Source organism: Streptomyces achromogenes subsp. achromogenes, from assembly GCF_000720835.1.
Taxonomy (GTDB): domain Bacteria; phylum Actinomycetota; class Actinomycetes; order Streptomycetales; family Streptomycetaceae; genus Streptomyces; species Streptomyces achromogenes.
In genome coordinates, this window is sequence record NZ_JODT01000007.1 from 1 (window position 1) to 56,644 (window position 56,644).

The following is a 56,644-nucleotide window of genomic DNA, read 5'->3' on the forward strand; positions in this document are numbered from 1 at the left end:
TCCACGACGCCCAGTCGCACGCGGTGCTGCCGTACTCGCACTACCTGTCCAAGTTCACCGCCTACCTCCAGCAGCTGGACATGGAGTCCAACGGCAAGTCCGTGCAGCGCGACGGCAAGCCGGTGGACTGGCAGACCGGGCCGGTGGTCTGGGGCACGCCCGGCACCAACGGGCAGCACGCCTACTACCAGTTGATCCACCAGGGCACCAAGCTGATCCCCACCACCACCATCCTGGCCACCGAGCTGACCCCGTCCGTGCTCGGCCAGCTGATCGCGCTCTACGAGCACAAGGTGTTCGTCCAGGGCGCGGTGTGGAACATCGACTCCTTCGACCAGTGGGGCCGCACCCTCAAGAACGCATCGGAGAACTGATCATGCAGCTCGGTCTCATCGGCCTCGGCAAGATGGGCGGCAACATGCGCGAGCGGATCCGCCGCGCCGGCCACACCGTCATCGGCTACGACCGCAACCCCGAGGTCTCCGACGTCAAGAGCCTCGCCGAACTGGTCGAGAAGCTCGACGCGCCCCGCCATGTGTGGGTGATGGTCCCGGCGGGCACCGCCACCCAGACCGTCATCGACGAACTCGGCGACCTGCTCTCCCCCGGCGACACCGTCATCGACGGCGGCAACTCCCGCTGGACGGACGACGAGAAGCACGCCGCCGCGCTCGGCATCAAGGGCATCGGCTTCGTCGACGCCGGTGTCTCCGGCGGTGTGTGGGGCCTGAAGAACGGCTACGCCCTCATGGTCGGCGGCGAGAAGGAGTACGTGGACCGGCTGCGGCCGATCTTCGACGCGCTCAAGCCGGAGGGCCCGTACGGTTATGTGCACGCGGGCCGGGTCGGCGCCGGGCACTTCTCCAAGATGGTCCACAACGGCATCGAGTACGCCATGATGCAGGCCTACGCCGAGGGCTGGGAGCTGCTGGAGAAGGTGCATTCCGTGGAGAACGTCCGCGAGGTGTTCCGTTCCTGGCAGGAGGGCACGGTCATCCGCTCCTGGCTGCTGGACCTCGCGGTCAACGCCCTGGACGAGGACGAGCACCTTCAGGGCCTGCGCGGCTACGCGGAGGACTCCGGTGAGGGACGCTGGACGGTGGAGGCGGCCATCGACAACGCCGTGCCGCTGCCCGCGATCACCGCGTCCCTCTTCGCGCGGTTCGCCTCGCGCCAGGACGACTCCCCGCAGATGAAGATGATCGCCGCGCTGCGCAACCAGTTCGGCGGCCACGCGGTCGAGAAGAAGGGCTGACCCGCCGTGGGGGACCTCCTGCTGGTCCGCCACGGTGAGACGGAGTGGAGCAGGTCGGGACAGCACACCAGCTGGACCGACCTGCCGCTGACCGGACAGGGCGAGGAACAGGCCAAGTCCCTCGCCCCGCTGCTCACCGGCCGGACCTACGCCCGCGCGCTGTCCAGCCCGCTGGGCCGCGCGCTGCGCACCGCCGAACTGGCCGGCATACCCGGCATCGAGCCCGATCCCGACCTGCGCGAGTGGGACTACGGCGGCTACGAGGGCATCACCACCGCCGAGATCCACCGCACCCGCCCGGACTGGGATCTGTGGACCGACGGCGTCCCGCCCGGCCCCGAAGGTCATCCGGGCGAGTCCCCGGACGGGATCGGCGCCCGCGCCGACCGGGTCCTGGCCCGCGTGGCGCCGGCGTTGGCCGAGGGGGACGTGGTCCTGGTCGCCCATGCCCACTTCCTGCGCGTCCTCACCGCCCGCCGCCTGGGCCTGCCGCCCGCCGACGGCCGGCTGTTCCGGCTGGCCACGGCCACGGTCAGCCGCCTGTCCACGGAACACGGCCACCCGGTGATCGCGGAGTGGAACGTCCGGCCGTAGCGTGCCGGCCGCCGTCGGAGGCGGAGATTGACAGCCGGTTCGCTCCCGAGTCAGAGTCCGGCTGGTGGAGATCGACAATCTGACGGCGGCCGAGGAGCGCGTGTGGCGGGCGTTTCCGCGCGGGGAGTTCGTGGACTTCCGGGAGGCGGCCGACGAGGATCCCGCCGACGCGGCCGGGTGGGGGCCCGAACGGACCGTACGGGCCGGGGTGTTGCGGGCGCTGCTGCTCGACGGGGCGCGCGAGGACGGGGAGATACCGTCGCTGAGCGTGGCGGGCGCCCGGATCACCGGGCGGCTCGATCTGCAGTACGCGACGATCGACCACCCGGTGCGGCTGCGCCACTGCCACTTCGAGGAGGCTCCGCGCTGCTACGCCGCCCGGCTGCGTGAGCTGAACCTCAGCGAGTCCGTGCTGCCGGGCCTGGTCGCCCACGCCGTGCACGTGGACGGGGTGGTGCGGCTGACCCGCGCCCGGTGCCACGGCACGCTCCGCCTCGGCGGCGCCCGGATCACCGGCAGTCTGTACCTGGAGGGCGCCGAGGTGGCCGCGCCCGGCGCCGAGGAGCCGGTGCTCCAGCTCAACCAGGCGGTGCTCGGCGCCGACCTGTGGGCGCCGGGGCTGCGCACGCGGGGGCAGATCCGCCTCAACGGCGCGAGCGTCGCCGGGTCGTTGAACCTCAACGAGGCCCGGCTCGGCAACCCCGGGCACGCCGCGCTCGACGCGGAGACGCTCACCGTCGAAGGGGACATGCTGGTCCGGGAGGCTGAGGTGCGCGGCTGGACGGGCCTGCGCGGCGCCCGGATCGCGGGGCGGCTCGACCTGTCGTACACCCGGCTCGCGCACCCGGGCGGTACGGCGCTGCGGGCCGGCAGCTCCACCATCGGCGAGCTGTGGCTGCGCAAGGCCCCGCCCATGGAGGGCGCCCTCAATCTGCGCCGCGCCCAGCTCGACGTCCTGCTGCTGGAACCGGCATCGGTGCCGCGGACGGTGCTGCTCGGCGACCTGACGTACACCTCGCTCGTGCCGCACGAGCCGGCCGAGCGGCGGCTGCCGATGCTCCGGCGCGAGCGCGACGGGTATGTCCCGCACGCCTACGAGCAGTTGACGGCCGCCTACCGCCGAGTCGGCGACGATCACGCGGCCCGGCTGGTGCAGCTCGCCAAGCAGCGCCGGCACCGGCACACGCTGCCCTGGTACGGGCGGCTGTGGGGCCTGGTCCAGGACATCACCGTGGGCTACGGCTTCCGTCCGCTGCGGGCCGCCGGCTGGCTGCTGTCGCTGCTCGCGCTCGGCTCGCTCGCCTTCGCGCTGCACCCTCCGCGTCCGCTGAAGGCGGGCGAGGCGCCGCCGTTCCACCCGGTGTTCTACACGCTCGACCTGCTGCTGCCGGTGATCTCCTTCGGTCAGGACTCCGCGTTCGCGCCGCGCGGCGGGTACCAGGTGCTGGCCTACGTCCTGGTGCTCACCGGATGGATCCTGGCGACGACCGTGATCGCCGGTGTCACCCGCACGGTCAGCCGCCAGTGAGGCTCGTCCGCGCGGTCAGCCGTCCGTGACCCGGCCGGTGACCAGCAGGTCCGTCCAGGCCGCCGCCACCCGGTCCAGCGCGTAGGTGCGGCGCACCTGGGAGCGGGCCGTCTCGCCGGCCTCCCGCCAGGTCTCCCCGTCGGCGCCGAGCCCGGCGATCGCCTCGGCCATCGCCCGGGGGCCGGCGTGGATCCACCGCCGGTCGTAGATCTCGTCGGCGCCGGGCCACGGCAGCAGCGCGGGCACGGCGCCGGAGGCCATGCCCTCGGCCGGGGCGAGGTGGAAGGACTCGTCGTCGCTGGTGGACAGCACATGCCCGACGCGGCGCAGCCAGGTGGGCACGTCGGCGCCGAAGTCGTCGAAGACGACGGCCCCTTCGAGCAGCGGGGAGGTCTGGACGCGGCGCAGGATCGCCTCGTAGTGCGCGCGTTCCTCGGGCTTGTTCCAGATCCACCAGTACTCCCACGGCGGCTTGGACTTGACCGACAGCCGCCAGCGGCGGTCCTCGGCGCGCAGCAGTTCCAGGACGTCCAGGCCGAGGTCGAGGCGTTTGCGGCTGGGCGCGATGCCGATCATGCCGAGCCGGAACCGGGCGCCGGGTGCCTTGGGGCGGTCGAGCTGGTCGGCGTCCACCCAGTTGGGCACGGTGACGACCTTGTCCGCGGGCCAGCCGGTGTGTTCCAGGGTGCGGCGGGCGTAGTAGGGGCTGACGCAGACGACTCGGTCGACGGCGTCGATGTCGACCTGGTGCGGCCATTCGGCGTCGAGTTCGAAGCGGTGCAGGCGGATCACCAGCCGGCTGCCGCGCCGTTTGTGGCGGCTGTACCAGACGGCCGCCGGGCCGCACCACTCGACCACGACCACGTCGGCCCAGTCGGCGAGGTCGCGGCTCGCGGCCTGGTCGTGCCGGGCGAGCGCGGGCCAGGCGTCCACGCGGACGTCGAGTCCGGGCAGGGCGCGGAAGTGGTCCAGCAGCCGGGTGAGAAACTTCAGGTCGTGGCCGGCGACGCCGATCCGCAGCGGGCGGGAGCGGTGGGCGACGGCGGCGGGCGCGGGCGGGAAGACGCGGTCGAGGTGGGCGCGCCAGCGTCCGGCGGCGGCCGTCAGGGTGTACCGGCTCGCGGCGGCACGGCAGCGGTCGGCGGCGAGCCGGCGGGCCTCGGGGTCGCGGGCGGCACGGGCCACGGCCTCGGCGGCGTCCTCGGTCTCGGCCCGGCCGGGGACGTAGAGGGGGTAGTCGGGGCCCAGCAGCGCCTCGTGCGCGGGCGTGCGGTTGAGCACGACGGGCAGACCGAGGGTGCCGAACTCCAGTACCTTCGTGGACAGTTCGAGGCTGGCGTCGAGCCGGGGGTCGCGCCAGCCGAGGCCGAGGTCGCAGCCGGCGGCGATGCGCATGGCCTCCTCGCGGGGCCGGCCGCCGTGGTGCCGGACGCCGGGGGCGAAGCCGTGCAGGGCCCGGTGCATGGCCTGGTGGAACTCCGGCTGACCGGGGTCCTCGTGGATCTTGTCGCCGACGGTGTGGAGTTCGGCCCGGATGCCCCGCTCGGCCAGCAGGGCGGGCAGCCGGGTCATGGGCAGGGTGTTCCACAGCGGGGCGAACTTGCCGGTGTAGACGAGCCGCAGCGGATCGTGGGTCCGGTCGTGGTCCGGCAGCGGGAAGCCGGGCTCGGGCACGGCGGGCGGGCAGAGCACGCTGCGGCCACAGGCCTGGGGCACCCAGGTCTCCAGGAAGCAGCGCAGATCCTCGGTCTGGCACAGCAGCAGCCGGGAGGCGGCGGCGATCCGGCCGAGTTCGGTGCGGGCCCGCTCGGTCATCGCGGCGGCGGACTGCGGGATGTCGGTGAGGTAGGCCCAGATCCGGCCGTCGAAGTGGCCGTCGGCGACGACCTGGCCGACGATGCGGCGTCCGCGCAGCACGATCAGATCGCAGGACTCGTCCGCGTCGAGCCTGGTCAGCAGCCGCGACGCCTGCACCGGGGACAGTGGCCGGCCGGCCTGCCCGGGGACGAGCCGCTCCTCGGCGGGCCGGATCACGCTCACCCCGGGCAGCCCGGCCAGCGGATCGGTCAGCCGGCCGGTGTGCACCGGCGACTTGAGCACCAGCCGGGTCTCGCACCCGGCCAGGGACAGCGCCTGCACGGTCGACTGGGCCCAGACGGCGGAGCCGTCGATGAGGTTGAGGTCCACGTCGCCGTAGACCAGGGCCCGGATCACTCGGCTCATGACGGTTCCTTCCCGCGCACGGCGAACAGTCGGTGGCCCCGGCCGCACCAACCGGTGGGCGGGGTGCCCGCAAGGTGCAGGGACCGGCGGACCAGCAGCGGCCGGCGCAGCTCGGGGACGAAGGTGTAGTCGGCGGCGCCCGCCGCGTGGCCCAGCGCGTCGGCGCCCGAGTACTCCTGGGCGCACATCAGGTCCAGCAGCAGGGTGTCGGGGCGGTCCTCGGTGAGGTCGCTCCAGTCGGCGACCCAGGCCGCGGTGGGCGGCCCGGTGCGCACCGCGACGCCCGCGGCGTCGAGTTCGTCCAGGCCGGCCGCGTCGGGCACGACGACCTCGGCGGGGCGGTGCTGCTGGCCCAGCACCTGGGCGACGAGCCGGGCCGCCTCGTGCCGGTCGCGGGGGGCGGCGAGCACGGCGACCCGGCGTTCGGTCAGCGGGTCGGGCGCGCCGACCAGCCGTGCCAGCTCGGCCAGCCGGACCCGGGTGCTGTCCCACTGGAACGCCTCCCGCAGCCGCTCCCGGGCGTCCGCGCCCGGATCCAGCCGGGACAGCCGTACCCCGGTGTCGGCGTCCAGCACGGCGTCCCAGGCCAGCTGGGCGAGGCCGGGCGCGGCGGACGCCGGGGCGTCCCGCCACAGCACGGCCGGCCGGCCCAGCGCGCGGGCCTCGGTGAGGAGCCGGGCCAGCCGCCGGTCGAGGTCGGGGGCGGCGCCGGTGCCGGTGAGCGCCCAGGGGCCGTGTCCGGTGCAGGCGCTGAGCTGGACCACGACCGCGTCGGGGTCGGTGCGCCGCACGAGCAGGGGGCCGTCGTGCGGGAGCGGCCGGTTCACCACGGCGTCCGCCGCGAAGTCCTCGGCGGTCTCGTCGGTGAGCACGCCGGTGATCACCAGCCGGTCGCGGGGGGTGGCGGCGAACGCCCGGTGCAGGAGGTGAAGGCGGTCGTCGGCGGCTGCCTGCGCGGTGCGGGCGGCGGCGGGCCGGGGGGCGGGCGCGGCCTTGCGCGCGGAGCGGGTGCGCCACAGTCCGTACAGCTCGCGGGGCAGTCCGGGCATCTCGCGCCGGGGCGCGCGGGCCGCCGACACCAGGGCCCGGCCCACCTTCAGGGAGGTGGAGCCCTCCAGCATGTGCACCCGGGCCTGGAGCACCTGGACCCGGTCGCGGGCCTGGCGCAGGGCGGAGGCGAGCTGCTCCTTCTCCCGTACGGTGGCGGCCAGCCGGTCGGCGAGCCCGTCCTCGCGGACGGCGTCCCGGGCGCGTTCGGCCTCCTCGGCCCGGCGTTCCAGGTCCTGGTGGCGGGCGCGCAGGGTACGGGCGGCGAGGTCGGCGAGGACGTACTCGTCGGCCGTGCGCAGGGTGGTGGCGAAGCCGTCGGAGGGCACCGGGCGGCCGAACCAGTCGTGCGGGGGCAGGAGTTCGTCGGTGGTCAGCCGGGTGAACACCGCGCCCGCGTGCAGGTGGACGTAGTCGAGCGGGGCGGCGCGCAGCACCTGGCAGCGCTGGGTCACCAGGTCGTCCAGCAGCCGGTGGTAGGGGGGTTCGGGTCCGGGGTGGCCGAACAGCAGCAGGCCGCGGGCGCCGGGCCGCAGGCGGCGCAGTACGGCGAGCAGGGCGTCCTCGGTGCCGTGCACGGCGGGGTCGGGCCCGTACGACAGGAGCACCAGGTCGCCCTCGCGCGGGGCGCGTCGTCCGTCGTCGCGGCGCAGGGTGACGCCGTCTGGGAGGTGGAGGAAGGGGGCGAGGCGCAGGCCGGGGCCGGTGGCGTCGACGACCGTGGTGACGCCGTCCAGGTGCGGGTGGAGCAGATCGGTCAGGCGCATCAGCGGATCCTCGTGAAGACGTGGAAGCCGGTTACGGTTTCGCGGAAGCCGTAGGGCCGGAACTCGGTGTGCCGCAGGCCGAGGGGTTCGAGGGCGGCGCGGTAGCCGTCCGTGGGCCGGTGCCGGATCCGGCCGTCGCGGGCGCGGGGTACGGGCGTGTCCGCGTCGGTGACGATCAGCCGGCCGGTGAGGCGCGTCAGGGAGGCCAGGTTGCGCAGGGCCGCCGCCCACTCGGTGTCGTCCGGCAAGTGGAACAGCACGTCGACGCAGAGCACGACGTCGTACGGCCACGGGCTGCGCCACTGGTCGAGCCGGGCCCGGGTGTAGCGGGGGCCGTCGCCGGCGGCGCGGGCCCGTTCGATCGCCTCCTCGCCGGCGTCGATGGCGTCCACGCGGTGGCCGCAGCGGTCCAGGGCGCGGGCGAAGTAGCCGTTGCCGCAGCCCGCGTCGAGCACGAACAGCGGGGCGGCCGGCGAATGCAGGTCGCCGATCAGGGTGAGCAGGGTGCCGAGCCGGAGGGCGTAGAACAGTTCGTTGCCGGCCCGGTCGAGGTCCGGGTGGCCGCCGGCGGCCAGTTCGTCCTGCTCGCGGTGGCGGGCGTCCCAGTAGTCGAGGGGGGTGTCGTGGTGGAGGGGGGTGTCGTGGTCGAGGGCGGCGTCAGTCATGGTGCTCCAGCCACTGGGTGATCAGGCGGGCTATCCGGGGGCCGGCCTTGCCGTCCCACAGCGGTGGTCCCTCCGCGGGCGCGGCCGGGGTGCCGTCGAGTGTCTTGCCCAGGGCGGGGACCAGCTCGTCGGGGCCGATCAGGCGGTTGGTGCCGTGGGTGACGGTGACGGGGCGTTCGGTGGTGGTGCGCAGCGTCAGACAGGGCACGCCGAGCACGGTGGTCTCCTCCTGCACCCCGCCGGAGTCGGTGATCACGGCGGCGGCGCCGCGCACCAGGCTCATGAACTCGACGTAGCCGAGGGGTTCGAGGAGGTGCACGCCGGGTGCGCCGTCCAGACCGGCCGCGCGCAGCGCCTCCCGGCCGCGCGGGTGCAGCGGGACGGCGAGGTCCAGGTGGCGGGCCGCCTCGGTGAGCGCGCGGGCGGCGGCACGGGCGGCGGCGGGGTCGTCGACGTTGGCGGGGCGGTGCAGGGTGACCACGCCGTAGCGCTCGGGCAGATGGTGCGCGGTGCGGGCGGCGGCCGGGTCGAACAGGTCCAGGTGGGTGAGCAGGGTGTCGATCATCGGGTTGCCGACGAAGTGCACCCGGGCCGGGTCGGCGCCCTCCCGGGCGAGGTGACCGACGGCCTCCGGGCTGGTGGCGAACAGCAGCCCGGCGAGCTGGTCGACCAGGCGCCGGTTGACCTCCTCCGGCATCGCCATGTCGAAGCTGCGCAGCCCGGCCTCGACATGGGCGACGGGCAGGCCCAGCTTGGCGGCGGCCAGGGCGGCGGCCAGCGTGGAGTTGACGTCGCCGTAGACCACGACGAGGGCCGGGGCGCGGGCGGTCAGCTCGGCCTCCAGGGCCACCAGCAGGTCGGCGGTCTGCCCGGCGTGGCTGCCGGAGCCCACGCCGAGGTCGGTGTCCGGCCGGGGCAGTCCCAGTTGGCGGAAGAACACCTCCGACATCCGGGCGTCGTAGTGCTGTCCGGTGTGCACCAGGGTCTGGTCGCAGCCGGCCGACTCGAGCGCGGCGACGACCGGGGCCGCCTTCACGAAGTTGGGTCGGGTGCCGACCACATGGAGTACTGGGCCGTTCATGACGCCGTTCATGTCCTCGCCTTCCGCGGGCGGTCGAACAAAAGGCAGCACACGGGGAGACGAGGGGAGCGTCGTGCCCTGGCCGGCGCCGGTACGCGGGCGCGTCCGAGGCGCCGCGCGCCGCGTCGGCCTACCGTGGCGGCATGTCCCGTCGTGTCCCCCGCGCTGTCAGTCTGGCCGCATCCGTGGCCTGGGGCGAGTTGCGCCAGGACCCCGCGCGGGCCGCGCTGCTGGGGCTGCGGCTGCTGCCGGCGCGGCTGCGGCGCCGGGTGCGGCCGGTGGAGCGGTGGCTGGGCGGCCGGGCCCGGCCGGCCGGACCGGGCGCGCTGCCGTCCGCCGTTCGGGTGAGCGCGCCCGCCGGGCGGCCGGTGCGGCCGGTGCCCGGCCGGGTGCTGCACCTGGTGACCAACTCGCTGCCGTACGCCCACGCCGGCTACACCGTGCGCACCCAGAAGCTCGCCGAGGCGCAGCGGGCCGCCGGGCTCGATCCGCATGTGGTGACGCGGATCGGGTTCCCGGTGGCGCGGGGGGTGCTGGACGCCGGTGCGGTCCAGCTGGTGGGCGGGGTGCCGCAGCACCGGCTGCTGCCCTGGTGGCTGCCGTACGGGCAGGGCCCGGCGCTGGCCCGTAACGCCGAGCTGGCGGGGCGGCTGGTGGAGCGGCTGCGGCCGGCCGTGCTGCACGCGGCCACCGACCACGGCAACGGGCGGGTGGCCCTGGCCCTGCGCGAGGTCTACGGCCTGCCGGTGGTCTACGAGGTGCGGGGCTTCCTGGAGGAGACCTGGCTGAGCCAGGACCCGGCGCGTACGCCCGCGGACCCGGTCTACCGGGGGCGGCGGGCGCTGGAGACGGACTGCATGCGCCGGGCCGACCTGGTGCTGACGCTGGGCGCCGCGATGAAGGCCGAGATCGTGGCGCGCGGGGTGCCCGAGGAGCGGGTGCTGATCGTGCCGAACGCCGTGGACGGGGCGTTCCTCGGGCCGCCGCCGGACGGGGCCGCGGTGCGGGCCCGCCTCGGGATCGCCCCGGACGCGTTCGTGGTGGGCACGGTCGGCAGCCTCACCCCGCACGAGGGGATCGGCACATTGCTCCATGCGGGTGTACTGCTGCGGCGGCGCGGGATGCCGCTGCGGCTGCTGATCGTCGGGGACGGCCCGGAGCGGGCGCGGCTGGAGCGGCTGGCCGCCCGCCTCGGCCTGGCCGAGGACGGCACCGCCGTGTTCACCGGCCGGGTGCCGCACGCACAAGTCCGGGAATTCCACGCGGCGTTGGACGTGTTCGCGGTGCCGCGCACGGATGCCCGGGTGTGCCGTCTGGTGACTCCGCTCAAGCCGGTCGAGGCGATGGCGGGCGGGCTTCCCGTGCTCGCCAGCGATCTTCCCGCGCTGCGGGAACTGGTCGAACACGAGGTGAACGGACGGCTGATTCCCGCTGAATCGCCACAGGCTTGGGCGGATGAACTCGAAAGGGTGCTTTACAGTCATAAGCGACGGCTCGAATGGGGAGCCGCCGCCCGCGCGAGGGTCGCGCGGGAACGCACCTGGGACCGGGTCGCCGCGACGACCCGCGAGGCGTATCGCTCGCTGGGCTGCTTCTGAGGCCCCGCGAACCCCCCACCAGTGCAGCCGCGAAGGCCGGGTGAATCCCTATGCAGGTCGAACGGACCCCCTCGCTCGGGGACATGGAAGCGCCGCCGCCGTACGGACAGGTCGAACTCGCCGTCATCGGACTCGGCTACGTCGGACTGCCGCTGGCCCGTGAGGCGGCCTCGGTCGGCCTGCGGGTGGTGGGCCTGGACCGTGACCCACGGGTCGTCGCCGGGCTCAACTCCGGCCGCTCGCACGTCGGTGACGTCTCCGACGACGAGGTGCGCCGGATGCGCGCGGCCGGCTTCACCGCCACCCGCGACGACGCCTGTCTGGCGGGCGCGCAGACGGTGGTGATCTGCGTGCCGACCCCGCTCGGCGAGGACGGCGGGCCCGATCTGGGCGCGGTCGTCTCGGCGACCCGCGCGGTGGCCGGCCGGCTGCGCCCCGGACAGCTGGTGGTGCTGGAGTCGACCACCTACCCGGGCACCACCGAGGAGGTCGTACGGCCGCTGCTGGAGGAGTCCGGGCTGCGGGCCGGCGAGGACTTCGCGCTCGCCTTCTCGCCCGAACGGATCGACCCCGGCAACACCCAGCACGGGCTGCGCGACACCCCGAAGGTGGTCGGCGGCTGCACCCCGGCGTGCGCGGTGCGCGCGGTCGCCTTCTACGCCAAGTTCGTCAACATGGTGGTCCAGGCGAAGGGCACCCGCGAGGCCGAGATGGCCAAGCTGCTGGAGAACACCTACCGGCACGTGAACATCGCGCTGGTCAACGAACTGGCCATCATCAGCCGTGAGTTGCGCGTGGACGTGTGGGACGCGATCCGCTGCGCGGGCACCAAGCCCTTCGGCTTCCAGGCCTTCCGGCCGAGCCCCGGGGTGGGCGGGCACTGCATTCCGATCGACCCCAACTACCTGTCGTACAAGGTGCGTTCGTCGCTGGGGTACGACTTCCGGTTCGTCGGGCTGGCCCAGGAGATCAACCGGCGGATGCCGGAGTACGTGGTGCGCCGCGCCCAGGACCTGCTCAACTCCGCCGGCCGTCCGCTGCACGGCTCCCGGGTGCTGCTGCTCGGTGTCACCTACAAGCCGGACGTCGCCGACCTGCGCGAGACCCCGGCGGAGCCGGTGGCCCGGCTGCTGCGGGAACGGCAGGCCGCCGTCGCCTTCCACGACCCGCAGGTGCCGGGGTGGTCGGTGGACGGGGCGGAGGTGCCCCGCGTCGGCGATCTGACGGCCGCGCTGCGCGCGTACGACCTGACGATCCTGCTCCAGGACCACTCCGCCTACGACCTGCCGGCCCTCGCGGACACCGCGCGGCTGCTGTTCGACACCCGCGGGCGGATCAACAAGCCCGGCGTCGAAGTGCTGTAGGCCCTCGCCACCTCCATGCGTTCTCGGGGAGTCGGAAGGCACTGCCATGCGGATACTCGTCGTCACCGTCGTCCACCATCCCGAGGACGCGCGCATACTGCACCGGCAGATCGCCGCGCTGCGCGAGCGCGGCCACGAGGTGGTGTACGCGGCGCCGTTCGCGGCCCGCGGCGCGCTGCCCCGGCCGTACGTCGAGGGGGTGGACCTGCCCCGGGCGGCCGGCCGGGACCGGCGCGCGGCGCTGCGCGCGGCCCGGGTGCTGCTGGCCGAACGCGGCCCGGCGGCGGACGTGATCCTGCTGCACGACCCGGAGCTGCTGCTCGCGCTGCCCGGCACCCTGCGCCGGCTGCGCCGGGCCGGGGCGGTGCCGGTCACCGTGTGGGACGTGCACGAGGACACGGCGGCGGCCCTGGCGATGAAGGGCTGGGTGCCCCGGCCGCTGCGTCCCCCGCTGCGCGCCGCGGTGCGGGCGGCCGAGCGGCTGGCCGAGCGCCGGCTGCGGCTGCTGCTCGCCGAGGACGCCTACCAGGACCGGTTCCGGCGCCGCCACCCGGTCGTCCCCAACCTCGCCACCCCGCCGCCCGGCCCGCCCCCGCCGCCGGGCGACGACCGGGTGGTCTACCTGGGCCAGCTGTCCCGGGCGCGCGGCGCGCTCGACCTGATCGACCTGGCGCGGCTGCTGGGCCCGGCCGTGCGGGTCGAGGCGATCGGCACGGCGGATCCCGAGGTGCGCGACGCGCTCGCGGCGGCCGACCGGGAGGGGGTGCTGCGCTGGTACGGCTTCCTGCCCAACGACCGGGCGCTGGCCCGGCTGTCCGGCGCCCTGGCCGGCCTCTCCCTGCTGCACGACCAGCCCAACTACCGGCACTCCCGGCCCACCAAGGTCGTGGAGTACATGGCCCACGGCGTACCCGTGGTCACCACCCCGACCCCGCTGGCGGCGGAGCTGGTCGAGCGGCACGGCTGCGGGCTGGTGGTGCCCTACGGGGACCCGCCGGCGGCGGCGACCGCGATACGGCGACTGGCCGACGACACCGGCCTGCGCCTGCGCGCCGCCCGGCAGGGCCGGCAGGCCGCCGTGTCCGAACTGAACTGGCGACACCGGGCGGCCGACTTCGTGGACCTGCTGGAACTGTGGGTGAAGGAGGAGACCGCCGGGGCGGGCGGCACCTGACCGCGAGGCCGGGAGGGGATGGCGGCGGCAGGCCGGGCGGTGGGACGGGCGGCATGTCCGGCCAGGGGCATACGACCGCGGGGCGGGGGCGGGGGGTCTACGACTGTGCGCCGAGCAGCGGGCCTTTTCGGGGGCTCAGCTCTGCTCAGCGGGCCCGGGCAGGGGTGAGCGGCGATGCCCCGACAGCGGGCCGGATGAGGGGCGTACGACCGCGCGTCGAGCGGTGAACCTGGTCGGGGCGGTGCGGGAAAGTCCCAACAGCGGGCCGGATGAAGGGCGTACGGCCCGCCGAGCAGCAAAACCGGCCGGGGGCACAACTCTGAACAGCGAGCCCGGCCAGGAGCGTGCCGGCGATGTCCCAACAGCGGGCCGGTACGGCCCGCCGAGCAGCAAAACCGGCCGGGGGCACAACTCTGAACAGCGAGCCCGGCCAGGAGCGTGCCGGCGATGTCCCAACAGCGGGCCGCCGAGCGGCCCGGTCAGGGGGCGCGGCCCCGTACAGCGGGCCCGTCCCGGCCGAGGGTGTGCGGCGGCGGACCCGGTCAGGGGCGTGCGGCGGCGTCGAGCAGGGGGCCGAGTTCTCGTACGGCGGTGGTGAGGGGGCCGGTGTCCTGTTCGGCGCGGGCCAGCAGGATCGCGCCCTCCAGGGTGCTGATCATGAGGGTGGCCAGCGACTCGGCGCGGCCGGCGGGCACACCCAGGTCGGTCAGGGCCGCGGCGAGCGGCGCGCGCCAGGCCGTGAACGCGGCGGCGGCCGCCCGGCGGGTCGCCTCGGCCGAGGTGGCGCAGTCCACCGTGGCGGCGGCGACCGGACAGCCCGCCGCGAAGCCGTCCGCCGCGTACTCGTCGCTCCACTGCGCGGCCATCGCCGCGAACAGCCCGCTCGGCGTCGGCTCGTCCAGCCCCGCGAGGAATCGGGCGATCCGCTTGCCCGCGTACCTCCCGGCCCACTGGACCGCCTCGTTGACCAACTGTTCCTTCCCTCCCGGGAAGTAGTGCTGGAGGGAGCCGCGCGGGGCGTCTGCGTGGGCGGCGACCTCGCGCATGCCGGTCGCGGCGACCCCGTGCCGCCGGATGAGCTGGGCCGCGCTGAAGACCATCCGCTCCCGCGGTCCGGGCCGCGCCTCGGTCATGCGTCGCCTCCGTCTCCTCCCCCCTCGGCTTCCTCCACCCTCAGCCTATGACCGCCGTCATAACCGGCGCTACTATGACCAGTGTCATAAGCGGCGCGGCGCGAAGGGCGGCCGGTCATGAACGTCGGATTCATCGGTCTCGGGGTGATGGGCCGGCCCATGGCCCTGCGCCTGGCGCACGCCGGCACCCCGCTGGTGGTCTGGAACCGGACCCCGGACCGGGCGGAGCCGCTGCGCGCGGCCGGTGCCGAGGTCGCGGCGGACGCCGCCGAGGTGTTCGCGCGGGCCGGGGTGGTGCTGCTGATGCTCGCCGACGAGGCCGCGGTGGACGCGGTCCTCGGCCGGGGCACACCGGAGCTGGCCGCGCGCGTCGCGGGCCGGACCGTCGTGCACATGGGTACGACCGCCCCGGAGTACTCCCGGGCGCTGGAGGCGGACATCCGCGCGGCGGGCGGCCGGTACGCCGAGGCGCCGGTCTCGGGGTCACGGGTGCCGGCGCAACAGGGGCAGTTGGTCGCGATGCTGGCCGGCGAGGAGGACGCCGTGGCCGCCGTACGGCCGCTGCTCGCGCCGATGTGCCGGGAGACGTTCGGGTGCGGCGCGGTGCCGGGCGCGCTGCTGATGAAGCTGTCGGTGAACCTCTTCCTGATCACCCAGGTGACCGGGCTGGCCGAGGCGTTCCACTTCGCCGAGCGGCAGGGCCTGGACCGCCGGCTGTTCCTGGAGGTCCTGGACGCCGGCCCGATGGCCAGCGCGGTGTCCCGGATGAAGGCGCCCAAGCTGCGCGAGCGGGACTTCGCGGTGCAGGCGGCGGCGCTGGACGTGCTGAAGAACAACCGGCTGATCGCCGACGCGGCCCGTGCCGCCCACCTCGCCTCACCGCTCCTGGACGTGTGTCACGCCCTGTTCCGGGAGACGGTGGCCCGGGGCCACGGCGGGGAGGACATGGTGGCCGTACTGCGGGCGATCGAGGCACGGACGGCCGAGACGCCGTAGCCGGACGGCCGCGACCCCGTAGCCAGACCGCCGAGACGCCGTAGCCAGACCGCCGAGCCCCCGTAACCCGACCGCCGGGACGCCGTAGCCGGACCGCCGAACGCCCCGCCCCCCGCCCGCCCGCGTCAGCTCTTGCGCGGGATGCCGTACGCGCGTTCGACGTGCAGCCGCAGCACCAGGCGGCGGTCGCGGACCATGGCGGCCCGGAAGTCGTCCCAGTCCGGGTGTTCGCCGAGCACGTCCCGGTAGAGCCGTTCCAGTTCCGCCACGGTGTCGTCGCCCGGGTCCGCGGCGACCGGGGTCAGCTCGGCGGTGCCCTCGGCGACGGTGTACGCCCAGCGGTCGGCGCTGGTGACGTGGTACGACGCGCGCGGGTCGCGACGCAGGTTGCGGGTCTTGGCCCGGTCGTCGGTGACCGAGATCCGGACGATCCGCTCGTCGGGGTAGTAGGCGTGGCTGACGTTGGACAGCTGGGGGCGGCCGTCGCGCCGGAGGGTCACCAGTACGCCGCCGTGGCCTTCGGAGAGCAGGCCGAGCAGCGCCTCTTGCGTGGGGTCCTGAGTCATACCCCGGTCAACCGGCCCGGGCGCCCCGCGCATTCCCGGCAGCGCAGAACACGTAGACACTGTCTACGGGCGCCTGGTAGACAGTGTCTATGACCGACTCCGACACCAGCCTGCGCGACCGCCTCGTGGACGCCGGCGTGGAACTGCTGGCCGCCGAGGGCCTCCAGGCGCTGACCCTGCGGGAGATCGCCCGGCGTGCCGGCGTCTCGCACGGCGCGCCGCGCCGCTACTTCCCCACCCATCTGGAGCTGCTGTCCGCCATCGCCCGGCGGGGCTTCACCGACCTGGCCGAGCGGACGCGGCAGGCGCTGGACCGGGAGACCGGCGGGGCCCGCGCCCAGGTGGCCGCGCTGGCCGGGGCGTACCTGGAGTTCGCGCTGGAGCGTCCCGGCATGTACGAGCTGATGTTCCGTCACGATCTGCTGGAGAGCGGCAGGCTGGGGCTGCGGGAGACGAGTCTGCCGCTGTTCTCGCTGCTCACCGGTCTCGTCGGCGCGGCCGACCCGGGCGCCGACGCCCCGCGCGTGGCGGGCGCCCTGTGGGCGAACCTGCACGGGCTGGCCCAGCTGTGGCGCTGGCGGAGTTTGCAACTCGCCACCGGCGAGGCCGACTTGGCAACCCTGCTGGAGACGGTCCTGGTCGCGCACCTGGGTCCCGGCGGCGGCCGGTGAACCGGCCCTGGACGCTGGCGAGCAGTGTCGCGGGCGCGGTGATCGTCGCGCTGGACGGGACGGCCCTCACGGTCGCCCAGCCCAGTCTGCAACGGGACTTGGGCGCCTCGTTCACCGAGGTGCAGTGGACCAGCACCGCCTATCTCGTCGCGGTGGCCGGCCTGCTGGTGTTCGCGGGGCGGCTCGGCGACCGGTACGGGCAGTGGCGCGTGTTCGGGCTCGGCATGCTCGGCTTCGGGGCCGCCTCGGCGGGCATCGCCGTGGCCCCGGGGGTGGGCTGGGTGATCGTACTGCGGGCGGTGCAAGGGGTGTTCGGGGCGCTGGCGCAGCCGGCCACGCTGGGCATGCTGCGGGCCGCGTACCCGCCGGACCGGCTGGCGTCACCGCTTGCGGTGCGGACGGCCGCGATCGGGCTGGCGGCGGCCGCGGGGCCATTGGTGGGCGGGGCGCTGGTGACCGGGCTGGGCTGGCGGGCGGTGTTCCTGGTCAACGTGGTGCCCGCGCTCGCCTTCGGCCTGCCCGCCCTGGCCCGCCGGGACCACCGGACAACGCCCGCCCGGTCCCCGCTGGACCTGCCCGGGGCCGCGCTGCTCGCGGTGACCCTGGCCTGTCTGGTGTACGCGGTCACGGCCCGGCCGGTCTCCGGCGCGGGGCTGGCCGCGTCCGCGCTGACGGCCGTCCTGCTGGTCCGGCACGAGCGGCGCGCGGCGAGCCCGCTGCTGCCGCCGGAGCTGATCGGCGCGCGGACGGCCGGGGCCGCGCTCGGCATCCTGCTGGCCGTCTCCGCGTCCCTGTTCGGCACCCTGTTCGTCGCCACGTACGTGCTCCAGCGCCGGCTCGGCCTGGACGCGTTCCACAGCGCGCTGCGCAGCCTTCCGCTGGCGGTGCTGATGGTGCTGTCGGCGGCGCTGTGCCCCGCGCTGCTGCGCCGGTGGGGCGCGCGGGGGGTGACGACGGGGGCCGCGGCGGCCCTCGCGCTGGGGGTCCTGCTGCTGTCGGGGACCACCGCCCCGGCCGGGCTGGGCCTCGCCTTCGCGCTGCTCGGCGCCGGTTTCGGCACGGTGATGGTGGCGGCCACACAGGTGCTCGTACGCGGGGCGGAGGTGCGGACGGCCGGGGTGGCGGGCGGGGTGCAGCAGACCGCGCTGAACGTCGGCCCCGCCGTGGGCGTGGCGGCGGCGGCCGCGCTGCTCGGCGCGGGGACCCAGGCCGCGCTGCTCACCCTGGCGGCGGTGGCCGCGCTCGCCGTGCCCGTGGCCCGCCTGCTGCCGGGACCGGCCGGTGCGGCGTCGCGCACGCCCGCGTCGCGCACCCCCGCCCCGCACGCCCCTGTCCCGGCCGGCCGTCCTGAGCGACGATGAGAGGCGGGACGGACGAGTCGGGACGGGCGGACGCGACCGGAGGAGAGCGATGGGACGGCTGCGACAGGACGTCGACCCCGTGGAGGCGGGACTGGACCCCGGCGCCCTCGGCCGGCTGGACGGGCACTTCGCCCGGTACGTCGACGAGGGGCGGCTGCCCGGCTTCCTGGTGGCGGTGGCCCGTGGTGGCCGCGTCGCCCATCTGACCACGTACGGGCTGCGGGACGTGGCGGCCGGACGGCCGGTGGAGCCGGACACGCTGTGGCGGATCTACTCGATGACCAAACCGGTGACCGCGGTGGCGGTACTGCTGCTGGTCCAGGACGGCCTGCTGTCCCTGGACGACCCGCTGGACCGCCATCTGCCCGCCTTCGCCGAGCCCCGGGTGTACGCGGGCGGCTCGGGGGACGACGTGCGCACCCGCCCGGCCGCCGGCCCGATCCTGATCCGGCAGCTGCTCACCCACACCGCGGGCCTGACCTTCGGCTTCTACCACCGCCACCCCGTGGACGCGCTCTACCGCGCGGCGGGCCTGGAGTACTCGGTGCCGCCGGGCAAGGACCTCGCGGAGACCGTCGAGCTGTACGCCCGGCTGCCGTTGCAAGCCGATCCGGGCACGCAGTGGAACTACTCGGTCGCCTCCAATGTGCTGGGCCGGGTGATCGAAATAGTCTCCGGGCAGCCACTGGACGCGTTCTTCGCCGAACGGATCCTGGGACCGCTCGGCATGACCGACACCGGCTTCCACCTCGGCCCCGGGCAGGCCGGCCGGCTGGCCGAGCTGTACGGCGAGACGGACGAGGGCGGGATCGAACCGGTGCCCGGGCTGCCGGTGCACGGCCGTCCGCTGTTCCTGTCCGGCAGCGGCGGCCTGGTCTCCTGCGCCCACGACTACCACCGGTTCATGGAGATGCTGCGCCGGGGCGGCGAACTGGACGGCGTACGGCTGCTGGACGCGGACCTGCTCGCCCTGATGACCCGCAACCAGTTGCCCGGCGGCGCCACCCTCCGCTCCTTCGGCGCCCCGGTCCACCGGGAACCCGGCATGGACGGGCTCGGGTTCGGCTTCAACGTCTCCGTCGTCACCGACCCCGCCCGCACCCTCGCCCCGTCCCACCTCGGCACCTACGGCTGGACCGGCGTGGCCGGCACCGCGTTCTGGGTCGACCCGGCCCACGATCTGACCGTGCAGTTCCTGACCCAGGTACGCCCGAAGAACCTGAAGATCTTCCCCGAGCTGCGCCGGCTGGTGCACGAGGCGGTGACCGGCTGAACCCGCCGACGCATGAGGCGGTGACCGGCCGAACGCGCCGACGCACGAGGCGGTAACCGGCCGAACGCGCCGGTGGCCGGCCGCCGGCCCGGGGTCATACCAGGTTGGCCTCCGGGCGCGGGGCGTCGGCCGCGAACCGCTCGGCGCTCAGGGGGCCGACGTCCAGGAAGGGCGCGCGCCCGAGGTAGAGGTCCCGGATCACCTCGCCGACGGCGGGCCCTTGGAGGAAGCCGTGTCCGGAGAAGCCGGTGGCGTACAGGAACCTGGACACCGTCGGCGCCTCGCCGATCAGGGCGTTGTGGTCGGGGGTGTTCTCGTACAGGCCCGCCCAGCCGCCGGTGTGGGGCAGGTCCAGCAGGGCGGGCGCGCGCCGGGCCAGCGCCTCGGTGAGCCGGGGGAGCCAGCGGTCGTGGGTGCCGGTGGCGAACCCGGGCCGCTCGTCCGGGTCGGACATGCCGAGCAGCAGGCCGGGGCCCTCGCGGTGGAAGTAGAGGCTGGTGGTGAAGTCGATGGTCATGGGGAGCGTGGCCGGCGGCTCCGGCAGCGGCCCGGTGACGGCGATCTGCCGGCGCAGCGGCCGTACCGGGAGGTCCACGCCCGCCATCGCGCCGACCGCCCGCGACCAGGCACCGGCCGCGCAGACCACGGCGTCCGTGGCGATCGGGCCGAGGGTGGTGCGGACGCCGGTGACGGTGTCGCCGCGCACGTCGATGCCGGTGACCTCGGTGTGGCGCAGGACGCGCACGCCGAGGGCGCGGGCGGCGCGCGCGTAGCCGTGGACGACGGCCTCGGGGGTGCAGTGGCCGTCGTCCGGGGAGTACGCGGCGGCGAGCAGGCCGTCGGTGGTGATCAGCGGGGAGAGGCGGCGGGCCTCCGCCGGGGTGATCAGGCGGCTGGGCACCCCGAGGGAGTTCTGCAGCCGGACGCCCGCCTCGAAGGAGGCCACCTGCTCGGGTGTGGAGAGCAGGAACAGATAGCCGACCCGGTGCAGCCCGATGTCCTGCCCGACCTCCCGCTCGAAGCGGCCGAACGCCTCCAGGCTGCGCGCGCCGAGCCGGATGTTCAGCTCGTCGGAGAACTGCGCGCGCACCCCGCCGGCGGCCTTGGAGGTGGAGCCGGCGGCGAGTTCGTCCCGTTCCACCAGGACGACGTCGCGCACTCCGGCGCGGGCGAGGTGCCAGGCGATGCTCGTGCCGATCACCCCGCCGCCGACGACGACCACCCGGGCCCGCAGATCCATCGCTGTCTCCCTCCTCCTCGCCGTCGCCTGGTCAGGAGCCGTGGACGACGGCGTCCAGATGGGGCAGGTGGTGGTCCAGCCGCTCCCGCTTGGTGCGCAGATACGTGATGTTGCTCTCGCACGGCTCGATCAGCAACGGCACCTGCTCGGCCACCCGGACGCCGTGCCGGACCAGCGCCTCCCGCTTGCGCGGGTTGTTGGACAGCAGCCGTACCGAGCGCACCCCGAGGTCGCGCAGGATGCCGGCGGCCACGCCGTAGTCGCGGGCGTCGACCGGCAGGCCCAGCGCGAGGTTCGCCTCCACCGTGTCCAGTCCCTCCGCCTGGAGGGCCATCGCGCGCAGCTTGGCGAGCAGCCCGATGCCGCGGCCCTCGTGACCGCGCAAGTAGACGACGACGCCGCTGCCTTCGGCGACGACCGCGCGCAGCGCCGCCGCGAGCTGGTCGCCGCACTCGCAGTGCCGGGAGCCGAAGGCGTCCCCGGTCAGGCACTCCGAGTGCAGCCGGGTCAGTACGTCGTCGGTGCCGATCTCGCCGTACACCAAGGCCACTTGTTCGTCGCCGCGGTCGTGGTCCAGGTAACCGACGGCCCGGAATTTCCCGTACCCGGTGGGCAGCGGTGCGGTCACGACGCGTTCCACGCCGTAACGCCCGCCGCGCAGCGGGGAGTTCTTGCCGAGCACGCCGATGTCGGTACCGGTGTTTTCTGTCATGATCTGGTTCCTCAGCAGAGACGAAAGGCCGTGAAGAGATGAATGGTTCGGGTGCGCGGGAAAGCGGCCACGGCCCGGCGGCGGCGCCGGGCGTCGTGCCGGCGGACACCACCGAGGACGTGCGGGCACGAGGAGCCCGGGTCGCCGTCCTTCCCGTGGGGAGCTTCGAGCAGCACGGTCCGTACCTCCCGCTGGCCACGGACACGCTGGTCGCCTGCGCCGTGGCGCGGGAGATCGCCGCCGCGTACCCGGTGCGCCTCCTTCCTCCGGTGACGGTCTCCTGCTCGCACGAGCACGCTTCCTGGCCGGGGACCGTCAGCATCTCCGCGGTGACGTTGCACGCCGTGGTCTCGGACATCGCGGCGTCGCTGCGCCGTTCGGGCGTGGCCGCGCTGGTCGTGGTCAACGGGCACGGCGGCAACTACGTCCTGGGCAACGTCGTCCAGGAGGCCTCCGCGCGGGGCGAGCGGATGGCGCTGTTCCCGGCCGCGGAGGACTGGGAGACGGCGCGGGAGCGGGCCGGGGTGGTCACCTCGCTGCTCACCGACATGCACGCGGGGGAAATCGAGACGTCCATTCTGCTGCACGCTCACCCCGAATTCGTCCGTCCTGGCCACGAGTCCGCCGATTTCACCGCCGACGACCGCCGTCATCTGCTCACCCTGGGAATGTCCGCCTATACCGAATCGGGAGTCATCGGCCGTCCTTCGCTGGGTTCGGCGGACAAGGGGAAGAAACTGCTGGCGAGTCTGGCGGAATCCTTCGGCCCGTATTTCGGGCTGCTCACCGGCGCGGAATAGCCGGCGGGGACCCCGCGGCCGGGACCCGTGGGGGCGGCCCCGGCCGGCGGGGAGTCATCGGGGGACGAGGCGCCGGTGCGTACGGTCGCGGGCCGGCGCCCAAGCGGGGTGGGGAGCGGGAGCAGGACGGCGGCGCCGGGCAGGCTCGCGACGAGACCGAGGACGCCGTAGACCACGGCGACCGCCATCCCCCGGTCCGCGCCCAGCCCGGCCGCGCCGAACGCCCACGCGGTGACGCCCTCGCGGGGGCCGAAGCCGCCGATGTTCAGCGGCAGGCCCATGGCCAGCAGGGCGAGCACGGCGAGCGGCAGCAGCACCGCCACCGGGACGGCCGGGCCGGCGGCCCGGGCCGCCACGGCGAACAGGGCCAGGTGCCCGGCCAGGACGACCACGGAGGACAGCGCGACACCGGGTCCGCCCCGCCGCGACGCCAGCCCCCGCCGGACCTCGCCGAGGCGCCGGCGAAGGGCACCGTCCCGGCGGGCCGGCGGGCGGTTCATCCGGACGGCGAGGACGACGGCGAGCACGCCGGCGGCGGCGAGCCCGGCCGCCGGCGCACCGGCCCGGACCCCGGCGCGCACCGGGGACGGCAGGGTCACCAGCAGCACCGCGCCGGCCACGGCCAGCACCAGCTGGCCGGCGACCCGCTCCAGCACGACCGCCGTCACCGCGCGCCGGACGTCACCGGCGCTCCGCCCGTGCCGTACCGCCCGGTGCACATCGCCCAGGACACCGCCGGGCAGGACCGCGTTCAGGAACAGCGCGCGGTAGTAGGCGGCGACGGCCGGACCGAGCGGCAGCCGCATCCCCAGCCCGGCCGCCACCAACTGCCAGCGCCACGCGCTGCACACGGTGGTGACCGCGCCGATCCCCAGCGCGAGGAGCACCGTACGGCCGTCGATCCGCCCCAGCCCGTCGAGCAGCGGTCCGGTGCCGAGCCGCCAGAGCAGCACGCCGAGGATGCCGGCACCGGCGAGCGCGCCGAGCCGCCTGCGCAGGGCGACGGTCGCCGGTTCGGGGGGTGGGGGGCTTGCATCCGCCGGTGATACGGAGGGGGGCCTCGAACTCGCGGAGGACATAGGCCCGTTGGCACCGGTGTGCGGGTGGTCGGTCGTCGTCGGGCCAGGTGCCGTCGGGGTCGTGGGCACGTACGTGCCGGCGTGCGGGTGGCCGGGCGTCGTCGGGGTCGTGGTCATGCCGGGCCGCCCGTCGGCCGGGGCAGGGCCAGCAGGTCGGTGTGGTGGACGGTGACGCGCAGGGTGCCGGCCGCGCAGGCGGCGAGCCGGGCGGTCAGGTAGCGCTCGGCGGGGCCGCGCAGTTCCGGCCGTTGTTCGACCGCCGCGCCCACCCAGCCGCGCAGCCACTGCTCGGTCAGCGCGGCCTCCTCGGGGCCGAGCCGCCACGGGCTCGGGTGCGCGCGGACGGTCGCGCCGCGCCCGGCGAACGCCTCCCGGGCCACGGCGACCGCGTCCGGGCCGAGCAGTCCGGCGCGGCGCTGGTGGGCGTTGAACGCCTCGGTGACCGCGGTGTCCAGCGGGTCCGCCGGGGCGAGTGCGACGCGTCCGGCGACGGAGAGGGTGAGCAGGGCCGGGCAGCCGGCGCCCGCGCAGGCGTCCGCGAGGGTCTCGACCTCCGCCCGGGTGAGGACGTCCAGCAGCGCGGACGCGGTCACCAGTGAGGCGCCCGCGAGTGCCTCGGGGGTCAGCCGGGCGATGTCACCGCGCCGGGTCTCCACGGTGACGGGGCTGCCGTCGGCGGCGGCGCGCGGGGCGGCCATGGCGGCGAAGCGCAGCAGGCCGGGGTCACGGTCGTGCAGGATCCAGTGCTGGGCGCCGGGCAGGCGGGGCGCGAGCCAGCGGCCCATCGAGCCGGTGCCACAGCCCAGGTCGTGCACGACCAGGGGGCCACCGGTCCGCCCGGCCGGCCGGACCCGCAGCGGACCGAGCAACTCCCGTGCGCGGGCCGCCGCGTCGGCGCCCTCCCGCAACCGCAGCCACTCGGGCGCGTACCGCGGCGGTTCCTCACCGTCCGCACCCGGCAGTCGTACGGCGTCCCGGTCCCCGGAGCTCCGTACGGGCCCGGCACCGGCGACGACCGGAGCGGAGCCGTCCCCAGGGGCGGCCGTCCCCCACCCGGCACCGCCTCTGCGCACACGGTCCCGTCTTGCTCCGGTCCCGGTGCCACCCGCGCCCGCATCCCACGCCTCCGTGCGGTCGGGCGGTGTTCCGGGGGTGTTCATGCCGGCCTCCTCGGTGGGTGCGGGAGGTGGTGGAGGACGGTGGCCAGGGTGCGGGCCGTGGCCGGCCAGCCGGCGAGCGCGGTGCGGCGGGCGCGGGCCGCGGCCCTGAGGCGGCGGCGTACGTCGGGGTCGGTGAACCAGCGGCGCAGCGCGGTGGCGAGCGCGGCGGGGTCCTCCGGTGGGACGAGGAGGCCGGGCACCCGGCCGTCGGGGGCGCGGCCGACCGCCTCGGGCAGGCCGCCGACGTCGGTGGCGAGGACGGGGACGCCCCGGGCGAGTGCCTCGGTGACCACCATGCCGTAGGTCTCGGCGCGGGAGGGCAGGACCGCCAGGTCGGCGGCGGCGTAGGACGCGTCCAGGCCGGCGCCGGAGCGGGGACCGGTCAGCCGCAGGCGGTCGGTGAGGCCGTGACGGTCAATCAACTCCTGTACGTGGTCTACATATCGGGGGTCTTGACCGAGCCCGCCGACGCACTCGCAGGTCCACGGCAGGTCCCGGACCTCCGCGAGCGCCTCCACCAGCCGGTGCTGTCCTTTGCGCGGGGTCACGGCGGCCACGCACAGCAGCCGGGAGACGCCGTCGGTGCCGGGCGCGAGGGGCGCGATGTCGGCGCCGGGCGCGGCCACGTGCACCCGGTCGGGGGCGAGTCCGTGGTGGGCGACGAGCCGGCGGCCCGCCCAGTCGCTGGTGGCGAGCACGGCGCCCGCCGCCCGCAGGACCGCCCGTTCACGGGTGTCGAGGCCGGCGGCGACGGCCGGGTCCAGGCCGGTCTCGTCGGCGAGCGGCAGGTGGACGAGGACGGCGAGGCGCAGCCGCCCGGCCTCGGGCACGACGATCTCGGGGACGCCGCACGCGACGAGTCCGTCCAGGAGGACGACGGTGTCGTCCGGCAGGTCCCGCAGGGTGCGGGCGAGACGGTCGCGGGCGGGGCCGTCCGGGCGGGGCCAGTCGCCCGGGACGGGGTGCGGGGCGACCCGCCAGCCGAAGCCGGGCAGGTCCAGGCGGATCCGGCGGTCGTAGGCGTTGCCGCCACTGGGCGCGGCCGGGTCGTCCACACCGCCCGGCATCAGGAAGTGCGCGGTGCGCAGGGGCATCGGGACGGTCCCGGCGGTGGGTGGGTGGGGGCGGCGGCGCGCGGTCAGGCCCGTCACAGGCCACGCTCGTAACTCGCCCAGGCGATGTGCGACTCGTGCAGGGTGACGGTGATTCCCGCGAGGTCCTTGGCGCCCTCCCCCAGCCCGCCCTTGGCGATGCGTGCGGCGAGCCGGTCGGCGATGACCTTGGCGAGGTATTCGGTGGAGGTGTTGACGCCCCGGAAGTCGGGTTCGTCGTCCAGGTTGCGGTAGTTCAACTCGTCGACGACCGCGTGCAGTTCCCGGGTGGCCAGGCCGATGTCGACCACGATGCCGTCGTCGTCCAGCTGTGCGCGGCGGAACGTGGCGTCCACGAGGAACGTGGCGCCGTGCAGGCGCTGCGCGGGTCCGAAGACCTCGCCGCGGAAGCTGTGGGCGATCATGAGGTGATCGCGGACGGTGATGCTGAACAACGGACGACCCTCCAGGTGCGGCGCGTCTGGTCCCCCGCGCGGGCCCGCCGGGGATGCCGTGTAGTACGGCTTGTCGCTTCCCCGTGTTCAGCCCTCTCTCACTCCTTTTCAGGTCACGTCGGTCCCGGTGTAGCGGATGCGGTGGCACAGGGCGGGGAGCTCGCCGGACGCCAGTTTCGGCAGGACGGACGGGAGTTCCTCGAAGGGGCTCTCGCCGGTGACGAGGGCGTCCAGCGTCGGGTCGGCCAGCAGGTCCAGGGCGAGTGCCATCCGGTCGGCGTAGGTGCGGCCGGGCCGGGCGGCCGGGGAGACGGTGCCGACCTGGCTGCCGCGCAGGGTGAGCCGGCGGGAGTGGAAGGCCTCGCCGAGCGGCAGGGCCACGGTCCGGTCGCCGTACCAGCTCAGTTCCACGACCGTGCCTTCGGGGGCGAGCAGGGCGAGGGACCGGGTGAGGCCGGCCTCGGTGGCGCTGGCGTGCACGACGAGGTCGCGGTCGCCGAGGGCGTCGGCGGGGCGGGCGAAGTCCACGCCGAGTGCCCGCGCGGTCGCCTCGCGGGCCGGGTCGGCGTCGACCAACTGGAGCCGGACGCCGGGGAACCGGGCGAGCAGCGCGGCGACCGCGCAGCCGACCATGCCGCCGCCGACCACCGTGATCCGGTCCCCGATCAGCGGTGCCGCGTCCCACAGGGCGTTGACGGCGGTCTCCACGGTCCCGGCGAGCACGGCCCGCCCGGCGGGGACCCGTTCGGGCACCACGGTGACGGCGCTCGCCGGGACGACGTAGCGGCTCTGGTGCGGGTGGAGGCAGAACACCGTGCGGCCGGTCAGCGCGGCCGGGCCCCGCTCCACCACGCCGACGCTGAGGTAGCCGTACTTCACCGGGCCCGGGAAGTCGCCCTCCTGGAACGGCGCGCGCATCACGGTGTGCTGGCTCCGGGGCACCCCGCCGCGGAAGACGAGCGTCTCGGTGCCCCGGCTCACCCCGGAGTACAGGGCGCGCACCAGGACCTCGTCCGGGGCGGGTTCGGGGAGGGTGACCTCGCGGATTTCCCCGTGGCCGGGTGAGCGGAGCCAGAACGCGCGGGCGGAGTGGTGCATCGGCGTCCTCCTGAACGATCGGGAAGCTGTTCACGTAACGGGTGGTGCACAGGCCGCGCACAGTACGCGGCGTTGATCGACTCTGTCACTCGGCCGGAGGGTGTGCGGTGGCCCTGAACGACATGTACGACGCGAGACTGCGGCAGGAGACCGCCGTGGGGGCGGGTGCGCAGGTGCTGCTGCTGGCGTCGCTCGGACCGGCGACCGGCATGGGGCCGGCCGGCTGGCTGACCGGGCTCGCCTTCGCGTTCACCACCTGGGTAGTGCTCCGCCGTGCCGGGCACCGCTGCCGGCTGCGGTGCCTCGGGCCGGCGAACCGGGTCACGCTGGGCCGGGCCGGTCTGGTCGGCGGGGTGACGGCGCTGGTCGCGGACTCCTTCGCGAGCGCGCCGCCGGTGACGGTGCTGGTCGCCCTGACCGCGGTGGCGCTGCTGCTGGACGGTGTGGACGGCCGGGTGGCCCGGCGCACCGGCACCGCCTCGGCGCTGGGCGCGCGGTTCGACATGGAGGTGGACGCGTTCCTGATCCTGGTGCTCAGCGTGTACGTGTCGACGCGGCTGGGCCCCTGGGTGCTGCTGATCGGCGCGATGCGCTACGTGTTCGTCGCGGCGGCCCGGTTCGCGCCGTGGCTGAGCGCGCCGCTGCCGCCGTCCTTCGCCCGCAAGACCGTGGCCGCCGCGCAGGGCGTGTGCCTGCTGGTGGCGGGCGCCGGACTGCTGCCGTACCCGGCGGACCTCGCGGTCGTGCTGCTCGCGCTGGGTTCGCTGGTGTGGTCGTTCGGGCGCGATGTGCGCTGGCTGCGGCGCACCGGGCGGGCGGCGGGCGGGGTACGGGCCGGTGGGGCGCGTCTGCCGGAGCCGGCGGCACGCTGAGCGGGGTTCAGGCCGGTTCGGGTGCCGTCTCGTGGCTGGGCCGGTGTCCGGGCAGGAGCAGGATCGCCGCCAGGGGCACAGCCGCCAGGGCCGCCCAGGGCAGCGCCGGGGGCAGGCCGAGGTCGAGGAGCGCGCCGGAGGCCGTGCTGCCGAGCAGGACCAGCAGGCCGGAGACGGAGGACAGGGCGCCGGTGTAGAGGCCGATGCGGCCGGGTTCGGCGAGGTCGGGCAGCCAGGCGCGGGCGACCGGCGCGACCAGCATCTGACCGGCGGTGAGCAGGACGACCAGGGCGGCGAGCGGGGCCAGGCCGGCGATGCCGGTGAGGCCGGCCGGGCGGGCCGCGGCGACGGCGGCGAAGCCGGCGCCGGTCAGCAGCAGCCCGGCGGCCAGCGAGCGGCGCGGGGTGAGCCGGCGGCCCGCCCAGCGGGTGACGGGCAGTTGGGCGCCCACCACCAGCAGGGAGGACAGCGCGAACAGCCAGGCGACCGGCGTCTGGGAGCCCCAGGCGCGCCGTACTTCGGCGGGCAGGGCGAGGTAGAGCTGGTTGTAGGCGAGCAGTTGGGCGCCGTAGCCGCAACACAGGGCGAGGAAGCGGCGGTTGCGCAGCAGCGGCCGGAGTCCGCCGCGCACGGCGACGGGTTCGCGGCCGGGGATGTGCCGGGGCAGCAGGACGGCGTGCCCGGCGAGTACGGCGGTGAAGACGGCCGCGCCGGCCAGGCAGACCGTGCGGAAGTCGGCCGTCAGCAGCAGGGCGCCCAGCAGCGGGCCGGTGAAGGCGCCCGCCTGCCCGGCCACGGTGAACAGGGCCAGTACCCGGGCGCGCGGCCCGTCGCCGGCCTGCTCCCGCAGGACGGCCTGCCGGGCGACCTCGGACTCCACGGCCGGGGAGAACAGCGCGGCGGCGCAGCCGATCAGCAGCACGGAGCCGATCACCGACCAGGTCCGTTCGGCGTGACCGAGCCAGGCGAACCCGGCGATGCGCAGCGCGCAGCCGGTGAGGACGACGGGCCGGACGCCGTACCGGTCGGCGAGGGCGCCGCCCACCACGAACAGCCCCTGCTGGCTGAAGGTGCGCAGCCCGAGGACGACCCCGACCAGCCAGCCGGCCATGCCGATCGCCGTGCCCAGGTGTTCGGCGAGGAACGGCAGTACGGCGAAGAAGCCGATGTTGAAGGCGAGTTGGGTGAGGATCAGCAGCCGCAGCAGTGGGGAGAGCGGGGTCCGGTCGGTGCGCGGGGCGTTCATCGGACGGGTTCCTCCCTCGCGGCGCCGGCGGGCCGGGCCGTTCGCGCCGCCGGCCCCTGCCCCGCGGCGCCGGCGGACCCGGCGGGGCGGCGGTGCAGGGCGCCCGCGGAGGTCACCGCCAGTGCGCCGAGGACGGCGAGGACGGCGGCGGGGGCGAGGACGGCCCAGGGAGCGCGCTCGGCGTAGGGCTGGTTCTCGGCGAGCAGCCGGCCCCACTCGGGGGACGGCGGCTGGGCGCCGAGGCCCAGGAAGCCGAGCGCGGCGAGGGCGAGCGCGGTGCCGGGCAGCCGCAGCAGGGCGTGCCGGGTGACGGACGGGACGACGGCGGGCAGGAGTTCGTGGCGCAGCAGGTACCAGCGGCCGGCGCCGAGGGCCCGGGTGGCGGTGAGGTGGAGGGTGGCGCGTTCCTGGCGGAGCAGGGCGGACGTGTGGGTGGCCAGCGGCGCCCAGGCGACGGCGGCGACGGCCAGCGCGGGGGTGGCCGGGCCGCCCCCGGTGACGGCGGTGACCAGCAGCGCGGCGAGCACGGGCGGTACGGCGTTGACGGTGTCGGCGAGCGGCCCGGACAGCCGGGGCAGCAGGCCGAGCAGCAGTCCGGCGAGCAGGGTGCCGGCGCTGATCACGAGCGCGAGCAGCAGGGTGTCCAGGGCGCCGTGGGCGACCCGGGCGAGCAGGTCGCGGCCGAGCGCGTCGGTGCCGAACGGGTGGGCCCAGGAGGGGGGGTGGAGGCGGGCGGTGGTGTCCAGGGCGAGCGGGTCGCGGGGCAGGCCGGCCGCGAGGACCGCGAACAGCGCCCCGCCGAGCAGCAGCGGCGGGGTGCGGCGGACGGCCGGGGTGAGCCGGGGCGGGGCGGGCAGGGCGCCGTCGCGCAGGGCCGGGCCGGTGAGCAGCCGGACGGCGAGGCGGGCCGCGCCGGTGGCGAGCGCGGCGAGCAGCAGCAGGGCGAGGGTGCCGGCCTGGAGGACGGGCAGGTCCTGGGCGAGGGCGGCCTGGAGGGTGGTGCGGCCGAGGCCGGGGATGTCGTAGAGCTGTTCCACGGCGACGGCGCCGCCGGTCATGCCGACGACGAACAGGGCGGTGTTGGGCAGCAGTCCGGGCAGGCAGCGGCGTACCGCCTGGCGGGCGATGCGCCCCCGGGGCAGTCCGCGCGCGGCGGCGGCGCGCGCCCAGGGTTCGGCGAAGGCGCCGGGCAGCTGGTCGTCGAGGAGCCGGCCGAGGACGGCTCCGGCGGGCAGGCCGAGGGCCAGCGCGGGCAGCACGGTGTACCGGGGCCCGTACCAGCCGAGGGCGGGCAGCCAGCCGAGCTGGACGCCGACGACGGTGGCGAGGACGGAGGCGGTGAGGAACTCCGGCAGGGTGGCGAGCATCGCGGAGCCGGTGCCGCCGGGCCGGGTCCGGCCGCCCCGGTACAGGGTGCGGGCGCAGACCGCGGCGGCGGTGCCGGCGGCCACCAGCAGGGCGACCGCCATGAGCAGCAGCGAGGCGCCGAGCGCCTGTACGACGACGGGCCCGGCCTCGGCCCCGGAGATCCAGGACCGGCCCGCGTCGCCGCGCGGCAGCCCGCCGAGCCAGCGCCCGAGCAGCGTCAATGGCCCGGCGTCCAGGCCGAGTTGGTCGCGGATGGCGGCGAGTACGGCGGGGTCCGGGTCGCGGTCCTGGGCGCGGGCCTTGAGGACGGTGAGCGCGGGGTCGGTGCGGCTGAGCCAGGGCAGCAGGCCGATCCCGCACACCAGGGCGGAGGCGAGCGAGGCCCGCCACAGCACGGTGCGCACGGGTCAGCGCCGGGTGCCGGTGCCGATGAGGGTGCGCTCGTAGGGGTCGAGCAGCACGCCCTTGACGGAGCGGCCGACGCCGGTGATGACGCGCTGGTGGACCAGCGGGACGACGGAGTCGGTGCCGAGGACGCGGGCCTCGGCGCGCAGGGCCGCGTCCTGCCGCTTGACGGTGTCGGCGGTGCGCTCGGCCTCGGCCACGGCCCGGTCGACGTCCTTGTCGCACAGCAGGGCCAGGTTGTAGTTGCCGGCGCAGGTGTAGTCGCCGGCGAGGATGGCGACCGGGTCGCCGGTGTCGACGAGGCTGTTGCGGGCGAGCACGAAGGCGTCGAACTTCCCGGCGAGGGCGTCGCTCTCCAGGCGCGCGTACTCGCGGACGACGAGTTCGACGCGGAAGCCGGCCTTCTCCAGCTGCTGCTTCAGCACCTGGGCGACCTCGGGGAGTTCGGGCCGGTTGTCGTAGGTGGCCAGGGTGATCCGGGTGCCCTCGGGCCGCTTCGGCGTGGCCCTGCCGACCGGCGCGGGGTGGCGGCCCTCGGCCCAGCCGACGGCGGGGCCGTAGATGCCGGTGCCGCGGTCGGCGTGGCCCTCGTAGACGTCCTTGGCGAGGGCGGAGGTGTCGACGGCGGCGCGGGCGGCGGCGCGCAGCCGCGCGTCCGCGAACGGTCCCGAGCGGTGGTTGAGCAGCAGGCTGGTGGTGCGGGTGGTGGCGGTCTCCCGGCGGGTGTCCGGCTGGAGCGTGGCGGCCTGGGCGACGGGGACGGCTTCGGCGATGTCGGTGTCCCCGCTGCGCAGGGCGTTGGTGCGGGCGGTGCCGTCGGGGACGAAGCGGACGTCGATGCCGGCGGCCTGGGCGCGTCCGCCCCAGTAGCCGTCGTAGCGGTCGAGGGTCGCGGAGGTGGCGCCGGTGACCTTCTTCAGGACGAAGGGGCCGGTGCCGGCGCCGGCCGGGTCGACGTGGTCCTTGTCCCGGTAGGCCTTGGCGGAGAGCACGGCGAGGCCGGGGCTGGAGAGCCTGAGCGGCAGGATGGGGTCGGGGCGGCCGGTGCTGACGCGTATGCGGTGCTTGTCCACGGCCCGGGCGGTGAGCGTCACTCCGGACAGGGCGGCCGGGGCGGGCCGGGCGTGGGCGGCCCGGCCGAGGGAGGCGGCCACGGCGTCGGCGGTGACCTCGGAGCCGTCGTGGAAGGTGGCCTCGCGCAGGGTGAACTGCCAGGTGCGGGCGTCCTGCCGGCGCCAGGAGGAGGCGAGGGCGGGGGCGGCGGTGCCGTTGCCGTCGAGTGCGGTGAGGCTCTCGGTGATGCCGAGCCGGCTCAGGATGGTGGCGTCGGCGCCGTACGGGGAGAGCCGTTCGGCGGGCGGGAAGGCGAGCGCGACGCGGAGCCGCGAGCCGTCGGCGGGCTTGCCGTCCGCCTCGCCGGAGGAGGCGAAGCAGCCGGCGAGGAGGGGCGTGGCGAGCAGGGCGGCGAGCAGGCGGGAAGGGCGCGGGGCAGGCATGGTCCTCGGTTCGTGCTGGATGGGGGGCGGCGTGTGGCCGGCTCCGGACGACGACAGATTACATGGAAATCATTTCCATTAAGCCGTCGCGCGCTCGGGGACGTCCACCGCGCCTCCGGTCCGCGTCAGGGGGATCTCGAAGTGGACGACGCTCTGCCCGCCCCCGGCGTCCTCGCGCTCGTCGTGCACGACCGTGCCGAGCGAGCGCCAGAAGGGTTCGGCGCCGGGCACGGTGGGGTCGGTGTGCAAGTACACGGACCGGTAACCGCCGTCCGCGGCGGCGAAGTCCAGCAGCCGGGCCACCAGTTCGCGGGCGATGCCCCGGCGCCGGTGACCGGGGCGCACGTACACGCGGCGCAGTTGCGCGGTCGTGCCGGAGGGGTACCGCTCGGCCAGCCGGGGCGGGTTCGGCGGCGACTGCGGGCCGCGCGAGTCGAGGGCGCCGGTGCCGACGACCCGCCCGCCCTCGTCCACGGCGACGAGCAGGGTGTGCCGGGCGGGCGCGAGGTAGTAGGCGGCCGGGTCCACGATGTCGGCGTGCCACCGGGGCACATATCCGGTGCCGAAGTCGTGGTAGACGGTGTCGAGCATGACGGACCTCGCACTGTCGAGGTCGTCGGCGGTCGCGGGCCTCACGCTATATGTACGCACTTGCACATCATATGCATCAAGCCCGAGGTCATGATCACAGGGCAACCTTCCCGCCCGCTCGGCCGTCGCCTCTGCGGAGGCGACGCCTCCGGGCCGCGCCCCGCGGTCTCCAGCCCCTTGAGCGAGACACCTTGACCGAGAGCACCACCACCCTGCGGGACGGGCACGCCCCCGTTCCGCCCCCTCCCGCGGAGATACGCGCCGAGCGCCGCCGGCTGATCGAGTCGATCCGCGCCCTGCGCCGTCTGCTGGACGGGCGCCGCGCCTTCGAACTCGCCGACCGGCGGCGGCTCAACCGCGAGGCCCGGGACCGCGGGCGCGCCGAGGCGGCCTGCGCGAAGACCCTGCAACGCGTCCACGAGCGGCGGCTGCGCCGGGAACGCTCCCTGGCCCGGCGGCTCGACGGCCTCGACGGCAAGCGGGAGCACCAGGAGCGGCGCGCCCTGATGGTGCTGCGCCGGGAGTCGATCGAGAGCTCGCTGCGCGCCACCCGGCTCACCACGAGCGACGTCAACGGCATCGGCGCGGGCCTGATCCGGGACCTCACCGCGGCCGGGATCCGCACGGCCGCCGACTTCACCCGGGTCAGCTGGGGCAAGGCGCCGAACGGCAAGGGGGGCGAGGTGCTGTACATCCACCGCCCGCACGGCCGCAAGGTGCACATCAACGGGATCGGGGAGCACCGCGGCCGACCGCTGATGGAGTGGCGCCGGGCCGCCGTGGCCCGCGCCAAGGCCCGGGCGCCGCAGGAGCTGCCGCCGGACCAGCGGCACCGCATCGCCGAGATCATCGAGGCCGAACGCGCCCGGCTCCAGGCGGAGGCGGCCGAGCTGCCCCGGGAGGCGGACGCGGCCCGCGAGGACGCCGTACGGCTGCGCACCGAGGCGCTGTCCCGGCTCACCGAGGCGGCACGCGAGGCCGCCCGACTGGCCGCCGAGCGCCGGGCGGAGTTCGACGCGATGGCCGAGCGACTGGCCGCCCTTCAAGCGGAACTCGCCGCCCACCGGGACCGGTACGGCGACGCGGGGCGTCGCCTCCGCCGCGCCCAGACCCGCGCCCTGCGCCCGCTCCCGGCCGTCCCGGCGCCCTACGTTCCCCCTGCTCCCCCTGCTCCCCCTGCTCACGGCGCGCACGGCGAGCCGGGCCCCGACGACGGCACCGGTTCCGGGGCGGGCGCGCCGGCCGACGGCCCCTGGGCCGAGGCGGCACCCGGCACCCATGTGCGCGCGAGCCTCGCCTGGCTGCTGCCCGTCGCCCTGTTCGCCCTGTTCACCGTGGCCGGGGTCGGCGAACTGGGCGACACCACGCCCCCGCTGTGGTTGCGGGTGGGTTCCCGGCTCGCCGCACTCGCGGCCACCACGGAACTGCTGCGGCTGTGGGTCCCGCGCAGACGCCCGTGGACGGCGGGCCCGATGCCGCCCGGCACCGGCGCACAGTGCGCCGGTGTGTTCCTCGCGCTGGTCGCGGCGGGCATGTTCGGGTCCGGGGACACGGGCGTCCTCGGGGCCGCCTGGACCACCGGCGGCCTGTCGGCACTGCTGCTGGCGACGGGGACCGTGCGCCGCGGGAAGGGCTGAACCCGGTCAGCCCTTCTGCTCGACCCGCACCCAGTCGATCTCGGCCTGCACTCCCCCGGAGGCGATTCTGTCGACGCTCGACTGGGGCAGCCCCCAGTAGGGCGCGGTGACCTTGTTCCAGCCGGCCGGGTAGGCGCCGCCGAGGGCGAGGTTCAGGATGAGGTACTGGTGGTGGTCGAAGACCCACTGGCCCCGGGTGGACTCCAGCTTGTTCCGGGTCGTCTCCTGGACCAGGCGGTCGTCCACGAAGAACCGCAGCGCCGTCGGGGTCCACTCGACCGCGTAGGTGTGCCACTGATCCGCGGTGCCGCCGCCGGGGTAGGTCTGGCGGGCGCCGATGTTGCCGTCCGCCGAGTAGCCGGGGCCGTGCAGGGCGGAGCTGGTCCAGTCCGGGTAGCCGATGTTCTCCATGATGTCGGTCTCGCCGGAGGCCGGCCAGGACACGGCAGGGTCGTCGACGTCGCTGCCGAGCAGCCAGAAGGCCGGCCAGAACCCGTCCCCGACGGGCAGTTTCATCCGGGCGCTGACCTTGCCGTAGGTGAAGTCGAGGTGGGTGTGGGTGTCGACGCGGCCGGAGGTGAAGTCGTAGGTCCCGCCGCCCGCCCGGGTGCAGCCCTTGCAGTACTTCGCCTTCAGGACCAGGCTGCCGTCGCGGGTGCCGATGGTGTCCGGGGAGTCGACGTACGCCTGGGACTCGCCGTTGACCGGGCCCATCTCGGTGCCGGTGCGCACCACCCGCCACTTGGAGCGGTCCAGGGCGGCGCCGGTGAAGTCGTCGAAGAAGGTGGTGCGGTAGCCGCCCGACGGGTCGGCCGGGAGCGCCGGGTACGCGGCGGACGCGCTGCCGCCCGTGCCCCAGACCTGGAACTCGTAGAGGGAGTAGCCGAACTGGGCGGTGGCGGGGGCCGGGTTGTAGAAGGAGCGGCGCTCCTTGCCGAGCATGCGGACGTAGCGGCCCGTCGCGGGCGAGGGCAGCCGGACCGAGTCGTGCAGGCCGGCCGCGTCGGAGGGTGCCTTGACGTCGGCGCGGCGGGCGGCGATGTCGGCGGGCGAGGGTTCGTACACCGTGCGCCAGGTGCGGTTGTCGTCGGACACCTGGAGGAGGTAGTCGACGGCGTAGGCCGACTCCCAGTAGAGGTCGACCGTGTCGATGACGGACGGCGCGCCGAGGTCCACCGACACCCAGCGGTCCGCGTTCCAGTCGCTGGACCAGCGGCTGGCATCGCCCTTCAGGCTCGTGGGCCAGCCGCCGTCGGTGAGGAACGCCGGTGAGTGGCCCGCGTCCTGGTAGTAGTTGGCGTACGCCGGGTGGTTGAGGGCGAGGTTGGTGCGGGTGGTGGAGGCCGGGGCCGGTTCGCCGCCGTAGACCTTGAAGCTCCACAGCGAGTAGCCGTAGGGCGTGGCGCGTTCCAGGCCGCGCAGCCGGACGTAGCGGCCGGTGACCTCCTGGGGGTGGGTGTACGCGGTGACCGAGCCGCCGGTGCCGGCGGTCTCGGTGTAGAAGGGCGTCCAGTCGGTGCCGTTCTTCGAGACCTCCAGGACGTAGCGCTTGCCGTAGGCGGCCTCCCAGTCGAGGGTGACGCGGTCGACCCGGAGCACGGCGCCGAGGTCGATGCGGATCCAGGCGCCGTCGGTGAAATCGCTGGACCAGCGGGTGCCCGCGTCGCCGTCGAAGGCCAGGCCGGGGCCGGTGCCGGCGTTCTCGCTGCCGGAGGCGGTGACGGCGGCCGGGTTCAGCGCGTAGGCGGCGGCCGCCCGGTCGGTGTCCCAGCCGACGGCGGCCGGGGCGGCGGAGGCGGGGGTGGGGGCGGCCAGCAGCGGGCCCGAGGACAGCAGGGCGGTGGCGGCGAGGGCGGCGAGCAGGGTGCGGGATCGCATGCGGCTCTCCTTGCGAGTGGTTGTCGTGCGCATGACATATCTGGGGTGCGGTGCGCCGGTGGACACGGACTCCCCTGCCGTGTCCACCGGCCGTCCGGGCCGGGCTCAGGCGGCCCGGCGGATCAGGCCGCCCGGCGGGTCAGGCCGCCCGGCGGGTCAGGCCGCGGTGGGCGCGGACGAGGTCCGCGTACCGCCGGCCGCTGCCCTTGATCGTGCGGACCTGGGTGTCGTAGTCGACGTGGACCAGCCCGAACCGCTTGTCGTAGCCGTACGCCCACTCGAAGTTGTCCAGCAGGGACCAGGCGAAGTAGCCGGCCAGCGGGGCGCCCCGGCGGGCGGCGGCGGCGCAGGCCGCGAGGTGGCGCTCCAGGTATTCCTGGCGTTCGGGGTCCGCCACGCTGCCGTCGGGGCGTACGACGTCCGGGAAGGCGGAGCCGTTCTCGGTGACGTACAGCGCGCGGGCGCCGTACTCCTCGGTGAGCCGGAGCAGCAGCGTCTCGATGCCGGAGGCGTCGATCTCCCAGTCCATGCCGGTGCGCGGGACGCCCTCGCGCCGGACGGAGCGGGTGTACGGTGCCGGCCCTTGAGGGTCGTCGGCGACGTACTGCGGGAAGTAGTAGTTCAGGCCGAGCCAGTCCAGCGGAGCCGCGATGGTCGCCAAATCAGCGTCCTTCAACGGGAGTTCGACGCCGTAGGTGTCCACCATGTCGGCCGGGAAGCCGCGGCCGTGCACGGGGTCGAGCCACCAGCGGTTGACGTGGCCGTCCTGCCGGCGGGCCGCCGCCACGTCCTCGGGGCGGTCGGTGGCCGGGTGCACGGTGGAGAGGTTGTTGACGATCCCGACCCGGGCGCCTGGGGCGGCGGCGCGGACCGCCTGGGCGGCCAGGCCGTGGCCGAGGAGCAGGTGGCAGGAGGCGCGGACGGCCGCGGTCAGATCCGTCCAGCCCGGCGCCATCGTGCCTTCGAGATGGCCGATCCAGGCCGAGCACAAGGGCTCGTTGAGGGTGGTCCACAGGGTGACGCGGTCACCGAGGCGGCCGGCGACGACGGAGGCGTACTCGGCGAACGCCTGCGCGGTGTCGCGCTCCGGCCAGCCGCCGCGGTCCTGGAGCACCTGGGGCAGGTCCCAGTGGTAGAGGGTGACGGACGGCGTGATACCCGCCTCCAGCAGCGCGTCCACCAACGCGTCGTAGAAGGCGAGGCCCTTGGCGTTCACCGGGCCGGTGCCGCCGGGGACCACCCGGGGCCAGGCCACGGAGAACCGGTAGGCGTCGACGCCGAGTCGCCGCATCAGGCCGATGTCCTCGCGCCAGCGGTGGTAGTGGTCGCAGGCGACATCGCCGTTGTCGTCGTTCGCGATCTTCCCCGGGGTGTGCGAGAAGGTGTCCCAGATCGAGGGCGAACGGCCGTCCTCGGCCACGGCCCCCTCGATCTGGTACGCCGCGGTGGCCGTGCCCCACAGGAAGTCGGGCGGGAAGGCGGCGAGGTCGATGGGTTCGGACACGGAAGTCCCTTCGGGATCAGGGGTGGGGGTCACTTGACGGCACCCGCCGTCAGCCCCGCGACGAGATAGCGCTGGAGCAGCAGGAACCCGGCCACCACGGGCACGCTGACGACCAGCGAGGCGGCCATGATCTGGTTCCAGTAGACGTCGTTGAGGGTGGAGTAGGCCTGGAGGCCGACGGCGAGGGTGCGGGTGGTGTCGTTGGTCATGACCGACGCGAAGAGCACCTCGCCCCAGGCGGTCATGAAGGCGTAGACGGCGACCGCGACGATTCCGGGGACGGCGGCCGGCACGACGATCCGCAGCAGCGCCTTCAGCGGGCCGCAGCCGTCCACCATCGCCGCCTCGTCCAGGTCGCGCGGCACCGAGTCGAAGTACCCGATCAGCATCCAGATGGAGAACGGCAGCGAGAAGGTGAGATAGGTCAGGATCAGCCCGCCGCGCGAACCGAACAGGGCGATGCCGGTGGCGTTGCCGATGTTGACGTAGAGCAGGAACAGCGGGAGCAGGAAGAGGATGCCGGGGAACATCTGCGTCGACAGCACGGTCACCGTGAAGACGCGTTTGCCGCGGAAGTCGTAGCGGCTGACGGCGTAGGCCGCGAACACGGCGATGACGACCGAGCAGACGGTCGCCGCGCCCGCCACGATCAGCGAGTTCACGAAGTACCGCGCGAGCGGGACCGTCGACCAGATGTCGATGTACGGGCGGAGGGTCAGCTTGCTGGGCAGCCAGCGGAATTCGCCGCTGACGTCCGCGAGCGGCTTCAGCGAACTGGAGATCATCACGTAGACCGGGACCAGCACGAACCCGGCGAGCAGGGTGAGGAAGATCCGCCGGATCCACAGGAACGAACGCGCCGGCGCCATGGGCGAGCGGACGGGTGTCGCCGGCGTGCGGGCGGGTGCCGCCGGTGTGCGGGTGGCTGTCGCCGGCGTGCGGGTGCTAGACATCGGCGGCCCTCCGTCCGCGTGAGGTGAGCAGCAGGTAGCCGCCCGTGACGACGAGCAGGAAGAGCAGCAGCAGGACGGACATGGCGGAGCCGGTGCCGAAGTTCCAGGTGACGAAGGAGGACTGGTAGATGTGGACGGAGACGAGGTCGGCGGCCTCGGGCGCGGACTTGCCGAACAGCACGTACGGCGTGTTGAAGTCGTTGAACGTCCACAGGAACAGCACCAGGACGAGGACCTGGTTGACGGGGCGCAGCGCGGGCAGGGTGATGCGGCGGATCCGCTGCCACGTCCCGGCGCCGTCCAGCGCGGCGGCCTCGTACAGTTCGCCGGGGATGTTCTGCAGCCCGGCGGTCACGATGAGGAAGGCGAACGGCCAGCCCTTCCACACCGAGACGGTCAGCAGGGCGTAGAAGCTGTTGTCGCCGATGAGCCAGAAGGAGGGCTTGTCGGTGAGGTGCAGCTGGTCGTGCAGGACGTGGTTCACCAGGCCGTTGTCGTGCTGGAACATGAACACCCAGGTGATGACGGCGGTGTAGACGGGCAGCGCGTACGGCACCAGGAACAGGGCGCGCAGCAGTCCGCGGCCGCGGAAGGTGTCCTGCATGAAGACCGCGGCGGCGGTGCCGATCAGCCAGCACAGGCCCACCGACAGCAGGGTGAAGCCGACGGTGACGAGGAACGAGTGCAGCAGGGCCTCGCCCACGGGGGCGTCGAAGTCCACCGACACCTGGTAGTTGCCGAGGCCGGACCAGGGGGCGGTGCCCCAGTCGCGGATGTAGAACTGGGTGAGTTCCTTGAAGCTCATCACGACGCCGATGACCATCGGCACCAGGTGGACGAGGAGTTCGAGCAGCAGGGCGGGCAGGAGCAGCAGGTACGGCAGCGAGATACGGCGCAGCCGGCCGGGGCGGCGGGGTGCGCGCGCCGCCACCCCGGACGGGGCCTGGCGCACCGGCTCCTTGAAGGCGGTGGTGGTCATCGTCGGTTCACGCCGCCGGCATCTGCTGCTGGGCCTTGCGCAGCTTGGCCTCGACCGAGCCGGCGGTCACCGGCCGCCCGGCGGCGGCGTCGGCGAACAGCTCCTTGACGGCCGTACCGACCGTCGTCTCGAACTGCGACTCGGACGGGACCTGCGGCAGTGCGGCGGCACTGGCGGCCAGGGTGTTCTTCAGTACGGCGGTGTCCGGGGCGGTGAACGCGGGGTCCGCTTGAGCCGACTTGACCGGCGGGATGGCGCTGTAGGCCTTGTTGAGGATCTTCTGCTCCTCGTCTGACGTCATGAACTTCACGAACTTCTTGGCGCCGTCGAGGTTGTCGGTGTTCTTGAAGACGGCCATGTTGATGCCCATGACCGGCGAGTTGACCTGGGCGCCGCCGCCGGGCGTACCGGAGATCACCGGCACGGGCGCGATGCCGTAGGCGTCCCCGCTCATCCCCTGGGACTTGAGGTTGGCGGAGGCGGTCTGCCACAGCAGCATGGCCTGCTTGCCCTTGGCGAAGTCGCTGACGGACTGGTTCTGCGCGTACTCGGCGTCACCGGCCGGGATGACCTTGTCCTCGGCCATCAGATCGACGTAACTCTTGACCGCGTCGACCACCTTGGGGTTGGTGAAGTCGGGCTTGCCGTCGGCGGTGAAGAAGTCGGCGCCGCGCTGCTTGGCGAAGACGAAGACGTGGTGGATGTTCTCCGACAGGTTCGCGCCCTCGGCGCCCAGCGGGGACTTGCCCTTGGCCTTGATCTTCTTGCCGGCGGCGACCAGTTCGTCCCAGGTGGCCGGGGGCTTGGAGATGCCGGCCTCGGCGAAGATCTTCTTGTTGTAGTAGAGGGCGTACGCCATCGAGTACAGCGGGACCGCGGCCGGGTCCTTGCCCTGGACGCCGGTCGAGCCGAGCGCGGTCTCGGCGAACCGGTCCCGCCCGCCGATCGCGGCGAAGTTCTTCTCGTCCCAGGGCAGCAGCGCGCCGGTCGCCTGGAGGGAGGCGCTCCAGGTGTTGCCGATGTTCAGCACGTCCGGGCCCTGGCCCGACGTGGTGGCGGTCAGGATCCGGTTGAGCAGGTCCGACCAGGGCACGACCTCCAGCTCGACCTTGATGCCGGTTTGCTGCTCGAACTTGTCCAGCTCGGGCCGGAGCACCTTCTTGTCCGCCTCGATGCTGGCCCCCTGGTTGGACGCCCAGTACGTCAGCGTCTTCGGCGAGTCGTTGGACCCGCCGCCGGTGGCCGATCCGCCTCCGCAGGCCGTGGCCGCGAGGGCGAGTGACAGGGTGACGGCGCCTACGGCCGCGGCTCGGATGCTGCGCATGCGTCCCGGTGTCCCTTCGGGGGTTGCACTCATGACTTAATTTAGGACGTGAGTTAATCCGGCGCGGGGGCGATCGTCAAGGGATTCGACAGGTGATCGTCGGGGAGCGCGGGCGCGCGCGGCCCGGGTTGGGCCGGTGGGCCGGGCCGATGAGGGCGGCGCCGGGCCCGCCTCAGGGCGAGCCGGGCCGATGAGGGCGGCCGGGCCGGTGGGGCCCAGCCCGGCGAGGCGTCGACGGCCGGCCCGGCGCGATACCGACGGACGCATACCGGCGGCCGGCCCGCGCGATCCCGCACCCGGCCGGCACCATGCCTGCGCCCGGCCTGGTGCCGTGACCGGTAGGGTTCACCGGTGCGACACCGCCTGGCAGTGTCCTCGTTGAGCGAGGAGCAGTCAGGGAGGGAGTGGGATGGGACCGTCGGATTGGGTCGGCGTCGCCGAGGAGGGCGCCCGTCAGCAGCGCCGGAAGAGGCGCGCCGTGTATTCCGTGATTGCCCCAGTGAGGGCGTACTACTCCAACACCGACCAGGAGAGCGGTGCGATACTGGGTGAACTATCGGAGTTGATCTGCCGGGTTGAGCAGTGCGGCTGGACGCTGGGGCAGGTGAGTCCCATCTCCCACAGCTACGGTTCCTCCTCCCCTAACCACGTCAGCGCACTTTTGATCTTTCGCGCGGCGGACGAGTAGTGCTGTGACCGCGTCGGCTCACCCGGTTGGCCAAGCCCACGCGGTCACAGCACTAGCGAGCTCCCGGCACCCGGCCCGGGAGGTGCCGACACCCGGCCCGACCGATGTCGGTGTCCCCGGGCCGGTCTCCGTCGACCGGTCAGCTCTCGCGCACGGGTTCCCGCAGGCCGGCCGCCTCTCCCCCGACGCCTGTCGCCACTTCCTCAACTCCTGTCGCCGGTTCCTCGATGCCGGCCGGCGCCCTGCCCGTGCGGCCGAGTTCGGGCAGGACGGTGAGCAGGCCTACTGCGGCGAGGCCGGCGCCGAGCCAGAGCGGGGCGCGCAGGCTCCACAGGTCGATGGCGACGGCACCGAGGGACGAGCCGAGGATGACGCCGAGCGTGATGAAGGAGGAGTGGACGGTGTTGACCAGCGGCCCGGCGTTGCCCGCGCGCTGCACCCGGGTGACCATCGCCGGGTTCATGGTGACGCCCACCAGACCGATGCCCAGCATGCAGACCACGGCGGGGGCGGGCACCTCGGCGAAGAGGGCGAAACCGGCCAGGAAGAGCAGGCCGAGCACCAGGCCGACGGCGAGGACCGGCAGGGTGTGGCGGTCGGCGAACCGCCCGACGACCGTATTCCCGACGACGGTGGCGGCGCCGTAGGCGATCAGCAGCAGCGGGACGGTGCCCGCGGAGAAGCCGGTGAGACCGGTGAGGATGGGGTTGAAGTAGCTGAAGGCGGAGAAGGTGGCGCCGATGATCAGCGTGCTGGTGGCCAGCGCCAGCCACAGCCGGGGCCGGGCGAAGACACCGGCCTCGGCGCGCAGACCCCCGCCCGGGGCGGCGACGAGGCGCGGCACACCGGCCGCGGTGGCCGCGGCGGCGGCCAGGGCGAGTGCCGAGACGGCCCAGAACGCGGCGCGCCAGCCGAGCCGTTCACCGATCAGGGTGGACAGCGGGAGCCCGAGCAGGGTGCCGAGCATCAGCCCGTTCATCGCCACGGCGATGGCCCGGCCCCGGATCTCGGGCCGGGTGAGCCGGGCGCACAGCGAGATGGCGACGCCGAAGAAGGCCTGGGAGGCGACGCCGGTCACGACACGGGCGACGAGCATGGTGGCGTAGCCGGTCGCGGTGGCGGCGAGCACATTGCCGGCCAGGAAGACGGCGAACAGCACCAGCAGGGCGGTACGGGGCGGGAGTTTCATCACCGCCACGGTGAGCACCGGGCCGCCGAGGGCCATGGCGGCGGCGAACGCGGTGATGAGATAGCCGATCTGCGGAACGGTGGCGTGCAGGCCGGCGGCCATCTGCGGCATCAGGCCGGCGACCGCGAACTCACTGGTCACCATGGCGAAGATGCCGAGCGCCAGGACGTAGACGGCACGGGGCACGGTGGTTACTCCTTCGGGTACGGACCCGCGCTGGATGGCGGGCACCTCAGTTACGTACTGATCTGTCCAAAACGCGGACATGCGTGGGTCACGACAGGGAATTTTGGACAGAGAAGTTCAAAAATGGGTCGACGACAAGGACCACGACACGCCACGCCCTCCCCACCGACCCGGCGAACGGGGCCCGACAGCCGGACAGGGTCAGCCAGCCGGACGGAGTCAGGCAGTCAGCGCGTCGAGGGCGATCGCGGCGATGGCGTCCAGCGCGGCCCGGTCGGCGCCGCCCTGGGCGGAGACGCGCAGGCCCGCGATGGTGGCGTTGAGGAACCGGGCCAGGTCGCCCGCGTCCCGGGCGGAGGTGATGCTGCCGTCACGCCGGCCGGCCTCGACGGCGGCACGCAAGGAGTCCAGCCGACGGGCCGTGTCCCGCTCCAGCATCCCGGCCGCGACGGCGTCACGTCCGGCGAGTTCGATGGTGGTGTTCACACCGAGACAGCCCAGGCTGCGGCCGGTGGGCCGGTTCTCGGCGTCACCGTCGAGCACCCGGGCGAACAGGGCGCGGATCCGGTCGGCACCACTGAGCGCCGGATCCTCCAGCACGGCCAGCTGCCCCGCGTTCATGGTGGTCATATAGCGGTGCAGGACGCGCTGGAACAGGGCTCGCTTGCTCTTGAAGGTGTTGTAGATGCTGCTGCGCCCCAGTCCGGTGGCGGCACACAGATCCTCGGTGGAGGTGGCCTCATACCCCTTCCGCCAGAAGGTCCGCATCGCAGCGTCCAGAGCCTGCTCTTCGTCGAACGTCCTCGGTCGGGCCATACCCAGAGCCTACGATTTTGGACCGCCCATTGCAATATGGCACTCCGCCACCCACCTTCGGAAGGCTCACCGGTACGACTTCGGCGGAGCCGCCTTCCACGCTCGGTCCAGGGAATTGTCCCAAGTGCCGTCGCGGTCATAACTGGCGGCCCGGCAGCCTCGGGACATGGGTGCCGCGGCGATGTGGAGCCAGGGAGCGTCCCCGATCCGGGCTATGGCGTGACCGCAGTACCGGCACTCCGCGTGACTCATCAACTCACCCGTCAAGCGGTCGAGTTGTGCGGTGCGGTCCGCCGCCTCCTCTCTGATGCCCCGCAGCACCTCCTCGGCGGTGGCGATCCCCGCCGAATCGATCAGGTCGCGCACGAGTGCCGCCGCCTCGATCGCGATGTCGGCCCGCCGCGCGGCGTCGACCAGGCTCTGCGCGCCATCGCGGTCGGGCGACTTGCGCACCGTTCGCTCCGCCAACGCGATCGACGGACGATCGGACACGGGCGGCCGACCACCGCCGGCCTGGTCGTGCGCGACCCCGTCCCTCAGACGCCTGCGGGCCACTTCGAAGGCCCATGCCTCGGTGGACGCCTTCTTCGCGACGTTGAAGTGCGTGCTGGTCGCGGCGTCCATGACCGTATGGAACTCGCGCATCAGCGCTCCCCAGTGGTCGCCGCCGGCGAAGTCCCCCGGACTCCAGCCGTAGTGGCGTACGAGCTCGTCGCGGACCCGGTCGAAATGGTGCAGACTCTTCCGCACCGGTCCCGATGTGTCGATGCGGAGGCCGACGCGTTCCGCCTTGGCCAGCATCTCCGGCTCCACGCCCTGCCACTTCATATGGCCGTCGCGTTCGCATGCGTAGTCGACCCAGGACCAGAACGCCTCGGCATCCGCGACATCGGGGGCCTCCCGGTGGTGGCGCGGGCAGAGGAGGGCGAAGTTGCGCACATCGTTGGAACCACCGAGCGATTCCGGAACCACATGAGCCCTTTCCACCGGCGCCTGCCAGCAGATCAGACAGATCGGCTCATCGAGACCGAGATAGTCGGCGATGGCCCGGAGCGAGGGCCTCGACCGGCGCCGGTCGGGTTCACTCTCCCGGTTGCGCACGGGCAGGTCGCGGTGATCGTAGGCGTGTTCACGGTCGGGGTCCCTTATGTTCAGGACGTCGGGGAGGTCCTCGCGTTGCGGCTCGGGGTTGCTCGCCCGGTAGAGCGGTGTACTGATCTCCGTGAGGTACGGGCCGAGGAATCCCCGGACGAAGTCCTGGATGATCTCCAGGGCATCGGCGTCGTAGTCACCGGCGGCGTTGCGATGCCCCTGGACATCCAGGAAGAGGTGACGAGGGGCGCCGGGGCTCGCCGCCGCCGCCTTCTTGAGGATCGAGAAGAGGCGGGTGGCGCACTTGGTGAAGTCCTCTTCCACCCGCATGTCGTGATACAGCGCGATGCCTTTCGGCTGCGCCGCTCCCTCAGGTGGGGTCGTGTTCCGCCTTGCCTCGCGGCGGGCGGAGCGCCGGGCGGCCATCGGCTTCTGCGGGCTGTCGTCCATGGCCGCACAGTAGGCCCCACCACTGACAACCGGCCCTCCCCCGGCTCCTCCGCACAGGGAAGCGGGTGACCTGCTCGGCTGTTGGTCACGCCGCAGCCGGAGAAACAGAAAGACCCCAGATCGACTGGGGTCTCTCGCTGGTGTCCGAGGGGGGACTTGAACCCCCACGCCCGATAAAGGGCACTAGCACCTCAAGCTAGCGCGTCTGCCATTCCGCCACCCGGACCAGGTGTCTGCCGCCTTGCGGGGCGTGTTCCCCGCGGCGACATGGACAACAATACCAAGGTTTCGGAGTGCGTTTCACCTGCGTATCCACCGCCCGGCGGCAACCGGCAACGCCCCCACCTGCGCAGCCCGCCCGTCGCGCACGGTCCGCGAGGGCGGCGGCACAGAGCGCGACGGGCCGGAATCCGCCGAGCGCCGTGGCCGAAAGCGCCCACGCCCCCTGGACACCGCCCGCCGGATGAGGGATAACGAGTCCATACAGTATTCGTCGACTGTATGCAATCTCCTGTATGCACACCTCGGCAAGGGAGAGGACCTCGCCATGCCCCAGTCCCAGGACGCCCACCCCGCCCCGGACCTGATCTCCGGCGGCCATCTCGTCGCCAAGGCGCTGAAGGCCGAAGGGGTCGACCGCGTCTACACCCTGTGCGGCGGCCACATCATCGACATCTACGACGGTTGCGTGGACGAGGGGATAGAAGTCGTCGACGTCCGGCACGAGCAGGTCGCCGCGCACGCCGCCGACGGGTACGCCCGGATCACCGGCAAACCGGGCTGCGCCGTGGTCACCGCGGGCCCCGGCACGACCGACGCCGTCACCGGCGTCGCCAACGCCTTCCGCGCGGAGTCCCCGATGCTGCTCATCGGCGGCCAGGGCGCGCTCGCCCAGCACAAGATGGGGTCCCTCCAGGACCTGCCGCACGTCGACATGATGACGCCGATCACCAAGTTCGCGGCGACCGTGCCGGACACCGCCCGCGCCGCGGACATGGTGTCGATGGCCTTTCGCGAGTGCTACCACGGCGCCCCCGGCCCCTCCTTCCTGGAGATCCCCCGGGACGTCCTCGACGCCAAGGTGCCGCGCGAGCGGGCCCGGGTGCCGCAGGCCGGCGCCTACCGGGCCTCGACCCGCTCGGCCGGCGACCCGGAGGCGGTCGAACGGCTGGCCGACCTGCTGGTGCACGCCCGGAAACCCGCCGTCCTGCTGGGCAGCCAGGTGTGGACGACCCGCGGCACCGAGGCCGCCGTCGAGCTGGTGCGCACCCTGAACATCCCGGCGTACATGAACGGCGCCGGACGCGGCACCCTCCCGCCCGGCGACCCGCACCACTTCCAGCTCTCCCGCCGGTACGCCTTCTCGCACGCCGACGTCATCGTGATCGTCGGCACCCCGTTCGACTTCCGCATGGGTTACGGCCGGCGCCTCTCCCCCACCGCCACGGTCGTGCAGATCGACCTCGACTACCGCACGGTGGGCAAGAACCGTGACATCGGCCTCGGGATCGTCGGCGACGCGGGACTGGTCCTGAGGGCCGTCACCCAGGCCGCGTCCGGACGGGCCGACGGCGGGGCCGTGCGGCGCAAGGAGTGGCTGGACGAACTGCGCGCGGTGGAGCAGGCCGCCCTCGACAAGCGGCTGCCGCAGCTCAGGTCCGACGCCTCGCCCATCCACCCGTACCGGCTGGTCAGCGAGATCAACGACTTCCTCACCGAGGACTCGGTCTACATCGGCGACGGCGGCGACATCGTCACCTTCTCCGGGCAGGTCGTCCAGCCCAAGTCGCCCGGCCACTGGATGGACCCGGGCCCGCTCGGCACCCTCGGCGTCGGCATCCCCTTCGTGCTCGCCGCCAAGCAGGCCCGCCCGGACAAGGAGGTGGTCGCCCTCTTCGGCGACGGTGCCTTCTCGCTGACCGGCTGGGACTTCGAGACCCTCGTCCGCTACGACCTGCCGTTCGTCGGCATCGTCGGCAACAACTCCTCCATGAACCAGATCCGTTACGGCCAGGCCGCCAAGTACGGCAAGGACCGCGAGCGGGTCGGCAACACCCTCGGCGACGTGCCGTACGACAAGTTCGCGCAGATCCTGGGCGGTCACGGCGAGGAGGTCCGCGACCCGGCCGACATCGGCCCCGCCCTGCGCCGGGCCCGCGAGTCCGGGAAGCCGTCGCTGATCAACGTCTGGGTCGACCCGGACGCGTACGCCCCCGGAACCATGAACCAGACGATGTACAAGTGAGGTGAACGCCCATGACCGCCAGGGCACTTGAGGGCATTCGCGTCCTCGACATGACCCACGTCCAGTCCGGACCGTCCGCCACCCAGCTGCTCGCCTGGCTCGGCGCGGACGTCGTGAAACTGGAGGCACCGACCGGCGACATCACCCGCAGGCAGCTGCGGGACCTGCCGGACGTCGACTCCCTGTACTTCACGATGCTGAACTGCAACAAGCGCAGCATCACGCTGAACACCAAGACCGAGCGCGGCAAGGAGATCCTCACCGAGCTGATCCGCCGCTCGGACGTCATGGTCGAGAACTTCGGGCCGGGCGCGGTCGACCGGATGGGCTTCGGCTGGGACCGCGTCCGGGAGATCAACCCGCGGATCGTGTACGCCTCCATCAAGGGGTTCGGGGACGGCCCGTACACCCGGTTCAAAGCCTACGAGGTCGTGGCGCAGGCCATGGGCGGGTCGATGGCGACCACCGGTTTCGAGGACGGGCCGCCGCTGGCGACGGGGGCCCAGATCGGGGACTCGGGGACGGGGGTGCACACCGTGGCCGGGATCCTCGCGGCCCTGTTCCAGCGGGAGCGGACCGGACGCGGGCAGCGGGTCGACGTGGCCATGCAGCACGCCGTGCTCAACCTGTGCCGGGTGAAGCTGCGCGACCAGCAGCGGCTGGCCCACGGGCCGCTTCCCGAGTACCCCAACGAGGACTTCGGCGAGGAGGTCCCCCGCTCGGGCAACGCCTCCGGCGGCGGTCAGCCGGGCTGGGCGGTCAGGTGCGCGCCGGGCGGCCCGAACGACTACGTGTACGTCATCGTCCAGCCCGTCGGCTGGCGGCCGATCACCGAGCTCATCGGCCGGCCCGAACTCGCCGACGACCCCGAGTGGGCCACGCCGGAGGCCCGGCTGCCGAAGCTGAACAAGATGTTCCAGCTGATCGAGGAGTGGTCGGCCACGCTGCCCAAGTGGGAGGTGCTTCAGCGGCTGACCGCGCACGACATCCCCTGCGGGCCGATCCTGTCCACCAAGGAGATCATCGAGGACGCCTCGCTGGCCGCCGACGGCATGGTGGTCCGCGTCCCGCACCCCGAGCGCGGCGAGTTCGTCACCGTCGGCAGCCCGATCAAACTCTCCGACTCCCCCGTGGAGGTGACCTCCTCGCCCCTGCTCGGCGAGCACAACGAAGAGGTCTATGCCGGTGAACTGGGCCTTAGCGACACAGAGTTGAGCCTGCTGAAGTCGGACGGGGTGATCTGAGGTGACGGACGAGGACCGGGTGGCACGGGTGCGGGAGCTGCTGGAGTCGGTGCGGGCCGAGGGCCGTACCGCGCTGACCGCGCCCGAGGGCAGGGTGGTCGCCGACGCCTACGGGATCGCCGTACCGGGCGAGGAGCTGGCCAGGGACGTGGACGAGGCGGTGGCCGCGGCGGCGCGGCTGGGCGGGCCGGTGGTGCTGAAGATCGTCTCCCCGGACATCCTGCACAAGACCGAGGCCGGCGGGGTCGTCGTGGGGGTGGAGGGCGCGGACCGGGTACGGGCCGCGTTCCACGAGATCGTCGGCAACGCGCGCGCCTACGACGCCGGGGCCCGTATCGAGGGCGTGCTGGTGCAGGAGTTGCTGCCGGCGGGCCAGGAGGTCATCGTCGGCGCGGTCACCGATCCGGCCTTCGGGAAGGTGGTGGCGTTCGGGCTGGGCGGGGTGCTGGTGGAGGTGCTGAGGGATGTGACGTTCCGCCTCGCTCCCGTCTCGGCCGACGAGGCGCTGTCGATGCTCGACTCCATCCGGGCGGCAGGAATCCTGCGCGGGGTCCGCGGGCGGGCCGGGGTGGACCGGTGGGCGGTGGCCGAACAGATCCGGCGGGTGTCCCGACTGGTCGCGGACTTCCCCGAGATCGGGGAGGTGGACCTCAATCCGGTGATCGCCACGGACCGGGGCGCGGTCGCCGCCGACATCCGGATCATTTTCGCCGAGCGGCAACCCGCACCACGGCGGACGTACGGCCGCGAGGAGATCCTCGCCTCGATGCGCCGGCTGATGCACCCGCGTTCGGTGGCGGTGATCGGCGCCTCCAACGAGCCCGGGAAGATCGGCAATTCGGTGCTGCGCAACCTCCTCGACGGCGGGTTCGCGGGTGACATCCACCCGGTGAATCCCCGGGCCGACGACATCCTGGGCCGCAAGGCGTACCGGAGCGTCGCCGACGTGCCCGGCGAGGTGGACGTGGCCGTCTTCGCCATCCCGGCCCGGTTCGTGGCCGCGGCGCTGGAGGAGGCGGGGCGCAAGGGGATTCCCAACGCCGTGCTCATCCCGTCCGGGTTCGCGGAGACCGGCGAACACGCGCTCCAGGCGGAGCTGGTGGAGATCGCCGAGCGGTACGGCGTACGCCTGCTCGGCCCGAACATCTACGGCTACTACTCCACCTGGCAGGACCTGTGCGCCACGTTCTGCACGCCCTACGACGTCAAGGGCCCGGTGGCGCTGACCTCGCAGTCCGGTGGCATCGGCATGGCCGTCCTCGGCTTCGCGCGCACCACGCGGACGGGCGTGTCGGCGATCGTCGGCCTCGGCAACAAGGCGGATCTGGACGAGGACGACCTGCTGACCTGGTTCGGCGAGGATCCGCACACCGAGTGCGTCGCCATGCACCTGGAAGACCTCAAGGACGGGCGGGCGTTCGTGGCGGCGGCCCGCGAGGTCGTGCCGAAGAAGCCGGTGGTGGTGCTGAAGGCGGGCCGTACGGCGGCGGGCGCGCGGGCGGCCGGCTCGCACACCGGGGCACTCGCGGGCGACGACGCGGTCTACGACGACATCCTGCGGCAGGCCGGGGTGATCCGGGCGCCGGGCCTGGACGACCTGCTGGAGTACGCGCGCGCGTTGCCGGTGCTGCCCACCCCGGAAGGCGACAACGTCGTCATCATCACCGGCGCGGGCGGCAGCGGGGTGCTGCTGTCGGACGCGGTGACGGACAACGGGCTGTCGCTGATGGAGATACCGCCCGACCTGGACGAGGCCTTCCGCCGGTTCATCCCGCCGTTCGGAGCGGCCGGCAACCCGGTCGACATCACCGGGGGCGAGCCGCCGGCGACGTACGAGGCGACGATCCGGCTGGGACTCGCCGACCCCCGGGTGCACGCGCTGGTGCTGGGCTACTGGCACACCATCGTCACCCCGCCGATGGTGTTCGCCGAGCTGACCGCCCGGGTGGTGGCCGAGTTCCGCGAACGCGGCGTGCGGAAGCCGGTGGTGGCCTCGCTCGCCGGTGACGTGGAGGTCGAGGAGGCCTGCCGGTACCTGTTCGAGCGGGGGGTCGTGGCGTATCCGTACACGACCGAGAAGCCGGTGGCCGTGCTCGGCGCCAAGTACCGGTGGGCGCGGGCGGCCGGCCTGCTGCGGGGCGGTTCCTGAGGTGACCGGCCGGCGGTCCCGGACCCGGGGGGTATGTGATCCCACCGGTCTCCCGCCGCCCTCCGCCCGCCCCGCCCGTCTTCCTCCTCTTCCGTACGGCGCCGGGCCCCACCCCGTGCCCGGCGCACCGTCCGTCCTCCATCCGTTCCCCCCACCGGCGAGGAGCTGGCCTGACATGACGTCAGATCACATGAAGACTCGGCAGACCCCGGCCGAACCGGACCGGCCGCACCACGCCTACCGCGAGGTGACCGACGCCCGCGGCCGGGTCTACCGCGTCGGCGAGACGGACCGGGACATCCTCGGTCACTCCCGCAAGCTCATGGTGTACCTCCCGTGGGTCTCCATGATGGCCATCAGCGTCTCGGAGTACGCCTACGGCTCCGCGGAGGACACCCTGTCCGCGGCCCACGGCTGGACCCAGAGCGACACGTTCTGGATCCTGAGCGTCTGGATCTTCTTCCAGGCGGGCATCGCGTTCCCGGCGGGCTGGCTGCGCGAACGGGGCCTGCTCACGGCGCGCCGGGCGATGTACATCGGCGCGGCGATGTGTCTGCTCGGCTTCCTGGCCCTGTCCCACCTGCGCGACGTCTTACCGGCGATCGTGGGCTTCGGTGTCGTGGGCGGGGTGGGTTCCGGGCTGATCTACGCGACGTGCATCAACATGGTCGGCAAGTGGTTCCCGGAGCGGCGCGGGGCGAAGACCGGCTTCGTCAACGGAGGCTTCGCCTACGGTTCGCTGCCCTTCATCTTCATCTTCAATTACGCGTTCGACACCGGGGATTACCACCGGGTGCTCGACCTGATCGGCTGCTACGTGCTGATCGTGGTCGCGGTCTGCGCGTTCTTCTTCCAGGACCCGCCGAAGAACTGGTGGCCCGCCGACGTGACCCCGCCGACGGGCCCGGGCAGCGGCAGGAGCAGCGGCACGGGCGCCGCGAGCCTGGCGAAGAACCCGCCGGCGGTACGCCAGTTCACGCCCAAGGAGGCCGTGCGGACCGGGATGCTGCCGCTGATGTGGGTCATGGTCGTGATGACGGCGGGGGTGTCGATCTTCGGGATCTCCTTCCAGGTCGACTTCGCCAAGGAGGTCGGCTTCGGCCCCCTGGTCGCGGCCTCCTCGATGGGCGTCATGGCCGTCATCAACGGCATCGGACGCGCGGTGGTCGGCTGGCTGTCGGACCTGTGGGGCCGCAGGACGACGCTGGTGTTCGTCATCGTGGTGCTGGGACTCGCCCAGTTCGGCGTCATCTGGGCCGGCGAGGCGAAGAACCAGTGGCTGTTCCTGTTCTTCGCCTTCCTCTCCGGCTTCGGCGGCGGCGCGTTCTACCCCCTGTTCGCGGCGCTGACCCCGGACTACTTCGGCGAGAACTACAACGCCACCAACTACGGCCTGGTGTACAGCGGCAAGCTGATCAGCGGGCTGTTCGGCGGCGGTCTCGGCTCCATGGTGGTCGGCGCCTGGGGCTACGACGGCGCCTACGCGCTGGCCGGCGGTGTCTCGATGGTGGCGGCGGCGCTGGCCCTGCTGCTGCGGCAGCCGGGCCGGGGCGACACGGACCGGGTGCCGGCCCCGGCGCCGCGTCCGGCCACCTGAGGCCCGCCCCTTCAACCCACCGCGCTGTTCCGGGCGTTCCCCCGTCCATGGCCGAACGGGGGGACGCCCGGCGGGTTTTGGTCAGGCGGTCTCGCGCTCGTGGTACGACCGCCGGGTGTGCTCGGTGTGTTCGCGCATCAGCCGGGTGGCGCGCTGCTCGTCCCGGGCGTCGATGGCGGCGATCAGCTCCCGGTGCTCGACCCACGACTGGCCGCCGCGCTGCCGGGCCACCGGGGTGTAGTACCAGCGGACCCGCCGGTCCACCTGGGCGGCGAGCCCGGCGAGGACCGTGTTGCCGGCCAGCTCCATCACCTTGCTGTGGAAGGCCGCGTTGAGGGCGACCGCGCGGTCCACGTCCTCGGCCGCCACGGCGCGCTCGCCCTCGGCGCACAGCTCCTTCAGGGCGGCGATGCCGGCGCTGTCCGCGTGCGCGGCGGCCAGCCGGGCGGCCTCCGCCTCCAGCAGGGTGCGGACCGTGAGCAGCTGGTCGGCCTCCTCTTCGGTCGGCTCGTGGACGAACGCGCCCTGGGCGGGCCGCAGATCGACCCACCCCTCGGTGTTGAGCCGTTGCAACGCCTCGCGCACGGGCTGCCGGGAGACGCCGAGGTGCCCGGCGAGTTCGCTCTCCACCAGGTGCTGTCCGGGCCGCAGGGCGCGGGTGGTGATGAGTTCCAGCAGCGCCTCGTACACGCGCTCGCGCAGCGGGCCCGGCCGCTCCAGCCTGGGCACCGCCCCTTGCGGCAGTCCGGTCGACAACATCGCGGTCCTCCTGGGCGGGTCTGACGCGGGCGATGGACGCTCAGTATCGATTGTCTTTCGTCTACAGTCTACGGTGCACAGGATCCTGTGCCCGGGCCCGCGCGGGGCACACGGGAGCCCGTACGCGAGGCGGTGCTGGCCCTCAGGGGCAGCGGACGACCTGCCCGGCGTAGGACAGGTTGCCGCCGAACCCGAACAGCAGCACCGGGTCGCCGCTGCGCAGGGCGCCCTGTTCGAGCAGCTTGGAGAAGGCGAGCGGGATGCTGGCGGCCGAGGTGTTGCCGGACTCGGTGACATCGCGGGCGACCACCGCGTGCACGGCGCCGAGCTTCTGGGCCAGCGGCTCGATGATCCGCAGATTGGCCTGGTGCAGGACGACCCCGGCGAGTTCCTCGGGGGCCACCCCGGCCTTCTCGCAGGCCTGGCGGGCGATGGCCGGGAGCCGGGTGGTGGCCCAGCGGTAGACGCTCTGGCCCTCCTGCGCGAACCGGGGCGGGGTGCCCTCGATCCGTACGGCGTGTCCCATCTCGGGCACCGAGCCCCACAGCACCGGCCCGATGCCGGGTTCGGCTCCCGGCGGGCAGGCGGTCACCACGGCCGCGCCGGCCCCGTCGCCGACCAGGACGCAGGTGCTGCGGTCGGTCCAGTCGGTGACGTCGGACATCTTGTCGGCGCCGATGACCAGGGCGCGGGTGGCGGCGCCGGCCCGCAGGGTGTGGTCGGCGGTGGCCAGCGCGTGGGTGAAGCCGGCGCACACCACGTTGACGTCCAGCGCGGCGGGCCCGGGGATGCCGAGCCGGGCCGCGACCCGGGCGGCGGTGTTCGGGGAGCGGTCGATGGCGGTCGAGGTGGCGACGAGGACCAGGTCGATCTCGTCCGGGGTCAGCCCGGCCGCGGCGAGGGCTTTGGCGGCGGCGTGCGCGGCCAGCTCGTCCACGGGCTCGTCGGGGCCGGCGATGCGCCGGGTCCGGATGCCCACCCGGCTGCGGATCCACTCGTCGCTGGTGTCGACCATGGCCGCCAGGTCGTCGTTGGTGAGCACCCGGGCGGGCTGGTAGTGGCCGATGGCGACGATGCGCGAGCCGTTCATGGCGGGAATCCCCTCGGGGCCGTGGGTGGCGGGACCCACCAGTGTGGTCAGTGACCGGCCGGTACGACGGCAGGTGAGGCCACAGGAAACCCGCGCCGGGATTGTCGGCTCCCGTCAGACCGTCGGACGTCCACATAATCCGCGCCCCGGCGCGATCCGCCCCCGCCCGCTCCCCCGCTCCCCATGTGCAGGACAATGGGAGGGTCGGAGGCCGGCACGCACAGAACCGGGGCTGATCGGAACATGGGACGAGTCACGGAACGACGCAAGGTCCTGCGCATCCGGGACGGGGCGGTCTCCACCCGGCCGGACACCCTCGTCGCGGAGGAACCCCTGGAGATCCGGCTGAACGGCAAGCCGCTGGCGATCACCATGCGGACCCCGGGCGACGACTTCGCGCTGGCGGCCGGCTTCCTGGTGAGCGAGGGCGTCCTGGCCACGGCGGCGGACCTGCGGAACATCGTCTACTGCGCGGGCGCCACGGCGGACGGCTCCAACACCTACAACGTGGTCGACGTGCACACCGCCCCCGGTGTCGCCCTCCCGGACTTCACCCTGGAGCGGAACGTCTACACCACCTCCTCCTGCGGCCTGTGCGGCAAGGCCAGCCTGGACGCCGTCCGGACGACCGCGCGCTGGCCCATCGCCGACACTCCCCCGCTGCGGGTCACCCCCGAGCTGCTGGCGGACCTCCCCGAGCGGCTGCGGGCGGCCCAGCGGGTGTTCGACCGGACCGGAGGACTGCACGCGGCGGCCCTGTTCGGCGAGGACGGGGAGCTGCTGGACAGCCGCGAGGACGTCGGCCGGCACAACGCGGTCGACAAGCTCGTGGGACGGGCGCTGCAGAGCGACGCGCTGCCGCTGTCCCGGACGATCCTCATGGTCTCCGGCCGGGCCTCCTTCGAGCTGGCGCAGAAGGCGGTCATGGCGGGCATCCCGGTCCTCGCGGCCGTCTCGGCGCCGTCCTCGCTCGCGGTGGACCTGGCCGCGGAGACCGGCCTGACCCTGGTGGGCTTCCTGCGGGGCACCTCGATGAACGTGTACGCGGGCGAGCACCGCATCGCCCTGCGGGAGCCGGCCGCCCAGGCCTGACGAGAACACGGGCGGCGCGATCGGCCCTCCGCGGCACTGTCGGCTCTCCGCGGCACCGTCGGCCCTCCGCGGCGCGCTCAGCCCGCCGCGACGCCGTCAGCCCTCCACGGCGGAGGCCCCCGGACCACCGGAGCCACCCGGACCACCGGAGCCACCCCCAACGCCGGAGACCCCCGGACCACCCGATCCACCCGCGACACCGCCGACCCCGGAGATCCGGGCCAGCAGCTCCATGAACCGCTCCCGTTCGGCGGCCGACAGGGGGGCCAGCAGCTCGTCGTTGGCCTCGCGCGCGGCCTTCTCGCAGCGGGTGAGGAGCCGGGCGCCGTCCTCGGTGAGGGTCACGGCGTTCTTGCGCCGGTCGCGGGGGTCGGGGGCGCGCTCGACCAGGCCCGCCGACTGCAGGTCGTTCAGGATGCCGACCACGTCCTTGGGGTCCAGGCTCACAGCGCGGCCGAGGTCGGCCTGGGCGACCGGGGCGAGGTCGCGGACGGCGGAGAGCACCACGTGGTGCCACATCTTCAGCCCCTCGGCCGCGAGGGCGTCGGCGACCAGGGCGCGGCCCCGGGCGGCGGCCCGGCCCAGGAGCCAGCTCGGCAGGGAACGGATCGCGGGCAGCGGTGCTTCGGCCATGACCGCAGCCTAACCGAAGAATCATTGGACTTCCCAACGACCCTCCTCTACCGTTGGGGCTCCCAACGAACTCATGGGTGTTCCCCACGAACGGCCTCATGGCCGACGGTGCCGGTGCGCCCGGCCCGAGGAGGTGTGCGATGCGTCGCGTCCGCTACGAGTCCCCCGGCGGTCCCCTGTTCCTGGAGGAGGTGCCCGTCCCGGAGCCCGGCCCCGGCGAGCTGCTGGTG

General features: G+C 73.9%; 45 protein-coding genes, 1 tRNA gene and 3 pseudogenes (1 of these 49 cut by a window edge). 20 read left to right on the top strand and 29 right to left on the bottom strand.

The window, feature by feature from the left end; genetic code table 11:
- The 4 genes and pseudogenes from IH25_RS0108705 to IH25_RS0108720 form a co-directional block, all read left to right on the top strand.
- A pseudogene (locus IH25_RS0108705) lies at window positions 1-374 on the top strand (glucose-6-phosphate isomerase); the annotation flags it as partial.
- Between the two features lie 2 nt (window positions 375-376).
- Window positions 377-1,255: a phosphogluconate dehydrogenase (NAD(+)-dependent, decarboxylating) gene (gene gnd / locus IH25_RS0108710; protein ID WP_030605657.1), complete on the top strand. Its 879-nt coding sequence runs from the start codon at window positions 377-379 to the stop codon at window positions 1,253-1,255.
- A 6-nt stretch (window positions 1,256-1,261) separates the two neighbouring features.
- Window positions 1,262-1,849, top strand: coding sequence for a histidine phosphatase family protein (locus tag IH25_RS0108715; protein WP_030605658.1), 588 nt, complete (start codon window positions 1,262-1,264; stop codon window positions 1,847-1,849).
- A gap of 64 nt (window positions 1,850-1,913) precedes the next feature.
- Complete coding sequence (locus IH25_RS0108720; protein ID WP_030605659.1) at window positions 1,914-3,377, top strand: hypothetical protein; 1,464 nt, start codon at window positions 1,914-1,916, stop codon at window positions 3,375-3,377.
- Between the two features lie 15 nt (window positions 3,378-3,392).
- Here IH25_RS0108720 and IH25_RS0108725 read toward each other — a convergent pair whose 3' ends face one another.
- The 4 genes from IH25_RS0108725 to wecB are packed head-to-tail and all read right to left on the bottom strand — an operon-like array spanning window position 3,393 to window position 9,160.
- Window positions 3,393-5,600, bottom strand: coding sequence for a glycosyltransferase (locus tag IH25_RS0108725; RefSeq protein WP_030605660.1), 2,208 nt, complete (start codon window positions 5,598-5,600; stop codon window positions 3,393-3,395).
- The gene (locus tag IH25_RS0108730) at window positions 5,597-7,414 is read right to left on the bottom strand and encodes a hypothetical protein (protein ID WP_030605663.1); all 1,818 of its coding nucleotides are present in this window, start codon (window positions 7,412-7,414) and stop codon (window positions 5,597-5,599) included. The genes IH25_RS0108725 and IH25_RS0108730 overlap by 4 nt, the downstream gene beginning before the upstream one ends.
- Entirely contained in the window at window positions 7,414-8,079 is a 666-nt protein-coding gene (locus IH25_RS38530) for a class I SAM-dependent methyltransferase (protein WP_030605665.1), read from the bottom strand. The genes IH25_RS0108730 and IH25_RS38530 overlap by 1 nt, the downstream gene beginning before the upstream one ends.
- Window positions 8,072-9,160, bottom strand: coding sequence for a non-hydrolyzing UDP-N-acetylglucosamine 2-epimerase (gene wecB / locus IH25_RS0108740; RefSeq protein WP_030605667.1), 1,089 nt, complete (start codon window positions 9,158-9,160; stop codon window positions 8,072-8,074). Before wecB ends, IH25_RS38530 begins: the two co-directional genes overlap by 8 nt.
- A 143-nt stretch (window positions 9,161-9,303) precedes the next feature.
- Between wecB and IH25_RS0108745 the strand changes: the two genes are divergently transcribed.
- The 3 genes from IH25_RS0108745 (at window position 9,304) to IH25_RS0108755 (ending at window position 13,296) form a co-directional block, all read left to right on the top strand.
- Complete coding sequence (locus IH25_RS0108745; RefSeq protein ID WP_037654616.1) at window positions 9,304-10,758, top strand: glycosyltransferase family 4 protein; 1,455 nt, start codon at window positions 9,304-9,306, stop codon at window positions 10,756-10,758.
- Window positions 10,759-10,841: 83 nt separating this feature from the next.
- Entirely contained in the window at window positions 10,842-12,122 is a 1,281-nt protein-coding gene (locus IH25_RS0108750; protein WP_030605672.1) for a nucleotide sugar dehydrogenase, read from the top strand.
- Window positions 12,123-12,168: 46 nt separating this feature from the next.
- Entirely contained in the window at window positions 12,169-13,296 is a 1,128-nt protein-coding gene (locus IH25_RS0108755; protein ID WP_030605675.1) for a glycosyltransferase, read from the top strand.
- Between the two features lie 542 nt (window positions 13,297-13,838).
- Here the strand turns inward: IH25_RS0108755 and IH25_RS0108760 are convergent.
- Window positions 13,839-14,429 (bottom strand): TetR/AcrR family transcriptional regulator, encoded by a 591-nt coding sequence (locus IH25_RS0108760; RefSeq protein ID WP_030605677.1) that lies wholly within the window; start codon window positions 14,427-14,429, stop codon window positions 13,839-13,841.
- A 117-nt stretch (window positions 14,430-14,546) separates the two neighbouring features.
- Between IH25_RS0108760 and IH25_RS0108765 the strand changes: the two genes are divergently transcribed.
- On the top strand, window positions 14,547-15,425 hold the full coding sequence (locus IH25_RS0108765; protein WP_030605680.1) for an NAD(P)-dependent oxidoreductase: 879 nt from the start codon (window positions 14,547-14,549) through the stop codon (window positions 15,423-15,425).
- Window positions 15,426-15,550: 125 nt separating this feature from the next.
- Here the strand turns inward: IH25_RS0108765 and IH25_RS0108770 are convergent, their stop codons facing one another.
- Window positions 15,551-15,991: a PPOX class F420-dependent oxidoreductase gene (locus IH25_RS0108770; RefSeq protein WP_030605681.1), complete on the bottom strand. Its 441-nt coding sequence runs from the start codon at window positions 15,989-15,991 to the stop codon at window positions 15,551-15,553.
- Window positions 15,992-16,080: 89 nt separating this feature from the next.
- Between IH25_RS0108770 and IH25_RS0108775 the strand changes: the two genes are divergently transcribed.
- From IH25_RS0108775 to IH25_RS0108785, 3 genes are read left to right on the top strand one after another with little or no spacing between them, the layout of a single operon-like run.
- Window positions 16,081-16,662, top strand: coding sequence for a TetR/AcrR family transcriptional regulator (locus tag IH25_RS0108775; protein ID WP_030605683.1), 582 nt, complete (start codon window positions 16,081-16,083; stop codon window positions 16,660-16,662).
- Window positions 16,659-18,023 (top strand): MFS transporter, encoded by a 1,365-nt coding sequence (locus IH25_RS0108780; RefSeq protein WP_030605685.1) that lies wholly within the window; start codon window positions 16,659-16,661, stop codon window positions 18,021-18,023. Before IH25_RS0108775 ends, IH25_RS0108780 begins: the two co-directional genes overlap by 4 nt.
- A 49-nt stretch (window positions 18,024-18,072) precedes the next feature.
- The gene (locus tag IH25_RS0108785; RefSeq protein ID WP_030605687.1) at window positions 18,073-19,296 is read left to right on the top strand and encodes a serine hydrolase domain-containing protein; all 1,224 of its coding nucleotides are present in this window, start codon (window positions 18,073-18,075) and stop codon (window positions 19,294-19,296) included.
- 94 nt (window positions 19,297-19,390) lie between these two features.
- Here IH25_RS0108785 and IH25_RS0108790 read toward each other — a convergent pair whose 3' ends face one another.
- The gene (locus tag IH25_RS0108790) at window positions 19,391-20,536 is read right to left on the bottom strand and encodes an NAD(P)/FAD-dependent oxidoreductase (RefSeq protein WP_030605690.1); all 1,146 of its coding nucleotides are present in this window, start codon (window positions 20,534-20,536) and stop codon (window positions 19,391-19,393) included.
- A gap of 31 nt (window positions 20,537-20,567) precedes the next feature.
- Window positions 20,568-21,248, bottom strand: a complete 681-nt coding sequence (gene ribA, locus IH25_RS0108795) for a GTP cyclohydrolase II (protein ID WP_030605692.1) — start codon at window positions 21,246-21,248, stop codon at window positions 20,568-20,570.
- Between the two features lie 38 nt (window positions 21,249-21,286).
- On the opposite strand from ribA, the gene IH25_RS39175 reads away from it, so the two are divergent.
- Window positions 21,287-22,048 (top strand): creatininase family protein, encoded by a 762-nt coding sequence (locus tag IH25_RS39175; protein ID WP_078844181.1) that lies wholly within the window; start codon window positions 21,287-21,289, stop codon window positions 22,046-22,048.
- 194 nt (window positions 22,049-22,242) lie between these two features.
- Here the strand turns inward: IH25_RS39175 and IH25_RS0108805 are convergent.
- The 5 genes and pseudogenes from IH25_RS0108805 to IH25_RS0108825 all read right to left on the bottom strand — a co-directional run.
- Window positions 22,243-23,244: pseudogene (locus IH25_RS0108805) on the bottom strand (lysylphosphatidylglycerol synthase transmembrane domain-containing protein); the annotation flags it as partial.
- Entirely contained in the window at window positions 23,241-24,287 is a 1,047-nt protein-coding gene (locus IH25_RS0108810) for a methyltransferase domain-containing protein (protein WP_030605696.1), read from the bottom strand. The pseudogene IH25_RS0108805 and the gene IH25_RS0108810, both read right to left, overlap by 4 nt.
- A complete protein-coding gene (locus tag IH25_RS0108815) occupies window positions 24,284-25,438 on the bottom strand; it encodes a glycosyltransferase family 4 protein (RefSeq protein WP_030605697.1) in 1,155 nt (384 codons plus the stop codon). Before IH25_RS0108815 ends, IH25_RS0108810 begins: the two co-directional genes overlap by 4 nt.
- A complete protein-coding gene (locus IH25_RS0108820; protein ID WP_030605699.1) occupies window positions 25,435-25,833 on the bottom strand; it encodes a 6-pyruvoyl trahydropterin synthase family protein in 399 nt (132 codons plus the stop codon). Before IH25_RS0108820 ends, IH25_RS0108815 begins: the two co-directional genes overlap by 4 nt.
- Before the next feature lie 108 nt (window positions 25,834-25,941).
- Window positions 25,942-26,931 carry a zinc-dependent alcohol dehydrogenase gene (locus tag IH25_RS0108825; RefSeq protein ID WP_030605701.1) on the bottom strand — a complete coding sequence of 330 codons (990 nt, stop codon included), beginning with the start codon at window positions 26,929-26,931 and terminating at the stop codon, window positions 25,942-25,944.
- 107 nt (window positions 26,932-27,038) lie between these two features.
- Here IH25_RS0108825 and IH25_RS0108830 point away from each other — a divergent pair, with 107 nt between their 5' ends.
- On the top strand, window positions 27,039-27,803 hold the full coding sequence (locus IH25_RS0108830; RefSeq protein ID WP_030605703.1) for a CDP-alcohol phosphatidyltransferase family protein: 765 nt from the start codon (window positions 27,039-27,041) through the stop codon (window positions 27,801-27,803).
- A 7-nt stretch (window positions 27,804-27,810) separates the two neighbouring features.
- Here the strand turns inward: IH25_RS0108830 and IH25_RS0108835 are convergent, their stop codons facing one another.
- From IH25_RS0108835 to IH25_RS0108850, 4 genes are all read right to left on the bottom strand, one after another.
- The gene (locus IH25_RS0108835; protein WP_051753832.1) at window positions 27,811-29,049 is read right to left on the bottom strand and encodes an MDR family MFS transporter; all 1,239 of its coding nucleotides are present in this window, start codon (window positions 29,047-29,049) and stop codon (window positions 27,811-27,813) included.
- Window positions 29,046-30,821, bottom strand: coding sequence for an ABC transporter permease subunit (locus IH25_RS0108840; RefSeq protein WP_030605707.1), 1,776 nt, complete (start codon window positions 30,819-30,821; stop codon window positions 29,046-29,048). Before IH25_RS0108840 ends, IH25_RS0108835 begins: the two co-directional genes overlap by 4 nt.
- A 3-nt stretch (window positions 30,822-30,824) precedes the next feature.
- Window positions 30,825-32,318: an ABC transporter substrate-binding protein gene (locus IH25_RS0108845; protein WP_030605709.1), complete on the bottom strand. Its 1,494-nt coding sequence runs from the start codon at window positions 32,316-32,318 to the stop codon at window positions 30,825-30,827.
- 78 nt (window positions 32,319-32,396) lie between these two features.
- A complete protein-coding gene (locus tag IH25_RS0108850) occupies window positions 32,397-32,969 on the bottom strand; it encodes a GNAT family N-acetyltransferase (protein ID WP_107058351.1) in 573 nt (190 codons plus the stop codon).
- Window positions 32,970-33,100: 131 nt separating this feature from the next.
- On the opposite strand from IH25_RS0108850, the gene IH25_RS0108855 reads away from it, so the two are divergent.
- Window positions 33,101-34,546, top strand: a complete 1,446-nt coding sequence (locus IH25_RS0108855; protein WP_030605713.1) for a hypothetical protein — start codon at window positions 33,101-33,103, stop codon at window positions 34,544-34,546.
- A 6-nt stretch (window positions 34,547-34,552) separates the two neighbouring features.
- Here the strand turns inward: IH25_RS0108855 and IH25_RS0108860 are convergent, their stop codons facing one another.
- The 9 genes from IH25_RS0108860 to IH25_RS0108910 all read right to left on the bottom strand — a co-directional run bounded on the left by IH25_RS0108860 (window position 34,553) and on the right by IH25_RS0108910 (window position 45,831).
- Complete coding sequence (locus tag IH25_RS0108860; protein ID WP_030605716.1) at window positions 34,553-36,424, bottom strand: discoidin domain-containing protein; 1,872 nt, start codon at window positions 36,422-36,424, stop codon at window positions 34,553-34,555.
- Between the two features lie 139 nt (window positions 36,425-36,563).
- Window positions 36,564-37,928 carry a GH1 family beta-glucosidase gene (locus IH25_RS0108865; protein WP_030605718.1) on the bottom strand — a complete coding sequence of 455 codons (1,365 nt, stop codon included), beginning with the start codon at window positions 37,926-37,928 and terminating at the stop codon, window positions 36,564-36,566.
- 29 nt (window positions 37,929-37,957) lie between these two features.
- On the bottom strand, window positions 37,958-38,797 hold the full coding sequence (locus tag IH25_RS0108870; RefSeq protein ID WP_030605720.1) for a carbohydrate ABC transporter permease: 840 nt from the start codon (window positions 38,795-38,797) through the stop codon (window positions 37,958-37,960).
- A gap of 76 nt (window positions 38,798-38,873) precedes the next feature.
- Window positions 38,874-39,860, bottom strand: coding sequence for a carbohydrate ABC transporter permease (locus tag IH25_RS0108875; RefSeq protein WP_030605721.1), 987 nt, complete (start codon window positions 39,858-39,860; stop codon window positions 38,874-38,876).
- 7 nt (window positions 39,861-39,867) lie between these two features.
- Window positions 39,868-41,184 carry an ABC transporter substrate-binding protein gene (locus IH25_RS0108880; protein WP_030605723.1) on the bottom strand — a complete coding sequence of 439 codons (1,317 nt, stop codon included), beginning with the start codon at window positions 41,182-41,184 and terminating at the stop codon, window positions 39,868-39,870.
- A gap of 827 nt (window positions 41,185-42,011) precedes the next feature.
- Window positions 42,012-43,247 carry an MFS transporter gene (locus IH25_RS0108890; RefSeq protein ID WP_078844183.1) on the bottom strand — a complete coding sequence of 412 codons (1,236 nt, stop codon included), beginning with the start codon at window positions 43,245-43,247 and terminating at the stop codon, window positions 42,012-42,014.
- Between the two features lie 219 nt (window positions 43,248-43,466).
- Window positions 43,467-44,063, bottom strand: coding sequence for a TetR/AcrR family transcriptional regulator (locus IH25_RS0108895; protein ID WP_030605730.1), 597 nt, complete (start codon window positions 44,061-44,063; stop codon window positions 43,467-43,469).
- Window positions 44,064-44,129: 66 nt separating this feature from the next.
- Window positions 44,130-45,605 (bottom strand): HNH endonuclease, encoded by a 1,476-nt coding sequence (locus tag IH25_RS41895; RefSeq protein ID WP_063755144.1) that lies wholly within the window; start codon window positions 45,603-45,605, stop codon window positions 44,130-44,132.
- Window positions 45,606-45,743: 138 nt separating this feature from the next.
- Window positions 45,744-45,831 (bottom strand) — tRNA-Leu (locus tag IH25_RS0108910).
- Window positions 45,832-46,152: 321 nt separating this feature from the next.
- Here IH25_RS0108910 and IH25_RS0108915 point away from each other — a divergent pair.
- The 4 genes from IH25_RS0108915 to IH25_RS0108930 all read left to right on the top strand — a co-directional run bounded on the left by IH25_RS0108915 (window position 46,153) and on the right by IH25_RS0108930 (window position 52,840).
- The gene (locus IH25_RS0108915; RefSeq protein ID WP_030605732.1) at window positions 46,153-47,850 is read left to right on the top strand and encodes a thiamine pyrophosphate-binding protein; all 1,698 of its coding nucleotides are present in this window, start codon (window positions 46,153-46,155) and stop codon (window positions 47,848-47,850) included.
- An 11-nt stretch (window positions 47,851-47,861) separates the two neighbouring features.
- Window positions 47,862-49,094, top strand: coding sequence for a formyl-CoA transferase (frc, locus tag IH25_RS0108920; RefSeq protein ID WP_030605734.1), 1,233 nt, complete (start codon window positions 47,862-47,864; stop codon window positions 49,092-49,094).
- 1 nt (window position 49,095) lies between these two features.
- Window positions 49,096-51,243, top strand: coding sequence for an acetate--CoA ligase family protein (locus IH25_RS0108925; RefSeq protein WP_030605737.1), 2,148 nt, complete (start codon window positions 49,096-49,098; stop codon window positions 51,241-51,243).
- Between the two features lie 175 nt (window positions 51,244-51,418).
- Entirely contained in the window at window positions 51,419-52,840 is a 1,422-nt protein-coding gene (locus IH25_RS0108930; protein WP_030605739.1) for an OFA family MFS transporter, read from the top strand.
- An 81-nt stretch (window positions 52,841-52,921) separates the two neighbouring features.
- Here the strand turns inward: IH25_RS0108930 and IH25_RS0108935 are convergent, their stop codons facing one another.
- Window positions 52,922-53,599, bottom strand: coding sequence for a GntR family transcriptional regulator (locus tag IH25_RS0108935; protein ID WP_030605742.1), 678 nt, complete (start codon window positions 53,597-53,599; stop codon window positions 52,922-52,924).
- A 142-nt stretch (window positions 53,600-53,741) separates the two neighbouring features.
- Window positions 53,742-54,689, bottom strand: coding sequence for a beta-ketoacyl-ACP synthase III (locus tag IH25_RS0108940; protein ID WP_030605744.1), 948 nt, complete (start codon window positions 54,687-54,689; stop codon window positions 53,742-53,744).
- Window positions 54,690-54,932: 243 nt separating this feature from the next.
- On the opposite strand from IH25_RS0108940, the gene fdhD reads away from it, so the two are divergent.
- Window positions 54,933-55,781: a formate dehydrogenase accessory sulfurtransferase FdhD gene (fdhD, locus tag IH25_RS0108945; protein ID WP_030605746.1), complete on the top strand. Its 849-nt coding sequence runs from the start codon at window positions 54,933-54,935 to the stop codon at window positions 55,779-55,781.
- Between the two features lie 198 nt (window positions 55,782-55,979).
- Here fdhD and IH25_RS0108950 read toward each other — a convergent pair.
- A pseudogene (locus IH25_RS0108950) lies at window positions 55,980-56,414 on the bottom strand (MarR family winged helix-turn-helix transcriptional regulator); the annotation flags it as partial.
- A gap of 140 nt (window positions 56,415-56,554) precedes the next feature.
- Here IH25_RS0108950 and IH25_RS0108955 point away from each other — a divergent pair.
- On the top strand, window positions 56,555-56,644 hold the beginning of the coding sequence (locus tag IH25_RS0108955) for a quinone oxidoreductase family protein (protein WP_030605749.1). Its footprint extends 828 nt past the window's final position; only the first 90 of its 918 coding nucleotides appear in the window; it begins with the start codon at window positions 56,555-56,557; the stop codon falls past the right edge of the window.

What these genes read in the sequence shown, in the direction of transcription:
- IH25_RS38530 (WP_030605665.1), bottom strand. Translation starts at nt 8,079, where the DNA reads ATGACTGACGCCGCCCTCGACCACGACACCCCCCTCCACCACGACACC.
- IH25_RS0108870 (WP_030605720.1), bottom strand. Translation starts at nt 38,797, where the DNA reads ATGGCGCCGGCGCGTTCGTTCCTGTGGATCCGGCGGATCTTCCTCACC.
- IH25_RS41895 (WP_063755144.1), bottom strand. Translation starts at nt 45,605, where the DNA reads ATGGACGACAGCCCGCAGAAGCCGATGGCCGCCCGGCGCTCCGCCCGC.
- IH25_RS0108845 (WP_030605709.1), bottom strand. Translation starts at nt 32,318, where the DNA reads ATGCCTGCCCCGCGCCCTTCCCGCCTGCTCGCCGCCCTGCTCGCCACG.
- IH25_RS0108765 (WP_030605680.1), top strand. Translation starts at nt 14,547, where the DNA reads ATGAACGTCGGATTCATCGGTCTCGGGGTGATGGGCCGGCCCATGGCC.
- IH25_RS0108935 (WP_030605742.1), bottom strand. Translation starts at nt 53,599, where the DNA reads ATGTTGTCGACCGGACTGCCGCAAGGGGCGGTGCCCAGGCTGGAGCGG.
- wecB (WP_030605667.1), bottom strand. Translation starts at nt 9,160, where the DNA reads ATGAACGGCCCAGTACTCCATGTGGTCGGCACCCGACCCAACTTCGTG.
- gnd (WP_030605657.1), top strand. Translation starts at nt 377, where the DNA reads ATGCAGCTCGGTCTCATCGGCCTCGGCAAGATGGGCGGCAACATGCGC.
- IH25_RS0108880 (WP_030605723.1), bottom strand. Translation starts at nt 41,184, where the DNA reads ATGCGCAGCATCCGAGCCGCGGCCGTAGGCGCCGTCACCCTGTCACTC.
- IH25_RS0108790 (WP_030605690.1), bottom strand. Translation starts at nt 20,536, where the DNA reads ATGGATCTGCGGGCCCGGGTGGTCGTCGTCGGCGGCGGGGTGATCGGC.
- IH25_RS0108750 (WP_030605672.1), top strand. Translation starts at nt 10,842, where the DNA reads ATGGAAGCGCCGCCGCCGTACGGACAGGTCGAACTCGCCGTCATCGGA.
- IH25_RS0108770 (WP_030605681.1), bottom strand. Translation starts at nt 15,991, where the DNA reads ATGACTCAGGACCCCACGCAAGAGGCGCTGCTCGGCCTGCTCTCCGAA.
- frc (WP_030605734.1), top strand. Translation starts at nt 47,862, where the DNA reads ATGACCGCCAGGGCACTTGAGGGCATTCGCGTCCTCGACATGACCCAC.
- IH25_RS0108755 (WP_030605675.1), top strand. Translation starts at nt 12,169, where the DNA reads ATGCGGATACTCGTCGTCACCGTCGTCCACCATCCCGAGGACGCGCGC.
- IH25_RS0108725 (WP_030605660.1), bottom strand. Translation starts at nt 5,600, where the DNA reads ATGAGCCGAGTGATCCGGGCCCTGGTCTACGGCGACGTGGACCTCAAC.
- IH25_RS0108895 (WP_030605730.1), bottom strand. Translation starts at nt 44,063, where the DNA reads ATGGCCCGACCGAGGACGTTCGACGAAGAGCAGGCTCTGGACGCTGCG.
- IH25_RS0108775 (WP_030605683.1), top strand. Translation starts at nt 16,081, where the DNA reads ATGACCGACTCCGACACCAGCCTGCGCGACCGCCTCGTGGACGCCGGC.
- IH25_RS0108730 (WP_030605663.1), bottom strand. Translation starts at nt 7,414, where the DNA reads ATGCGCCTGACCGATCTGCTCCACCCGCACCTGGACGGCGTCACCACG.
- IH25_RS0108745 (WP_037654616.1), top strand. Translation starts at nt 9,304, where the DNA reads ATGTCCCGTCGTGTCCCCCGCGCTGTCAGTCTGGCCGCATCCGTGGCC.
- IH25_RS0108760 (WP_030605677.1), bottom strand. Translation starts at nt 14,429, where the DNA reads ATGACCGAGGCGCGGCCCGGACCGCGGGAGCGGATGGTCTTCAGCGCG.
- IH25_RS39175 (WP_078844181.1), top strand. Translation starts at nt 21,287, where the DNA reads ATGAATGGTTCGGGTGCGCGGGAAAGCGGCCACGGCCCGGCGGCGGCG.
- IH25_RS0108835 (WP_051753832.1), bottom strand. Translation starts at nt 29,049, where the DNA reads ATGAACGCCCCGCGCACCGACCGGACCCCGCTCTCCCCACTGCTGCGG.
- IH25_RS0108825 (WP_030605701.1), bottom strand. Translation starts at nt 26,931, where the DNA reads ATGCACCACTCCGCCCGCGCGTTCTGGCTCCGCTCACCCGGCCACGGG.
- IH25_RS0108915 (WP_030605732.1), top strand. Translation starts at nt 46,153, where the DNA reads ATGCCCCAGTCCCAGGACGCCCACCCCGCCCCGGACCTGATCTCCGGC.
- IH25_RS0108940 (WP_030605744.1), bottom strand. Translation starts at nt 54,689, where the DNA reads ATGAACGGCTCGCGCATCGTCGCCATCGGCCACTACCAGCCCGCCCGG.
- IH25_RS0108860 (WP_030605716.1), bottom strand. Translation starts at nt 36,424, where the DNA reads ATGCGATCCCGCACCCTGCTCGCCGCCCTCGCCGCCACCGCCCTGCTG.
- IH25_RS0108785 (WP_030605687.1), top strand. Translation starts at nt 18,073, where the DNA reads ATGGGACGGCTGCGACAGGACGTCGACCCCGTGGAGGCGGGACTGGAC.
- ribA (WP_030605692.1), bottom strand. Translation starts at nt 21,248, where the DNA reads ATGACAGAAAACACCGGTACCGACATCGGCGTGCTCGGCAAGAACTCC.
- fdhD (WP_030605746.1), top strand. Translation starts at nt 54,933, where the DNA reads ATGGGACGAGTCACGGAACGACGCAAGGTCCTGCGCATCCGGGACGGG.
- IH25_RS0108875 (WP_030605721.1), bottom strand. Translation starts at nt 39,860, where the DNA reads ATGACCACCACCGCCTTCAAGGAGCCGGTGCGCCAGGCCCCGTCCGGG.
- IH25_RS0108810 (WP_030605696.1), bottom strand. Translation starts at nt 24,287, where the DNA reads ATGAACACCCCCGGAACACCGCCCGACCGCACGGAGGCGTGGGATGCG.
- IH25_RS0108930 (WP_030605739.1), top strand. Translation starts at nt 51,419, where the DNA reads ATGACGTCAGATCACATGAAGACTCGGCAGACCCCGGCCGAACCGGAC.